Origin of the sequence: Acinetobacter nosocomialis (assembly GCF_041021905.1) — a bacterium.
Classification (GTDB): Bacteria; Pseudomonadota; Gammaproteobacteria; order Pseudomonadales; family Moraxellaceae; genus Acinetobacter; species Acinetobacter nosocomialis.
Genome location: NZ_CP157432.1, coordinates 980,414 through 1,038,084, shown reverse-complemented (window position 1 = coordinate 1,038,084; position 57,671 = coordinate 980,414). Strand labels below are relative to the sequence as shown.

General features: G+C 39.7%; 54 protein-coding genes (1 of these 54 cut by a window edge). 14 read left to right on the top strand and 40 right to left on the bottom strand.

The genetic code is table 11. From position 1 onward, the window contains the following. Nucleotides 1-309, bottom strand: partial view of an MFS transporter gene (locus ABLC00_RS04920; RefSeq protein WP_004888253.1) — the 5' end (the start) only. 912 nt of this gene lie to the left of the window's left edge; only the first 309 of its 1,221 coding nucleotides appear in the window; the start codon lies at nucleotides 307-309; its stop codon lies off the left edge, out of view. Between the two features lie 106 nt (nucleotides 310-415). Between ABLC00_RS04920 and ABLC00_RS04915 the strand changes: the two genes are divergently transcribed. Beyond that, on the top strand, nucleotides 416-1,204 hold the full coding sequence (locus ABLC00_RS04915; protein WP_004888254.1) for a helix-turn-helix domain-containing protein: 789 nt from the start codon (nucleotides 416-418) through the stop codon (nucleotides 1,202-1,204). Here ABLC00_RS04915 and ABLC00_RS04910 read toward each other — a convergent pair. Then, nucleotides 1,171-2,493, bottom strand: a complete 1,323-nt coding sequence (locus ABLC00_RS04910) for a glutaminase (RefSeq protein WP_002054468.1) — start codon at nucleotides 2,491-2,493, stop codon at nucleotides 1,171-1,173. The two genes, ABLC00_RS04915 and ABLC00_RS04910, sit on opposite strands and share 34 nt — an antisense overlap. A 178-nt stretch (nucleotides 2,494-2,671) precedes the next feature. Beyond that, the gene (gene def, locus ABLC00_RS04905; protein ID WP_004710118.1) at nucleotides 2,672-3,154 is read right to left on the bottom strand and encodes a peptide deformylase; all 483 of its coding nucleotides are present in this window, start codon (nucleotides 3,152-3,154) and stop codon (nucleotides 2,672-2,674) included. A 234-nt stretch (nucleotides 3,155-3,388) separates the two neighbouring features. Between def and ABLC00_RS04900 the strand changes: the two genes are divergently transcribed. Further along, nucleotides 3,389-4,687 carry an MFS transporter gene (locus ABLC00_RS04900; protein WP_004888255.1) on the top strand — a complete coding sequence of 433 codons (1,299 nt, stop codon included), beginning with the start codon at nucleotides 3,389-3,391 and terminating at the stop codon, nucleotides 4,685-4,687. A 61-nt stretch (nucleotides 4,688-4,748) separates the two neighbouring features. On the opposite strand, the gene ABLC00_RS04895 is transcribed toward ABLC00_RS04900, so the two are convergent. From ABLC00_RS04895 to ABLC00_RS04830, 14 genes are all read right to left on the bottom strand, one after another. Then, nucleotides 4,749-5,945 (bottom strand): hypothetical protein, encoded by a 1,197-nt coding sequence (locus ABLC00_RS04895; RefSeq protein WP_002054411.1) that lies wholly within the window; start codon nucleotides 5,943-5,945, stop codon nucleotides 4,749-4,751. Nucleotides 5,946-6,100: 155 nt separating this feature from the next. Then, entirely contained in the window at nucleotides 6,101-7,741 is a 1,641-nt protein-coding gene (locus tag ABLC00_RS04890; protein WP_004888256.1) for a thiamine pyrophosphate-binding protein, read from the bottom strand. Nucleotides 7,742-7,779: 38 nt separating this feature from the next. After that, nucleotides 7,780-9,246 (bottom strand): aldehyde dehydrogenase, encoded by a 1,467-nt coding sequence (locus ABLC00_RS04885; RefSeq protein ID WP_004888264.1) that lies wholly within the window; start codon nucleotides 9,244-9,246, stop codon nucleotides 7,780-7,782. A 13-nt stretch (nucleotides 9,247-9,259) separates the two neighbouring features. Beyond that, nucleotides 9,260-10,051, bottom strand: a complete 792-nt coding sequence (locus tag ABLC00_RS04880) for an aspartate dehydrogenase (RefSeq protein WP_033846666.1) — start codon at nucleotides 10,049-10,051, stop codon at nucleotides 9,260-9,262. Nucleotides 10,052-10,066: 15 nt separating this feature from the next. Beyond that, entirely contained in the window at nucleotides 10,067-10,861 is a 795-nt protein-coding gene (locus tag ABLC00_RS04875) for an SDR family oxidoreductase (protein ID WP_004888265.1), read from the bottom strand. A 15-nt stretch (nucleotides 10,862-10,876) separates the two neighbouring features. Beyond that, nucleotides 10,877-11,701 carry an alpha/beta fold hydrolase gene (locus ABLC00_RS04870; protein WP_004888267.1) on the bottom strand — a complete coding sequence of 275 codons (825 nt, stop codon included), beginning with the start codon at nucleotides 11,699-11,701 and terminating at the stop codon, nucleotides 10,877-10,879. Between the two features lie 36 nt (nucleotides 11,702-11,737). Further along, a complete protein-coding gene (locus ABLC00_RS04865; protein ID WP_004710136.1) occupies nucleotides 11,738-12,259 on the bottom strand; it encodes a cupin domain-containing protein in 522 nt (173 codons plus the stop codon). Between the two features lie 23 nt (nucleotides 12,260-12,282). Beyond that, entirely contained in the window at nucleotides 12,283-13,506 is a 1,224-nt protein-coding gene (locus tag ABLC00_RS04860; protein WP_004888269.1) for an MFS transporter, read from the bottom strand. Nucleotides 13,507-13,548: 42 nt separating this feature from the next. Then, entirely contained in the window at nucleotides 13,549-14,760 is a 1,212-nt protein-coding gene (locus ABLC00_RS04855; protein WP_004888272.1) for an NAD(P)/FAD-dependent oxidoreductase, read from the bottom strand. A 29-nt stretch (nucleotides 14,761-14,789) separates the two neighbouring features. Further along, the gene (locus tag ABLC00_RS04850; protein ID WP_000627784.1) at nucleotides 14,790-15,719 is read right to left on the bottom strand and encodes a VOC family protein; all 930 of its coding nucleotides are present in this window, start codon (nucleotides 15,717-15,719) and stop codon (nucleotides 14,790-14,792) included. A gap of 11 nt (nucleotides 15,720-15,730) precedes the next feature. Further along, complete coding sequence (locus ABLC00_RS04845; protein ID WP_004888275.1) at nucleotides 15,731-16,495, bottom strand: SDR family oxidoreductase; 765 nt, start codon at nucleotides 16,493-16,495, stop codon at nucleotides 15,731-15,733. Next, nucleotides 16,488-17,555, bottom strand: coding sequence for an aromatic ring-hydroxylating dioxygenase subunit alpha (locus tag ABLC00_RS04840; RefSeq protein WP_004888276.1), 1,068 nt, complete (start codon nucleotides 17,553-17,555; stop codon nucleotides 16,488-16,490). The genes ABLC00_RS04845 and ABLC00_RS04840 overlap by 8 nt, the downstream gene beginning before the upstream one ends. A 16-nt stretch (nucleotides 17,556-17,571) precedes the next feature. Then, nucleotides 17,572-17,871, bottom strand: a complete 300-nt coding sequence (locus ABLC00_RS04835) for a recombinase-like helix-turn-helix domain-containing protein (protein WP_000847096.1) — start codon at nucleotides 17,869-17,871, stop codon at nucleotides 17,572-17,574. Between the two features lie 27 nt (nucleotides 17,872-17,898). Further along, on the bottom strand, nucleotides 17,899-18,204 hold the full coding sequence (locus ABLC00_RS04830) for a non-heme iron oxygenase ferredoxin subunit (protein ID WP_000118514.1): 306 nt from the start codon (nucleotides 18,202-18,204) through the stop codon (nucleotides 17,899-17,901). A gap of 273 nt (nucleotides 18,205-18,477) precedes the next feature. On the opposite strand from ABLC00_RS04830, the gene ABLC00_RS04825 reads away from it, so the two are divergent. Further along, nucleotides 18,478-19,290: an IclR family transcriptional regulator gene (locus ABLC00_RS04825; protein WP_004888277.1), complete on the top strand. Its 813-nt coding sequence runs from the start codon at nucleotides 18,478-18,480 to the stop codon at nucleotides 19,288-19,290. Between the two features lie 41 nt (nucleotides 19,291-19,331). Here the strand turns inward: ABLC00_RS04825 and ABLC00_RS04820 are convergent, their stop codons facing one another. Genes ABLC00_RS04820 through pnuC form a run of 4 tightly spaced genes read right to left on the bottom strand, consistent with a single transcriptional unit; the run spans nucleotide 19,332 to nucleotide 21,382 of the window. After that, nucleotides 19,332-19,634, bottom strand: a complete 303-nt coding sequence (locus ABLC00_RS04820; protein WP_033846665.1) for a hypothetical protein — start codon at nucleotides 19,632-19,634, stop codon at nucleotides 19,332-19,334. Between the two features lie 22 nt (nucleotides 19,635-19,656). Next, nucleotides 19,657-20,124 carry a hypothetical protein gene (locus ABLC00_RS04815; RefSeq protein WP_004888279.1) on the bottom strand — a complete coding sequence of 156 codons (468 nt, stop codon included), beginning with the start codon at nucleotides 20,122-20,124 and terminating at the stop codon, nucleotides 19,657-19,659. Nucleotides 20,125-20,145: 21 nt separating this feature from the next. Beyond that, the gene (locus ABLC00_RS04810) at nucleotides 20,146-20,745 is read right to left on the bottom strand and encodes a hypothetical protein (protein ID WP_004710153.1); all 600 of its coding nucleotides are present in this window, start codon (nucleotides 20,743-20,745) and stop codon (nucleotides 20,146-20,148) included. A 46-nt stretch (nucleotides 20,746-20,791) separates the two neighbouring features. Beyond that, nucleotides 20,792-21,382 (bottom strand): nicotinamide riboside transporter PnuC, encoded by a 591-nt coding sequence (gene pnuC / locus ABLC00_RS04805; protein ID WP_004888280.1) that lies wholly within the window; start codon nucleotides 21,380-21,382, stop codon nucleotides 20,792-20,794. A gap of 247 nt (nucleotides 21,383-21,629) precedes the next feature. On the opposite strand from pnuC, the gene ABLC00_RS04800 reads away from it, so the two are divergent. Beyond that, a complete protein-coding gene (locus ABLC00_RS04800) occupies nucleotides 21,630-22,418 on the top strand; it encodes a crotonase/enoyl-CoA hydratase family protein (protein WP_004888281.1) in 789 nt (262 codons plus the stop codon). A gap of 106 nt (nucleotides 22,419-22,524) precedes the next feature. On the opposite strand, the gene pgaD is transcribed toward ABLC00_RS04800, so the two are convergent. The 5 genes from pgaD to ABLC00_RS04775 all read right to left on the bottom strand — a co-directional run bounded on the left by pgaD (nucleotide 22,525) and on the right by ABLC00_RS04775 (nucleotide 27,490). Continuing rightward, nucleotides 22,525-22,944, bottom strand: a complete 420-nt coding sequence (gene pgaD / locus ABLC00_RS04795; protein WP_004888282.1) for a poly-beta-1,6-N-acetyl-D-glucosamine biosynthesis protein PgaD — start codon at nucleotides 22,942-22,944, stop codon at nucleotides 22,525-22,527. Between the two features lie 85 nt (nucleotides 22,945-23,029). Continuing rightward, nucleotides 23,030-24,286, bottom strand: coding sequence for a poly-beta-1,6-N-acetyl-D-glucosamine synthase (pgaC, locus tag ABLC00_RS04790; RefSeq protein WP_004888283.1), 1,257 nt, complete (start codon nucleotides 24,284-24,286; stop codon nucleotides 23,030-23,032). 13 nt (nucleotides 24,287-24,299) lie between these two features. Continuing rightward, nucleotides 24,300-26,294, bottom strand: a complete 1,995-nt coding sequence (gene pgaB, locus ABLC00_RS04785; protein WP_002054296.1) for a poly-beta-1,6-N-acetyl-D-glucosamine N-deacetylase PgaB — start codon at nucleotides 26,292-26,294, stop codon at nucleotides 24,300-24,302. A 236-nt stretch (nucleotides 26,295-26,530) separates the two neighbouring features. After that, a complete protein-coding gene (locus ABLC00_RS04780) occupies nucleotides 26,531-26,872 on the bottom strand; it encodes an FKBP-type peptidyl-prolyl cis-trans isomerase (RefSeq protein WP_002054441.1) in 342 nt (113 codons plus the stop codon). Nucleotides 26,873-26,959: 87 nt separating this feature from the next. Next, the gene (locus ABLC00_RS04775) at nucleotides 26,960-27,490 is read right to left on the bottom strand and encodes a YaeQ family protein (RefSeq protein WP_002054386.1); all 531 of its coding nucleotides are present in this window, start codon (nucleotides 27,488-27,490) and stop codon (nucleotides 26,960-26,962) included. A gap of 189 nt (nucleotides 27,491-27,679) precedes the next feature. Here ABLC00_RS04775 and dctA point away from each other — a divergent pair, with 189 nt between their 5' ends. Beyond that, nucleotides 27,680-28,942: a C4-dicarboxylate transporter DctA gene (gene dctA / locus ABLC00_RS04770; RefSeq protein ID WP_004888284.1), complete on the top strand. Its 1,263-nt coding sequence runs from the start codon at nucleotides 27,680-27,682 to the stop codon at nucleotides 28,940-28,942. A gap of 40 nt (nucleotides 28,943-28,982) precedes the next feature. Here dctA and ABLC00_RS04765 read toward each other — a convergent pair whose 3' ends face one another. Continuing rightward, complete coding sequence (locus ABLC00_RS04765; protein ID WP_004888286.1) at nucleotides 28,983-29,981, bottom strand: GTP-binding protein; 999 nt, start codon at nucleotides 29,979-29,981, stop codon at nucleotides 28,983-28,985. Between the two features lie 502 nt (nucleotides 29,982-30,483). Between ABLC00_RS04765 and ABLC00_RS04760 the strand changes: the two genes are divergently transcribed. After that, nucleotides 30,484-30,681, top strand: a complete 198-nt coding sequence (locus ABLC00_RS04760; protein ID WP_002054416.1) for a hypothetical protein — start codon at nucleotides 30,484-30,486, stop codon at nucleotides 30,679-30,681. Between the two features lie 130 nt (nucleotides 30,682-30,811). On the opposite strand, the gene ABLC00_RS04755 is transcribed toward ABLC00_RS04760, so the two are convergent. The 4 genes from ABLC00_RS04755 to ABLC00_RS04740 form a co-directional block, all read right to left on the bottom strand. Continuing rightward, complete coding sequence (locus ABLC00_RS04755) at nucleotides 30,812-31,327, bottom strand: acyl-CoA thioesterase (protein WP_002054353.1); 516 nt, start codon at nucleotides 31,325-31,327, stop codon at nucleotides 30,812-30,814. Between the two features lie 261 nt (nucleotides 31,328-31,588). Then, nucleotides 31,589-32,203: a MarC family protein gene (locus ABLC00_RS04750; RefSeq protein ID WP_002054351.1), complete on the bottom strand. Its 615-nt coding sequence runs from the start codon at nucleotides 32,201-32,203 to the stop codon at nucleotides 31,589-31,591. A gap of 11 nt (nucleotides 32,204-32,214) precedes the next feature. Further along, nucleotides 32,215-34,281: a choline transporter gene (locus ABLC00_RS04745; RefSeq protein ID WP_004888290.1), complete on the bottom strand. Its 2,067-nt coding sequence runs from the start codon at nucleotides 34,279-34,281 to the stop codon at nucleotides 32,215-32,217. A gap of 117 nt (nucleotides 34,282-34,398) precedes the next feature. Beyond that, a complete protein-coding gene (locus tag ABLC00_RS04740) occupies nucleotides 34,399-36,021 on the bottom strand; it encodes a BCCT family transporter (protein ID WP_004888292.1) in 1,623 nt (540 codons plus the stop codon). Nucleotides 36,022-36,286: 265 nt separating this feature from the next. Here ABLC00_RS04740 and betI point away from each other — a divergent pair, with 265 nt between their 5' ends. The 7 genes from betI to ABLC00_RS04705 all read left to right on the top strand — a co-directional run bounded on the left by betI (nucleotide 36,287) and on the right by ABLC00_RS04705 (nucleotide 45,278). Beyond that, nucleotides 36,287-36,910 carry a transcriptional regulator BetI gene (gene betI / locus ABLC00_RS04735; RefSeq protein WP_000166965.1) on the top strand — a complete coding sequence of 208 codons (624 nt, stop codon included), beginning with the start codon at nucleotides 36,287-36,289 and terminating at the stop codon, nucleotides 36,908-36,910. Further along, nucleotides 36,903-38,375, top strand: a complete 1,473-nt coding sequence (gene betB / locus ABLC00_RS04730) for a betaine-aldehyde dehydrogenase (RefSeq protein ID WP_033854258.1) — start codon at nucleotides 36,903-36,905, stop codon at nucleotides 38,373-38,375. Before betI ends, betB begins: the two co-directional genes overlap by 8 nt. Nucleotides 38,376-38,470: 95 nt before the next feature. Beyond that, nucleotides 38,471-40,129, top strand: a complete 1,659-nt coding sequence (gene betA / locus ABLC00_RS04725; RefSeq protein WP_004888295.1) for a choline dehydrogenase — start codon at nucleotides 38,471-38,473, stop codon at nucleotides 40,127-40,129. A 511-nt stretch (nucleotides 40,130-40,640) separates the two neighbouring features. Beyond that, nucleotides 40,641-42,281 carry a malate dehydrogenase (quinone) gene (gene mqo, locus ABLC00_RS04720; RefSeq protein ID WP_004888296.1) on the top strand — a complete coding sequence of 547 codons (1,641 nt, stop codon included), beginning with the start codon at nucleotides 40,641-40,643 and terminating at the stop codon, nucleotides 42,279-42,281. 91 nt (nucleotides 42,282-42,372) lie between these two features. Continuing rightward, nucleotides 42,373-42,843: a hypothetical protein gene (locus ABLC00_RS04715; RefSeq protein ID WP_006581207.1), complete on the top strand. Its 471-nt coding sequence runs from the start codon at nucleotides 42,373-42,375 to the stop codon at nucleotides 42,841-42,843. A gap of 216 nt (nucleotides 42,844-43,059) precedes the next feature. After that, on the top strand, nucleotides 43,060-43,938 hold the full coding sequence (locus ABLC00_RS04710; RefSeq protein ID WP_004888298.1) for a homocysteine S-methyltransferase family protein: 879 nt from the start codon (nucleotides 43,060-43,062) through the stop codon (nucleotides 43,936-43,938). A 5-nt stretch (nucleotides 43,939-43,943) separates the two neighbouring features. Then, nucleotides 43,944-45,278, top strand: coding sequence for a basic amino acid/polyamine antiporter (locus tag ABLC00_RS04705; protein WP_004888299.1), 1,335 nt, complete (start codon nucleotides 43,944-43,946; stop codon nucleotides 45,276-45,278). 54 nt (nucleotides 45,279-45,332) lie between these two features. On the opposite strand, the gene ABLC00_RS04700 is transcribed toward ABLC00_RS04705, so the two are convergent. From ABLC00_RS04700 to ABLC00_RS04660, 9 genes are all read right to left on the bottom strand, one after another. Beyond that, entirely contained in the window at nucleotides 45,333-47,246 is a 1,914-nt protein-coding gene (locus tag ABLC00_RS04700) for an alpha/beta fold hydrolase (protein WP_004888301.1), read from the bottom strand. Nucleotides 47,247-47,394: 148 nt separating this feature from the next. After that, nucleotides 47,395-48,102 (bottom strand): YoaK family protein, encoded by a 708-nt coding sequence (locus tag ABLC00_RS04695; protein WP_004888302.1) that lies wholly within the window; start codon nucleotides 48,100-48,102, stop codon nucleotides 47,395-47,397. Nucleotides 48,103-48,293: 191 nt separating this feature from the next. Further along, entirely contained in the window at nucleotides 48,294-49,970 is a 1,677-nt protein-coding gene (locus ABLC00_RS04690; RefSeq protein ID WP_033846662.1) for a DUF2235 domain-containing protein, read from the bottom strand. Beyond that, the gene (locus ABLC00_RS04685; protein ID WP_033846661.1) at nucleotides 49,971-50,396 is read right to left on the bottom strand and encodes a hypothetical protein; all 426 of its coding nucleotides are present in this window, start codon (nucleotides 50,394-50,396) and stop codon (nucleotides 49,971-49,973) included. Between the two features lie 202 nt (nucleotides 50,397-50,598). Beyond that, nucleotides 50,599-51,030: a hypothetical protein gene (locus ABLC00_RS04680; RefSeq protein ID WP_004888312.1), complete on the bottom strand. Its 432-nt coding sequence runs from the start codon at nucleotides 51,028-51,030 to the stop codon at nucleotides 50,599-50,601. A 14-nt stretch (nucleotides 51,031-51,044) separates the two neighbouring features. Continuing rightward, nucleotides 51,045-51,473, bottom strand: coding sequence for a hypothetical protein (locus ABLC00_RS04675; RefSeq protein WP_004888313.1), 429 nt, complete (start codon nucleotides 51,471-51,473; stop codon nucleotides 51,045-51,047). 8 nt (nucleotides 51,474-51,481) lie between these two features. Beyond that, on the bottom strand, nucleotides 51,482-52,387 hold the full coding sequence (locus ABLC00_RS04670; protein ID WP_004888314.1) for a DUF4123 domain-containing protein: 906 nt from the start codon (nucleotides 52,385-52,387) through the stop codon (nucleotides 51,482-51,484). Beyond that, nucleotides 52,388-55,018, bottom strand: a complete 2,631-nt coding sequence (locus ABLC00_RS04665) for a type VI secretion system Vgr family protein (protein WP_004888315.1) — start codon at nucleotides 55,016-55,018, stop codon at nucleotides 52,388-52,390. A 502-nt stretch (nucleotides 55,019-55,520) separates the two neighbouring features. Next, nucleotides 55,521-56,411, bottom strand: coding sequence for a LysR family transcriptional regulator (locus ABLC00_RS04660; protein WP_033846660.1), 891 nt, complete (start codon nucleotides 56,409-56,411; stop codon nucleotides 55,521-55,523). Between the two features lie 187 nt (nucleotides 56,412-56,598). Here ABLC00_RS04660 and ABLC00_RS04655 point away from each other — a divergent pair, with 187 nt between their 5' ends. Further along, on the top strand, nucleotides 56,599-57,543 hold the full coding sequence (locus tag ABLC00_RS04655; protein ID WP_000050876.1) for a dihydrodipicolinate synthase family protein: 945 nt from the start codon (nucleotides 56,599-56,601) through the stop codon (nucleotides 57,541-57,543). The last annotated feature ends 128 nt before the right edge of the window (nucleotides 57,544-57,671 follow it).

The following is a 57,671-nucleotide window of genomic DNA, read 5'->3' as shown; positions in this document are numbered from 1 at the left end:
GCAGAATGTGACGACCATTCCGAGTGGGAGAAGATACGGTTTTGGATGTTTATCGGTATAAAGTCCAATCCAAGGCTGTAGCAGAGAACCTGTAATTTGATATACAAACGAAATCAGGCCAACCTCCGCAAAACTCAGCGAAAAGTTTGCTTTTAGCATTGGATAGATGGCTGGTAACACCGCCTGAATTAAATCATTCAGTAAATGTGCAACCGCCACGGCGCCTACAATTTTAATAATCATTCCTTGAGGCTGATCATTTGCAACGGTATTGGCAATACCATCTTTCAATTGTATTGAAGACGTCATACCTGAAAAACTCCAATATTTTTAAATGAGATGCTTATTGTAAATTGTCGCTTATAAAGTTATCTTCCAATAATCATCGTATAAGTGACAATTTCTAGGATAATTTATGTCCGATTCTCTTATTCAGTCCGATTTGTCTGAACTGGTGATTGGGCTATCTTCCGAGCATTCTTACCGAGAAATCACCCCAACCCATACGCATACACGTGCGCAGTTTTTATATGCATCTACTGGAACTATTCAGGTGTTTACACCGAATAATGTGTGGATTGTGCCACCCATGTGTGCGTTATGGATTCCAGCACATGTAGAGCACAGTGTGATTTCACTGAGTCACGTGAAGTTAAATACGGCATTGGTTGAAGTAAATGCAGCCCCTCTAATGGGACAACATTGCTTTATTATTCGGGTGAGTAACCTGTTGCATGAACTTTTAATACGTTTAAATGAAATTAAACGAGAGGAAATTCCAAATACACCGACCTCTCAAGAGCTTTCCCGTTCTTTACAAATTTTGATTTTTGAAGAAATACATCGGGCCAATTTGTTGTCTATCCAGATTCCGTGGCCGAAAGACAAAAGACTCTTAAAAATTTGCCAAGAGTTATTACATACCCCTGACAGTTCAAAAGATTTAACAGATTGGGCTGATGATATTGGCACGAGTTCTAGAACTTTAATGCGTATGTTCCAGAAAGAAACTGGGCTATCTTATCGGGCATGGATACAGCAAATGCATATTGCACTTGCCTTGAGTAAAATCGCGAATGGTGAATCTATTTCTCAAATTTCAGAGTCACTGGGGTATACAAACCCCAGCGCGTTCAGTGCGATGTTTAAGCGACATCTAGGAAAAACACCTCAGCAATTTAGAAGTGCCGCGATGTCGCTATAAGTCTTTTTTTTTGCAGGGAGGTCATGCTTTTCGAGCAAATCATCGAAATCGTGATAAACATGAAGTTCTCTGTCTTTACCAGTTCTCGCATGATCTAGGCGCTGTTCTGGATCGACTAGAACAAGTGTATGTCCATCATCAATTAAACGATCTAAGCCTTCTAAAAACATACGTTTACCCACATCGTGGATAAGTGAAATCTGAGTTAAATCAATGACGATTGTGCTTTGATCAATTGTCTCGTCTTGTAAAATACGCAATAACATTTCAGCTTCAGTAAACTTCAACACACCACGCAGCACATACACACTCAATGATGCATCTTTTCCAGTACGATAATGGCTTTGTACAATGGTTTGTGCAGAAGGTGTTCCTTCCATGAGGTGTAACCCCATGTCACGAGATAATCGTTCTAAAATATCAATACCTCGAACACTATGACCATGTTCATCTAGTCGAGGTGAAAAAGCAGCCATACTGACCTGACCAGGTAGCACGCCCAAGATACCACCTGCTACACCACTTTTAGCAGGAATACCTACAGTTGAAAGCCAGTCACCCGCGGCATCATACATACCACAGCTCATCATGACACTGAGTACTTGTCTAACCACAGATCGATTTAGTAAGCGCTTTCCAGTTTTAGGGTCGACCCCACCATTGGCAAGCACACTGCCCATACGTACCAAGTCTTTCACTGTAACCATAATCGCACATTGGCGAATGTACCCATTCACAATATCGACTGGGTCAGTTTCTAAAATCCCTACCGTTCGCAACATATAACCGATCGAAAGATTACGGTAGGCTGTTTTGACTTCCGAATCATAAACAGACTCATCAAAACTTAATTCGCGGCCTGCAAGCTCGCTCATAAAACGGCGTAGAATTTCTGCGCTATGCAAACCATGTTTGACCTGAATCAAGGAATGTACAGTAATTGCGCCAGAGTTAATCATTGGATTTTTTGGTCGGCCGTCTTTACCCAATGAAATTTCATTAAAGGCTTCCCCTGAAGGCTCCACCCCTACTTTCGCGAGTACTGCATCAATGCCAAGTTGTTGCAAAACGTAGGCATATACAAAAGGTTTAGAAATCGATTGTATGGTGAACTCAACATCATCATCGCCGACCGAATAAATTTCCCCATCTACCGTAGACATTGCTAAAGCTAATCGATTTGGGTTTGCATTTGCCAACTCAGGAATATAATCGGCGAGATGACCGCTATTATCGACGTCACAGGCTTCTATAACATTTGCCAAATAATCTGGGAGAGGGGTTTTCATGGTCAGTAACCTTAAATGAGGAGATTTACAACATCGCGCAAAATTTCAGCACAACCTGCTGATAATATTAAAATTATATCTTTTGTAATGATTTAAATATCACGCTATAAGTATTGTAATTCCTATAACTTCTCCATTTCAAGCTCATTATAGGTTTTTCAAAACTTTAAAGAGATGGTTAGCTTATTCTTTCTACAAACAAGATCCCATTTAAATGATCAATTTCATGTTGAACAATACGAGCAGGAAAACCATGAAAAACGCTTTCAATCGTCTCACCCTGAAGTGTTAAGTATTTCACCTTAACCATTTCTGCGCGTTCAACTTGTCCACGTTCGTCTGGCACACTTAAGCAGCCTTCTTCACCTAAACAAACTTCGTTTGAGAACTCTAAAATTTCAGGATTTACCATAACCACAGCATCCATTTCAGGTGCATCCGGATAGCGTGGATTTGGTCGAGATGCCACAATAATGACGCGTTTAGAGATATAAACTTGCGGTGCTGCAATCCCCACCCCATTACGCTCAAGCATTGTTGCATGCATAGCGTCAGCAAGCTGATAAAGCCAATTACTGTTTAGCTCATTTGCCGAAACAGGAGCCGCGATTAATTTCAAAATATCTTCACCGCGCTTCGCGACAGGTAAAACTACGCTCATCCTTTGAATCTCTCATTAAACTGGCTATGACAAGTTTTATTGTGTCGCTGAACAGGCCAAAAGAAAAGTCATTCCGACATCTGTTTTTGTTTCATCTAAAGCATTTTTTGTTTTAAAGCTTTTTTAGCTTACTAAGTAAAATCCACATATCCCTATAGAACAAATTTCCTCCATTTACTTTTATTTCACTTTTCCATTAATATCCTAACTTCAATTACAACAACTAAGTAAAAAATGGATCAGGAATTAACTTTGCAGGACGCGAACTATCTCACTAAAGAAGATAAACGAACCCTCGCCCTTTCTTCATTGGGTGGCGCTTTAGAGTTTTACGATTTTGTGATTTATGTATTTTACGCAAAAATCATTTCCGACCTCTTTTTTCCAAGTACGCTTAGTCCGTTTTGGGCCATGCTCAACACTTACGGCATTTTTGCAGCAGGTTACTTTTTCCGCCCTTTAGGTGGGGTTATCATGGCCCATTTTGGTGACTTGGTCGGGCGTAAGAAGCTCTTTTCACTTTCAATTTTGCTGATGGCACTGCCTACCCTATTTATCGGGATTTTGCCCACCTTTGAAAATATCGGATATTTGGCACCTCTACTTTTATTGCTTATGCGTGTGGTGCAAGGGATTGCGATTGGGGGGGAAATTCCAGCTGCATGGACCTTTGTATCGGAACACGTCCCTGAAAGAAAAATCGGACTGGCAAATGGGTTACTCACCGCTGGGCTTTCTTTAGGAATTTTACTGGGTGCACTGATGTCTTTATGGATTTCACTGAATTTTAGTGAAGCACAAATCCATGACTGGGCTTGGCGTATACCTTTTATTGCAGGTGGTATTTTTGGTCTAGTTGCACTTTATTTAAGAACGTATTTAAAAGAAACACCTGTATTTAAAGCCATGCAGGCACGTAAAGAAATTTCAAAAGAAATGCCTGTAAAACAAGTCTTAAAAACGCATAAAACAGCGGTTGCGATTGGCATGTTATTTACATGGTTTTTAACGGGCTGTGTGGTGGTAGTGATTTTAGCCATGCCAAATTTGTTGATTGGTTCATTTGGTTTTGATCGTGCACAGACTTTTGAAATGCAAAGCGCAGCCATTATCATGCAAATGGTCGGCTGTATTTTGGCTGGTTATTTTGCTGACCGTTTTGGTTGTGGCAAAGTCATGATGATCGGTGCGCTTGCTGTGGCACTTACAGCGGCAGTTTTTTATCACAGTTTAGGTCATGCCGCACATTCAACCATTTTTGGTTTATATATGTTGTTAGGTCTATGCTCAGGTACTGTCGGCATGGTGTCGAGCAGTATGGTTAAAATGTTCCCCGCGCCTGTTCGCTTCTCTGGCATTTCGTTTTCTTATAATTTGTCTTATGCAATTGTTGGTGGTATGACCCTACCTTTAGTTCATTGGCTCAGTCAATACAGTGATATTGGTGCGATGTATTATATTTTCGCGCTAACAATTTTGGCCTTTGTAACTGCCTTTGTGTTTTGGAATAAGTTTGAAAAAAACAGGTATTAAAAATTTTCACTTATTAAATAAAAAACCACGCCGATTGCGTGGTTTTTTAATACTGCTTACTTTAGAAAGTAAACCCGATATTAAAGTTAATACGGTATAGCCATTTATCACTGTTAGGTGAAGTGGCAGAGGTATACCCTGTTGAGTTGGTCGAGCCACCAATAATGTTGGAGTTTTTACCCCACGTATAGTCTGCCCAAACCATAAATGGCGAAGCAATAAACATCATGCCTGTAGTGTTCATTTGCGAATCTGACCAATCATCACGTTTTTTATCGAGATAACTATAGTCATTATAAAACTTAATGGCTTTTAGTTTGCCCATATTGGTCACAGGTAACGTATAAGCAAGGTTTAAACTGGCAATCGTACCTTCTGAAGCAATGAAATAAGCAGGTGTAAAGCCATTATTACCCATTAAAGTCATGTCATTATTTACACCATCTGGGTTTTTAGCATCATATTGATAGTGAATGACAGAACTTTGTAAATTAAAGCGATTGTAGTTGTTTTCGGTATGTAAACCGACTGCATAATATTTGCCGTCTTTATCGGTCACTTTGTTATGTAACTGTGCAATCGCGCCAGAAACACCAAACTCCTGCTTACCAAAATCGGTTTCTAACTTGCGAACAATGCGGGTATTGATTTGATTGCGCTTTTCATTTTGATAGGCTTTTTGAGATGGAAATGCATTTCCTGCCAAATCATCATAAGTTGCACTCTCAGGTGAATAACGCAAGTTGGTCTCTAACATTTGCGGGTAGTAACCGAGTTTTACATCCCAATCTTTGTCGTGATAATTCCAGTTAAGTCCCGGCGCAATGTTATTTCCATACCCTAAAAAGAATGGAATGTGATAGGTCCAGCCATTTTGCGGATAGGGATAAATTGTAAAAGGTTTATAAACCAGACCTGCTTCAATGCTGTTATTGGCATTTAAGTTATAGCCAACGTATGCCTTTTCAATAGATGTTTTCTGCTGATCTTGAAATAGATAGCTGGCATTGATGTAAGCATCATCAAACTTACCTTTTAAATCGACTCTGAAAATATCAAAATAGAGCTTACCGAAACCGCGGTTTGGGCCTTCCCAATCTTCATAGCGCTGATTTAACCGAACCACCCCACCTAACTTTAATGAGTCGGTGCCGTCATCACTTTTCCATTCAAGCAATGAGTCTTTTGCAAATGCATTGACGCTTACCCCCATCGTAAGCTGCGCAATGAATGCCATGATCAATGAAGTCTTTTTCATCTCTACATCCTTGATTGAGTTCCAGCGTCCTGCTGGAACTTTATTTGTTTTACCTGTAAAACTTCGTTTTTATTGTTTTTTAGACAAAAAAATTTATCTAAAAAAAGGATGGCTTAGCAGCTCCCATCGCATATGTACTAAACCATCCAAACTGGTTAATACAGTTTCTTTTGCGGTGGACCCGCGAAGTTTAATGGTCCAATCGAGTTCATATCGAGCTCGATCACTGTTGGCCCTTCAAAAGCGACAGCCTCTTGAATAACCGTTTTAAACTCTTCTGCACTACCCACTTTCCAGCTTTTCACACCCATTGATTCACCAAGAAGTTTGTAGTCTGGAGTATGCAGTTCGTTGAAATACTGGCGACCACCGAAGTAGTTATTTTGAATGCCACGCATTACGCCATAACCACCGTCATTCATAATCATTAGGACCATATTGGTGTTTTCTTGTACCATAGTTGCAATTTCACCAATGCCAAGCATTAAGCCGCCATCGCCGACTAAACCAATTACTTTTTTGTCAGGGTTAGCAACTGAAGCACCGATTGCTGTTGCAAGGCCTAAACCAATTGCACCCGCAAGTGAGTGGATGTTTTGGTTTGGTGCTTGTACAGGGAATAAACGACTGCCCCATGTACTACCCGACATAGTGATGTCACGTACAAAAATACCGTCTTGCGGTAAAGCCGCACGCAAGTGATCACAAATTAATGCATACTGATCGATTTGCTTGCGCAGTGCATCAATGGCAGCTTGTTTAGCCGCCACTACAGCAGCATCGTAATCGGCATCAACTTTTGAAGTACCTTGAAGTTGTTCTAACACACGTGTTAAGACATCTTTGGCATCGCCACAAATGAAGTTACGAATTTTGTAATTACGTTGCTGAGCCACTGGGTTGGCATCCACCTGAATAATGTTTTCAGGGAATTCAACCGAATAAGTTTTGGTTTCATTACTACGTAAACGAGAACCCAACACAACCATTAAGTCAGCATCTTTTAATAATTGCTCAACGCCTGCCGAGTTATGGAACGCACCTAAACTACGTGGATGATCATCTGGCAAAACCCCACGAGCATGAGTCGATGAAACAACCGGAATACCTAAATCTGCAATTGCTTTAACTTCAGCAACGCTATTTAAAGTTCCACCACCAATCCAGAAAATCGGACGTTTTGCTTTTTTGATTTCGTTTACCAGAAGATCAATTTCTGCTTGCTCTGCCTGTGGTAACTCAAGTGCTTTGACTGGTCCTAAGTTAAGTGGCAAATCAATTTCTGCTGCCTGCACATCAATCGGCAGCTCAACACTTACCGGTCCCATTGGAACTGTGGTTGCTACACGGATGGCTTCACGAATCACACCAACAGCATTGTCTGGGCTGGTAATACGGAACGCCGCTTTGCTTGATGCTCGTAAGAATGTAAGTTGGTCTTTGGTTTCATGAATGAAGCTTGCATCACGGTCAAGATATTCACGCTCAACCTGACCAGTTAAATGCAATACAGGGCTACTCGCATTCATTGCTTCAATCAGTGAACCCACCGCATTACCTGCCCCAGCACCCGTACTGGTCAGCGCTACACCTAAGCCTTTAAAACGTGAGTGTGCATCTGCCATGGTGACTGCACCCGCTTCACCACGTGCTGCAACAAAGCGCATTTTTTCACGGCGCCCAACTGCATCAGCAATAGGTAAATTGTGGATGGAAATAACACCATAAATACTATCAACTTGGTGCGCTTCTAATACTCTTGCGATTGCTTCGCCTACATTTACACGTTCAGTCATGTCTGTTCCTCAAAATTTGTTTTCAGTCCTTGAATTTATTAATCGCACCAAGGGTTGGGCTGTTCATTCAGCCCCATATAAATACTCTTTTGTTGCATGTACGATAAAATGCCCAAACGGCCTTTTTCGCGCCCAATCCCACTGTCTTTAAAGCCACCAAACGGCGCACTAATCGAGAATTTTTTGTAGGTATTAATCCATACCGTTCCCACTTCTAAAGCACGTGCAATTCGCCAAGCTTTGCGATAGCTTTCAGTCCAGATACCTGCGGCAAGACCAAAACAACTGTCATTGGCTTGGGCAATTAAATCTTGCTCATTGTCATATTTCATAACGACTAAAACAGGGCCAAAAATTTCTTCCTGACAGGTTTGAGCACTGTTATTTAAACCCGTAATAATCGTTGGTAAGTAATAGCTTCCTTTGGCATAGTCACCATTCGTAAGTGCCTCACCACCAATCAGAACTTGACCACCTTCGCTTTTGGCAAGCTGTACATAGCGATCAACTGACTGCAAATGCTTGTCATTGACCAGTGGTCCTAAATGCACACCAGCTTGTTCTGGATGGCCCACACGTAAGCCTTTAGTAATTTGAACCAAACGCGTTAAAAACTGATCGTAAAGACTGCTATGAATAAATAAGCGAGAACCTGCGATACACGCTTGGCCTGCCGAGCTAAAAATACCGTACGCGACACCTTTAGCTGCCAGTTCGACATCTGCATCCGGTAAAACGATGGTTGGTGACTTACCACCTAACTCAAGCGAAGTGGTAATGAGTTTATCTGCGGCAATGTGTGCCAAATGACGACCCGTGGTTGTTCCACCTGTAAAAGAAATTTTACGAACCAATGGGTGCTGAGCAATTGCATCACCAATCACAGAACCGCGCCCAACTAGCACGCTGAGTAAGCCTTTTGGTAAACCTGCTTCTTCAAAAATTTTGGCAAGCTCTAAAGCAATCAGTGAAGTTGCTTCTGCTGGTTTTAACACCACGGCATTTCCTGCTGCCAAAGCTGGAGCAAGCTTTTGAACTTCACTCGCAATTGGAGAGTTCCAAGGGGTAATGGCTGCCACAACGCCCACTGGTTCATGCACACTCATGGTCATAAAGTCTGGAGCACGCTGAGTGGTGAGCTCATCATTCAACGTTTCACATGCCGCAGCAACATAGCGTGCAGTTGCCGCCGCGCTCATCACTAAACCACGAGTTTCGGTTAAAGGCTTTCCATTATCGCGGGTTTGTAGTTTCGCTAATTCATCTACACGCGCTTCAATAATGTCTGCAACTTTATAAAGAATACGTGCACGCTCATGCGGCAAGCTGTTTCTCCAGCTCGGTTCACGCCAAGCCTGATCTGCCTTTTCAATTGCTTCATTTACATCTTCAAGCGTTGCTGTTGAAAGCTCAGCGTTTACCGACTGATCTGCCGGAAACAGGCTTTGAATGACTGCACCACGGCCTAATCGCCATTCACCCGCAATATAAATTTCCTTTGCCATGATCAAATCCTTCTTAAATCTGTATTGCTTCTACACTATTGCGACAAGCACGAATCACGCTAAGCGCAGCCAAAGTTGATGTTTTCGGGTTACTTGGCAACGGTACTCCCACCAGTTCAATGGTCATTTGTCCAAAACCACCTTCTGCTACAATGGTGTGTTTATTTTTGTTGATGGTTGGATCAACAGTTAACTCAACCATGGTTTCATCCATTCCAAGCCCTGCAAGTGCAATGGTTGCTGCAACATTGGCGTTGGCAGGAAATTTCATGGCAGCTTCACGGGCAGTTCCTGTAAAAAAGACCGTAGGTTCTGAAACATGGTCTAAATCGACTAATTGCTCTGCATAACTGCCCTTCCAACTTTTTGGACTTTTACAGCCTTTATAAGTGACCTTTTGCAAGCCACCTTCTTTAGCAGCAGAAATACCGTCAATACCTGCGATAGCCCCTGCAAGTAAATGCAGATGGGCATCATTTTTTTCGGCAGTTTGCTTAAGCTGAACCCAAAATTCACTATCAGCCAAAGTACCCACCGAAATCAGTCCAATGGTCCAGCCTTTCGCTAAAACTTTTTGAGCATGCTCTTTCACTGCTGCTTGACCTGCCACCTCAATGACATAGTCTGGCGTACCATCACATTGCTCAATATCTGAAATCACCTGAATGTCAGATGAGACTTGTGATTGAACTTTCTCAATGCTGCGAGATGGCACTACAATCCATTTGAGTTGCAGATCTTGAGGCAAATGGGCATACACTTCTGCTGCCATTGCGCCAAAACCAATCATCATCAACTTTTTCATGACAGCACCTGATATTTATAAATGTTTGTTAAAACCACCTGAGACATCTATTGCCGAACCTGTGGTGTAAGATGCCAATGGTGATGCCAAGAAAACTAAAGCACGTGCAGGCTCTTCCGGGCGGCCTAAACGCTGCATTGGGATACCACGGTTTTTTGCGATATTGCCTGTCCACTCTTCCCATGACAGATTTAAATCTGAACGGGTCTCATAACGGCGTTTCCACTGCGCAGATTCGACCATACCGAGTAAAATCGAGTTCACACGAACGCCATACTGAGTAAACTCATGCGCCAAAGAATGGGTTAAATTCAACAGTGCAGCGCGTGCAGATGAAGTCGCAATCATGTGCGGTTCTGGTTGCAATGCCAGTAACGAGTTCACATTGGTAATTGAGGCATTTGCCGACTGTTTTAAGTCGTCAAGAAAAGCACGTACCGGATGTAAAACACTGAAATATTTCAGTTCAATTTCTTTCATCCAGTCTTCATCTTGTGTGTTTTCAAAATTTGAAACACGACCTTGCCCGGCATTGTTAATGAGCATGTCTACATTGCCCAAATTGAGTTTGACCTCTTTGGCAAATTGCTGAACTTCTTCTTTTTTCAACACATTACATGCTTTGGTAAAAATATTGGCATGTGGAAATTTTTCTAAAATATAGTGCTTAGAAGCATTTAAACGTTCTTCATCGCGACCACACCAAGCAACTTTTGCATCCTCTGCAACCAGTATTTCAACAGCAGCCAGCCCAATCCCAGATGAGCCACCGGTAACAACTGCAACTTTTCCTTCAACTTGGAAGCTCATAATCCTTAATCTCTCTTACGATTGTTCCTGAATCGTCAACATAATTTGGTTAAATGCTTGCGGTTGGTCGACATAACTTAAATGTCCTGCATCTTCTATGACGAAGCGCTGTTCCAACTGCAATTCCTGAGCAAGCTCTTGTATACCTAACGCAGGAGTGATTTGATCTTGCTGCCCTGCAATCACTGTGCATGGGACTTTTAAATCGGTTAAGTAATTACGTATTTCGTCATATGCCAGTAAGTACGATGCATGTGTGAAACCCTGTAGGGTCAACTGTTGCATCACTTCTGAAACTAAAGCTAAGGCTTGTGGCTCTTGTTTATAAATCAAATGAGGTCCACGGCTTTGGGCCATTCCTTTAGCACCGAGTTCTTTCAACATTTTTGGTCTTTTTTCAAAAACCTGAATTTGTGTTTGTTCATCGTGACGTTGGTAGCCTTGAGCTAAGTTAGCAACAACCAAGTGTTCCACTCGCTCTGGGTAAAGTGCAGCAAATGCACTGGCCTGTAAGGCGCCTAATGAGTGTCCGACCACAATCGCTTTTTTAATTTTTAAAACATCGAATAACGCTGCCAAACGCTTTGCGTAGTCGGTTGCATTCGGTTGATCCGTTAAAAGTTCATCTGATTTGCCATAGCCCGGTGCATCCCAGGCAATGACATGAAAATGATGAGACAGCACTTCAAGTTGGTTTACCCATGAAGCAGAACCTGAACTAATGCCATGCAACAGCACAAGGTATTCGCCCTGACCAGCTTCCCGATAGGCTTGCTGCTGGCCTTGAACATTGACCGTTTTCACCGGAAATTCTGCTAACTTTTCAATGAGTGTCATCATTTTCAATTCTTTCCCTTCATTCACTTCATCAAACAATTAACGTTTGATTTGAGACAATGGATGCTCTGGTGGATAATTAGGAATTGTTGGTTTACCTGTTCCCAACATCACGCACATCAAGGCATCTTCTTGACCTGGGTTAAACAAACCACGGTAGATCCCCGGTGGAATTGAAATCAGATCACGCTCTTTTAAACGGGTCTGGAATTTCTCGCCGTTGTGCTCAATAAACAAATCAATTTCGCCGCGGAGCATAAAGAAAACTTCTTCAACGTCGTGGTGAATGTGCAAAGGACCTTCACACTGTGGTGGTAGCACCATAGTCGAAAACGTAAAGTTCTCTGCAGGTACAGTGTTGCTGTCATTTGCAACACCAGTTGCACCCGTACCCATATAGCGCATTTGAGCACGACGATATTTCGGGTCGTAATCGGCTTGAAACTTCAAAGCCTCAAAGTCATATTTACGAGTCTCAAAGCGAGCAATACGTGTGTTTAACCAATCTTCTAAAGAAGCGCCTTCCGGCTGTTTCCACGTTTCGAATTGTTGTGTAGTCATTTTTTAAACTCCTATACAGTGAATTAATAACGTTTTAAAAGAGGAACCAAGAACAACGACCCAATGACAGCGACTGCAGCCAAGAAGGTAATTCCCAAATTAAAACTATGTGTTTGCATCACGATGTAACCGATAAGAACAGGCGCAATTGCACTTGCAAAATTGCCTAAACCGTTAAATATTCCACCCGCAGTCGCCCCTACATTTGAGGTAGTTACTCGGGCAAGCAGAGCAAATACCGCAGCTACTCCAAAGCCCCACGCCATCGCACTTAAAGACATGGCAGCAATAATCAATAATGGCTGGGTCATAATGACCATCACATACATGAAGATGCCCGCCAGTAATAAACCGCTAAATACCTGAATAGCGCGGCGGCCTAACTTGTCAGATAAAAACGCACCCACCACCTCGCCAATTAACATGGCGATGAATGGAAAGCTTGAATACATCCCAAACTCTTTGAGATTGAATCCTTTGTCTTGCATAAGATAAGAAGGAACCCAACTGTTTAAGCCCCACAAATAAGTCATCAATGCAATGTTAAAGAGGCAAACCAACCAGAATGCGCTGTTGCTGAGCAGCAATTTAGTATTGGCAATGTGACCCTTGAAGTTGGTGCGTTTACTCTCGCCCTCAATTTCGACAGTTTTCTTGAGCTGTAAGTTACGTAAACCAAAAACAATGCTAAAAATAGCGATCAGTGTTAAACCAGCCATCACAAAAAAAGTGGAGTGCCAGTCGTGATGAGCTAAAACATTTGCAGTGATCGGGAAACCAAGGAATGCACCAATCGGTGTACCCAGTAAGAACATGGTTGAGGCACGTGCCTGCTGACGGTCTGTGTAAGTCTGTTTAACAATGGTGTATGCCAAAGCAAATAGCGGACCTTCTGCCAAACCAAGTAAAACCCGTAAAATCAACATGCCTGAGTAGCTGGTGGTAAAGCCCATGCAAAGCATGAGTAAACCCCAAGAGGTCACACTCCAGAACAGCATTTTCTTTGGGTTAAAAATGTCGCCTAAAAAGCTTAGAAAGACTGATGAAAACCCATAAGCAAGTAAAAAGCTTGTCATGAGCCATCCGAGCTTGGCTTTATCTTCAGCAATTCCCATCGAGCTTTGAAAATGGGGGTCTGAAAATAAAACCGCAATACTGATCTTGTCGAAAAAGGCCAGTACTACACACACCATAAGGACAAAAGCAGGCACCCAATGCTTTAATCCACTTTTTTCTTCATTACTCATGTGTCATTCCTTCGATTTGGTAATGAGAACCAGATTTAATGTTTACGGTTTTAACTTCATGACATTAAATTCAGCATCTGCTAATAATTTTGGATCTAAAACGGTATTGGCTTGCATCCAACGCTTTGCCAGCTTGATTAACTTCGAGTCATTAATGGCAATCATATTCAGCAAGCGATTTTCATGGTCCAGATATAAATAGCTCACCTGATCTTCACCGCCTTGGCGAATCACCATTTCTTTGGTTTTTTCAGGTTGATACGTTCCTAAAATCTGGATATTAAAGTGGTATTGATCAGACCAGAGCCAAGGAATATCGGTATATTCAGTTTCAATTCCGAGCATTGATTTCGCAGCTGCAATCGCCTGATTTTGTGCATTTGCCCAAGACTGAATGCAATAACCCAAGCCCGGATGAATCGCGACATCACCTGCGGCATAAATGTCTTGATCTGAGGTCTGTCCAAAACAATTCACCACAATGCCATCTTTCACATCGAGCCCAGCATGCACGCCTAACTCTTTAGCAATTTCGGCACCTGCACCCACTACAACACAATCAAATAACTGGCTATGTTGAGGATGGTTCACCACTTCAACTTTTTGATCTGGTGCTTCCACCAAATGAAGGCTCTTGCTGTCTAAATGAATTTTTGTACCTTGGGTCTCATGCATATTTTTTAAAAATGCAGAAACTTCCGGACTCACACTTCTTGCACACAAACGGTCGCCATATTCAAAAATATGAACCTCTTTGCCTTGCTTACGTGCGGTTGCAGCGATTTCCAAACCAATCCAGCCGCCGCCAATCACAGCAACATTTTTTGCATTCTTTAAAATTTCAGCCAGACGTTCACAGTCACGTACATTTCGTAAAGTCACAACATTAGGAATGAACTGCCATGTATTGACGGGTACACGTGCACGGCTTCCAGTTGCAATCAGCAATTTGTCATACGGCAAAATCTGACCACTTTCTAAATGAACCTGCTTTTGCTCGCGATCGACTTTTGTTGCAATTTCTGGTTTATGCCATTGAATGTTGAACTCTTGGACCTGTTCTGGGGAGAACAGATTCAAACTTTCATACGTTGCTTCTTTTGAAAGTACTTGCTTAGACAGAGGCGGACGCTCATAAAACACCTGATCTTCATTTGAGACCACATGAATTTCACCCACATAACCATTTTGACGTAAGGTGCTGACTGCCCAACCTGCAGCTTGCCCCGCCCCTACAATTACAATCTTTTCCATAGCCTTTCTTCCTTGTAAAGCAATACCTGTTACACAGGCTTTACCTGACGGCGGGTTTTGTCATCAAGACCACCTTCAATCGCCCACTCAGTGAAAAGCTCTAGACGATGTTCTTCTACACGTGGCTGCCATTCTTCAGTCAAATAATCATCGTTGGTGTAATATTCAAATGCACCACCCAATGGTGAGTTGACGTACCAGAAATAAGCAGAAGAAATTGGATGACGTCCCGGTCCAATAAAGGTTGACCACTCTGAACGGTTCATATGTAATCCGCCTCCAATCACCTCATGAATATCACGAACAACAAACGCAACGTGATTTAGACCAGCAGGTTTATTTGGAACGCTAAGTAAGAATAAATCGTGGTGATAACCTTCACCGCGGCAACGTAAGAATGCACCGCGATTTTTGTAAGCATCAGATAAATGAAAGCCTACTTTTTCAATATAGAAGTTTTCAGTAGTTGCTAAATCCGGTGTGAAAAACACCACATGTCCAATCGCAACAGGTTGACCTTTTTCATAAACAGGACTTGCTGCATTAACACGTTGAATGTTGCCGTATTGGTTAATGCCTTCCGTTTTAAGTTCTGGTACTTCTTTTACAAAACTTTGTTCAAAACGAATAGTCATGCCATTTGGGTCAAGACACTGAACTGTATTTTCAGTACGTTTAAAACCGTCTACATCGGCCAAACGAGCTGCCAAGTCTTCAAGGTCTTGAAGACTATCAACACCCCAAGTGACTTCACGTAAAGTTGAACCTTGCTCAATAGCAGGCGGCAAACGGTTATCATCACAATTAAATAGATAAATCTTGCTGCCGTTTTGAGTCTGGTATAAATCTGCACCTTCAATATCTGAAGTACTTTGGCTTAAACCAAAATCTGCCAAAAATTTGTTTGAAGCGGCTCTATCTTCAACTCCAAACTTTAAAATCTCGATCCCTGTAATCATTTGACTACTCCTTAGTTAAAGACAAAACCGCCATTGACCGGAATATTTTGACCTGTCACAAAAGAGGACAAATCCGACAGTAGATACAATGCTGTTCCATTTAAATCTTGTGGAAGTTGCTGGCGTTGAATCGCTCTTCCGTTGACATATAAATCATGACGTTCCTGTGGCACATACTCGGTTGCTTCAACCAGAGTCAGCCCCGGAGACAAAGTATTGACACAGATATTGAACTGACCCAACTCTCTTGCCATTGAACGTGTCATGGCAACAATTGCACCTTTACTCGCCACATAAGCCATCAGGTTCGGTGCGCCCCAAAGTGCTGTATCTGACGCAACATTAATAATCTTGCCGGCAGCCGATTGTTTTAAATGTGGAATACACGCTTTTGTAATTAACCATGTGCCTTTCACATTAATATTCATAACCCGATCCCAAAGTTCAGGATCGTAATCAATCATATTTTTTCCACCCACATTGGTTGCAAGCGCTGCACAGTTCACAAGACCATCCAAACCATTTAACAGTTCAACGCTTTTTGCGACAGCATTTTCAATAGAGTCTGCATTGGCAAGGTCAACAGTGACTGCATGGACCTTGAGTCCTTGTTTTTGTAAGGCTTGTGCTTCTTGTTGCACGAGGTCAGATAAAATATCTGCCATTACAACTTCAGCGCCCGCCTCAGCAATGGCTTGAGCGAAATCTCGCCCTAAACCACGTGCGGCACCAGTCACTAAAACTTTTTTGCCTTGCAACAACGCTACATTAGCCATGAGCTTCTTCCTGCATCTCGATACGGTTTGATGCATTTAGTGCAGCAATTTTCTTTAATTGCTTCTCAGCTTCTTTCTTCATTAAACGGCGTAAACGTGCAAGCCCAACATCGTGTTGATATAAGAATTCTCGTGCACGTGCATTTGGCGCAAGGTTTTCTAAAATAATTCGGTCTTGTTCCAATACATCCCAATGCAATTGTTCTAAATGATTGCGATATAAGAAGCGCCATACATTACGTTGCCAACCACTCACCTTACGGCAGCGCCAGAAAAATACACGGGTATTGTTGGCATCAATTGGCGTTGCGTAACCCACAATCCAGAATTCACCACCCGGACCAAACTGTTTACGGTAAGGAATTGAAAGGCGTAACCACCTTGCACCAGTCGAACCATATTCAACCCAGTCAAAGTTCACACCTGTTTGGCCTTCTTTTTCAAAAACAAAACCATTTTCAGTTGTGCGGTGTTTCATCTCTGCGGTACGTTCACCTTCTGCCATTGAGTGTGACGTACAGTGCAAATATGTACCGTGCATTGGGTCCATGACGTTATCAATGGCATATTGATGGTTTACTTTCCAGTCTGCTTGGCAAAGGAATGAACTCCACTCTTCGCTTGCCAGTTGTTCTGGGAACTCAAGCGGTGCGGGTTGTTCATTTGCATCAATCCCAAACCAGATGAAGATAGCACCATGCTGTTCAATGACCGGATAGCTCTTTAAACACTTGGTTCCAGTCATTGGGCATTCATGAACGGCTGGTACATCGGCAACCACACCATCGGCACGAACTTCAACACCGTGATACCAGCAAGCAACTCGATCACCCAAGTTCCAGCCGAGTGAAAGACGAGCACCGCGGTGTGGACAGCGATCTTCAAGTGCATGAACCTGACCTTCGGCATCACGCCAAACCACAATGTTTTCACCTAAACGGGTAATCCCAACCGGATTAGCAGCGACTTCCCAACTTGCTAACACCGGATGCCATTGGTCACGTAAACCAAGTTCTAAATATTCTTCAGCGCTTTGTGAAGTTGATACGATTGCGTTCATTTTATTCTTCCCTGAATCAATAACCTAAACGTTGCATTTCTTCTGTAAAGCTCTCAGAAGTCCATTCATCACCAGATTCACAACGGAAACCTTGCTGATTAAGTGCAGAAACAACCTCATCTAATTCTGTTGCGCCCGCAGAAAATGCCTGAATCAAGTTCTTTACAAAGTCTTGTTCGTAGAGAGTCGGTTCTTTATAACGTGTTTGCCAAACCAACAATTCAGATTGACCTGGAACTTGAATATTGTTGATACCTGCTTCGGTTGCCGGCGTTGCATGAATCCAGCTTGCCAACTTTTCATTAAATGTCTTCATTGTTCTGCTTCCTTGTACATGTGAGGACTAGAGTTGAATTTGAATATCCTGTCCTTCAACACGAACTGGGTACGTACATAGGTTTCTACACCCGGGTCCACTTTTTAGCTCACCTGTCTGAATGTCAAAAATTGCTTCGTGCAATGGACATTCCACAGTTTGATCTTCAATAAATCCTTCCGTTAATAAGGCATACGCATGAGGGCAAACATTTTCGATAGCGAAGTAATTTTCATCGACAAAAAAAACACCAATTTTTTTCCCTTCAACTTCGACGGCTTTCGGCTCATCTTCGCTAACGTCACCCTGCTGACAAACTGAGATCCAACTCATACCTTGCGTCCTCATTTTGTTTTATATACAAAACATAATTTGATTTTCAAAACACAAGCTAAGCATAATCCTCTTGGTTATTTTTTGTCAAAGTAAAAATAATTATTTAAATCAATTAATTAATAAATTTTAAATAATTTGTTACGTTTAAGAATGGAAACATTGTTTTAAATATAAAAATTGTTTTATGTAATCTTTATAATTACAATTGTTCTAAAATAAAGCATAATGCCCTAATTCGAACCCTGTTTTATTTATAGGAAAACAACACGAATGAGCCTAGAGATTGAAGAAGATTTGCAAGAATCAGAAACAACAAAAAATGATGATCGGTATTTAGTACCAGGGCTTGTGCGTGGTTTAGCCATCTTGCAAGCATTTAATCAACAAGCACAAGAAATGACGATTACAGAAATTGCCGAAATTTTGGAAGTGAACCGTTCTAGTGCATTTCGACTTATCTATACACTTGAAGCTTGCGGTTACTTAAGAAAAGCTTCACAAAAAACATATGCGCTTGATTCAAAAGTTATGGAGCTTGGTTTTAACAGTTTATCAAAGCTTTCATTACTTGATTTATCGACTCCTTTAATGAAAGAACTACGTGACCAGACCAAACTTGCAGTACACCTGACCGTTTTAGAAGGTACACACATTGTTTTTGTAAATAACGTTCAATCTATGGGGACATTTACCAGCAATATTAATTTAGGTACTCGCTGGCCTGCCCATGCAACAGTTATTGGTCAAATGTTATTGTCAGATTTACCAGAAGCAGAAGTACGCCAACGCTATCGTAATTTCAATGACTGGGATAGTTACTCAGAACTGACCCCAACCAGTTTAAAAGCGTTATTGCAAAAATTGAATTATGTAAAAACTCAAAAGTCGATGGTGAGCTGGGGTCATTATAACCATGATATGGCTGCTTGTGCTGCCCCTATTTTCAAACAATCAAATGGAAAAATGGTGGCTGTCCTTTCGGTAAGTTGCCCAATTACCACTTATGATGAAAAGACCTTTAAAGAAGATATTGCCGCTCTGGTCATCGCAACGGCAGATAAAATTTCAAAATTTATCTATTAAAAAAAGCGACGTTAAGTCGCTTTTTTTGTGCTTTGATTTCATCAATTAAAAATTACACTTAAAGTTTCACCATTTATATTCTGAAAACTCAGTGTCGAATGATTTTCTTTAATATCAAATTTTAAATACTGCTGTTTAAACTGTACTACTGCATAAAACTCTTCGGCTCCATCATCTAAACCTGTCGCAGAGAACTGAGTCCCTTGGGGAAAGTCCTTGAGCCAAACAGCATTATAAAAATCCGATACTGAATTAAAATCTATATATTTTGCAGGCTCAGCCATAATTTTTTGGGCCATCGCATCAAACTGTTGCTGTTTATATATGACTAAATTCAGGATCATGGCTATTCTTAAAGATTAATCATTAACAGTCATCAATAGAGTACGTATAGTAATGTAGTTTTCCATTACGGAAATGAAAGTGCAAGCCATCATTACTACCTTCCCAAGGAAATATAGAGTAAGTATGATTTTCAGATATAATTATTTGTTTACCAAAAAACTTTTTAAAATCATTCTCGGTAGTTAAATGATTAAATAATCGAGAACCATACTTTAGACCATTTTGCTGGCTTACATATACCTTATCTAAAGATCCCGTAGAGAGTATCACTCCATCTTCATATACCCATTGATCTGGAAAATAACCACCATTGCATTCATCAGCCTCACCTTTAATAAACTGCTTTGGCTTTTTCAGGTTATTTAAAGGAATATCAAAACTGTTCAATACTTTACCATGCCATAAAGGTTTAATATTTACTTGCGCATAAGAGGTAGTTGTTACTAAAAAGCCAATACAAAATAAAAATATATGAGTTAAATTTTTCATAAAAATCCAGAAATTAATGATTTAAAAGTTTTGTGCCTTACTCTTATTTATGATCAAACCTTTTTGTTTGTCTTTCATAATGATTAAAGGAGATCCAACTTTTTTAGTTTTGGTATTATCCAAATATTTTTTCTTCTGTAAATAAATCTGTCTGTCTTTAATAAAACTATCTATGGAAGTTTCATCATCCGTATAGTAAGAAATATCTTGTGTATAAATATTTGACCAGTCCGCTATCCAAAAAATAATAAAATTTCCACCACGCTCCTGATAATTGTCTATTGCAAAGGTTTCAGAATCAATTTTATGTATAGTCTGACCTGCTATTGAGGATATATCCTGAGTTTGCGCTTTAAAATAATAGGTTTTATTTTTATCTAAATTGATAGCAAATACGTTATAGCCTAGCGCATCAGCTATATCAGGCTTAAAGCAAGAATAGCTTTGTATTTTTACCTGTGCCGTCTGTATAGCTAATTTATTATTTTCAACAGCTTCATCTTTCTGACATGAATCCGGTAATTTACTAAGCTGCTTTAAAGGAACAGCGTTAATCTGAGCATTTGCATAACCAGAACAAAGAAATAAACAAAATAAAAGTTTTTTTAAAGTATGAGTCATCAAATAATTTCCAAACAGGATTATTGTTTTAATATTTTCTCATACATTAAATAGTTTTTTTTAAATCTATATGATCAACCTGCTTTCTTTTAACCTTTTCCCATTGATACCAACCATAAGCTGCCATTAATACAAAGGCTGCATATAAAGCAGAAGTTAAAAACAGATCTTTATAAATAAACATTCCCACATAAATAATGTCGACAAATACCCAAAGTATCCATGTCGCAATATGCTTTCGGCTGGTCCAGTAAGTGGCAAGCAAACTAAATGCCGCAAGCTGAGAGTCGAGCATCGGCACCGCTGCATCGGTAAAGTTTTTAAGAACCAAACCAAAGAGCAAACCACCTACCGCGGCAATAATCATTTGAATAATAGCGGTTTGAACTGCAATAGGCTCGATTCGAATGTCATGATCTTGCTGCTTTCCTTTGAGCCAATAGTAAAAGCCATAAAAATTTACAGCCATAAAAAAGAACTGCAAAATCGTTTCACCATAAAGCTTAAATTCGTAAAACAAATAAGCGTATAAAACAAAGGCGAAGAAATTAAACAGCCAGCACCACATATTACGGATTACCGTTAATCCGACTCCAATGAGGCTAATTAAGACTGCAAAAATTTCTAGAGGTGACATAAGAGAAGCTGCTTATTGAGATCAATTTAACAGCGTATTATGAGAAAAATATGAGACTAAGCAAACTGCTAATTTAAATAAATCATGAAAATTGACATTATCTTAGGATCTGTCTTTTCGTATGAAATTGATTTACTTCAATACATAGACAAAAGAAATACTGATCAAGTCACTAACAATTTCTATTTGCTAGTTTTTAAATGATTGTTTAAAAGATAATGAGAGACAAATAAAAGAGCTTGAAAATATGTCAAATCAAGAAGGAAAAGTCAGCCGTGAAACTCGCGGACATATTTTTTTAATTGGCTTAGATCGCGCAGCAAAACGTAATGCCTTTGATAGTCACATGATTAAAGACTTATCACTAGCGCTCACCGAATATGAAAATAATGATGTCCTGCGCTGTGCGATTGTTTTTGCTCACGGTGACCATTTTACAGCTGGCTTAGATTTAGTTGAGTTACAACCTAAGCTTGCTACAGGTGTTTTTGATTTTAGTGAAAATGAAATTAACCCGTGGGGCACAATAGGTCGAAAGCTGAGTAAACCTTTGATTGTGGCAGTACAGGGTTATTGCTATACCGCTGGTATAGAACTCTTTCTCAATGCAGATATTGCGATTGCAAGTGAAAATACTCAGTTTGCTCAAATGGAGGTTCAACGTGGCATCTTACCTTTTGGCGGAGCAACTGCACGTTTCACTCAAGCCGCGGGTTGGGCCAAAGCCATGCGCTATTTGCTTACAGGTGACTCTTTTGATGCCAAAGCAGCCTTGGATATGAACCTAATTACAGAAGTTTGCCCAGAAGGTACGGAGCTTAAACGTGCCATAGAACTCGCTGAACATATTGCTCAAGCAGCGCCCCTTGCCGTAAAAGCCACTCTTGCCTCTGCACGTGAAGCAATTAATGAAGGCTACGAGGCGGCCTTTAATCAATTGCAAAACCATCTTCAACCTTTACTAACTACAGAAGACGTTCAAGAGGGTGTTTTTGCTATGCTACAAAAAAGACCTCCAGTGTTTAGAGGCAAATAAAACCGATTCAAACACTACGCTTCGGGGTCTAAATTTATAACTTACTAAGAGTGAATATGCAAAAAAGAAAGCCCACATGATGTGGGCTTTCTTTTATTTATTAGATTTATTCAACTCTAACGATTTTACCAAATTCATCATGGTGAACGACCGTAATTTTTTGGCTACGGCCCTGTTCAATTTCTTGTTCTGGCAAATCAAAGTAACGTGCATAATCATCTGTCTGTTTCATGTTAAGTGCATTCCCTCCAACACGGCGTTCAGGCAACACATGACTCCAGAGCAGCAAGCCAATTGCACAAGCAATCAGAGCAGTAATGCCATGTTCAATTCCTACACCAAAAGCACTAAACAAACGATGTACTAAATGAGTTTTTTGGAGCTCTGCCAATACCCAGATAAATACAAACGGACGCCACAACAACAACCAACCGCCCCACATCATGGCTGTGCTTGTTGTAGAAACATAGCGTTTGTGCCATGGTAGTTGACGACGTAAATCAATAATCAACGAATTTGTCTTCATTTCTCTTTACCTAACGAAGTGCTGCGGTTTTCCCCAGACATCAATACAGCACGATCTTTAAAATCTCATGACTCTTGCATTTCATCTAACGAATGCCCCGATCCGGGCTCACCCAACGTGCTCGTTTCTCATCTCCACGTCGTAAGACCTTTGGAAATGCCACAATGGTTGCCGAAATGGTGATTAGCCAAAAGACCAATGGATACCAGATCATCCAGAAATAATTTTTTCCTAGATGTGGTTCATAGCGACTATCCATCCATTTGCTTAAAGCAAACTGAATTAGACAGGTTGCCCCCAATAAAATACCGCTACCATACGGTAAAAATGGGGAACTCACAACGGCTAAAGCAGGGATTGGTAAAATAAAATGTACCAACCACAATAAAGCCATTGCCAGCATTAAATATGACCATACTAAAGTTAAGCAAAGCTCAAACATGAGAGGCCATAAAAAATTCAATTTTGGTTTGGTGAACACATCAATGTTTTTAATTAAAACCTGTGCTCCACCCATTGCCCAACGTAAACGCTGTTTCCATAAACCATTTAAAGTTTCAGGCATCAAAATCCAAACCAAGGCATTCGGTTCAAAACGAATGTCCCAGCCTGCACGCTGCAACTTCCAAGTAATGTCGATGTCTTCAGTCAACATATTTGGTGACCAATAATCGACTTGATGAACAGCACTTTTACGGAAAGCTGTAATTACACCAGACACTGTAAATAAACGACCAAATGTACGCTGTGCACGTTTAATCATTCCCACAATCGAAGAAAATTCACCGACTTGAATACGGCCTAACAAAGTTGAACGCGTACGTATACGTGGGTTTCCAGTTACAGCTGCAACCGTTGGGTTCTGAAGAAAATGACGAATCATCCATTTTGCTGCATGTGGGTCAAGCAAAGCATCGCCATCGATACCAATTAAAAATTCGGCATCGGTCATCAGGCTGCCCGCCTGTAGCCCCATCGCTTTTCCTTGGTTTTGTGCAAGATGAACAACACGAAGTTTTTCGTATTGTTCAGCTAAACGATCGAGCACTTCACCCGTATTATCCGAACTACCATCATTAATCGCAATGACTTCAAAATTTGGATAATCCAATTTTAAAGCATGGCTAATGGTTTCCTCTGCATTATCACCTTCGTTAAAGCAAGGGATGAGTACAGCAACTTTCGGATAGCTTTCTAATGGAGCGGGTTGATCATAAGGTGGAGCCTTACGTTCCTTCCAATAGAAAATGATCGCACCAATCATCCATAGATATGACATAAACAATGGATAATAAAAAACGAATTTTAGGGCGTGCGACCATATTGCAGCAAAGATTGTCATGTTTCAGCCTCGTCTATGGCACAAGACGAGATGACTTTTCAGCAAATGCTTTATGCATTACGTTCACGTCCGGATGATCTTTAATTGGGTCATCTGGATAGTATGCAACATGCATTGCACCTTGTTCATAGAGAGAATGAATCGTCGCAGCCATTTCAGTTGAAGGTACCTTTTCGTTATTACGCCAGTTTGTTGCCTGTAGCTCAAAAACTGTTTTCTTAATGCCATTTGGATATTTTTTCACGCGATCAACCATATCTTTATAGAATTGATCTGGATTTTTCACTTGCTCCATATAAGGCATCGCCATAATAGCAGTAAAATCATAACGGTTTAGTGACTCTTCAAGTGACTGAGAGTACCAGTTTTCCGCATATGGTTTTAAAGCCACTTGCGCATATAAATTACGTGCTGTTAACAGGAACGGTTCATATTGACGAACCTCATCAACAAGCTGCATTGCAAAATCATCTAAATATCTTGTTTTAAATGCAGTCCACTTTTGCAAATCTTCGTCATTCGCACGAATTTTTGCCAAGTCTGTTGGTAAGCCTTGTTTTGCATAAGCTTTTAAAGCATCTGGACTTGCATCTTCATAATCAGACAAGGTCACATCGTCATGGAATAAAATTCCATTAAAAGACGATGATTTTGCTAAATCTTCATATATTTCACGGATAGTTTGACGCGCTTCTGGTGAAAAAGGACTTAAACGAATGTATCCCATATTGAGGTGTCCACTCGTCTTATCCTGTTGGGTCACAACCAAGTCTTTTGATACTGGATCAGTTTTTGGTAGTTCCCATGCCAATAATGGCATCCACGCATAAATACGGCTTACAGGAGTACGTGTTTGAATTTGCCATGCAACACGGTTGAATAAATCAGCACGCATAGGAATATGTCGATTTGGGAAGTATACCATATCGGCAGAACCATTCGCATCTGCATCAGAGAAAGCCTGCAAATAAACTGTATTTACACCCATTGCATTAATACGGTCGAGTAAATTACCTAAATTACGCTCTTGTTGTTGCGGGTCTGGATCATAAATATAGTCGAGATCCACATGCATGATTTTTTGCGGACGATTATTATCCGTTAAATTTAACTCACGATTTTTAATTTCTTGAGCTAAATCATTTGTGCTCATTCCACCCTCGACCAAAATACGACTCATATTTTGTAGAGACTGTTTTGCATGATCGGCCCCATCATCAAGTGTGATAGTAATTGGCATACCAAGCTTTTTAGCAATTTGAACAGTTTGCATATTATAGCGACCATATGGCCACACCATAATACGTGGTGAACGTATACCATGTTCTTTAAGCAACTGATTATTCTTTTTTAAATCATTATAAATTCGGGTCTGATATTGGCTGTCGTTTTCATACGTTTTAGTTTTTACGTCATAAAAACGAGTTGTCGCTGCAGGTTCAGAGTTGCCTTGAGGGTTACCGGTAATACCACGGTGTAAATGATAGCTGTGGCTTGCAATTTCAACAAAACCGCTGTCTTGCATTTCTTTAAGTTCAGGCCAGCTTAAGATTTTATCACGTGAAATTTCTTCGCCAGAAAAATCTACTTTTTGATTTGCTTTTGGCTCTAGCCATGAACCGACAACAGCAAGCACTACCGGGATTTTTTTAGCCTTAATAACTGGATAGGCATTTTGATAAAAAGACTGATAACCGTCATCTACAGTTAATAAAACTGGCTTGGTCGGCAGTGCAGCTTTGCCCTGATGAGCGCGAATCAACTGATCTACAGTAATAAAATGGAAACCATTTTTTTGCAGCCAATCGATATGCTCACCAAATTGTTTTGTGGTCACTGCATATTGAGGAATTAAGGCATTTTTAGTATCGGTAATTTCATGATAGCCAATAACAGTAAGTTCTGAAGCATCTATTTTAGGAGGCTTAGCTAGTGCCATACCTGACAAGCCTGCTAAAGCTAAGCCAAGCGTTAGATTCAACAAAGGAGATGCAAAACGGGTAATCATGAAATAGCGTCTCAATAGCAATATAGATTATTTATGTGAAATTTAAACTTAAGAACTAAAACTCTTATTTATTTAGTTCTTAAGCTCAAACTGCCCCAAAAGAACAGTTTTTCAGTTCACCTTTATAATGAAATAAACTGAAAATAATCTTAAATATTCAAAAAGCTAAAATATAAATAACGAATATATTCATATTTAAAGCTTATATAAAAAAATCAAACGGTAAAATTTTGATTTCATTCATCACGAGTTTTTACATCAAACAATTCAATTTCAAAAATCAAGTTTGAGTTTGCCGGAATAATTTTACCCATTTTGCGTTCGCCATAAGCCAAATGCGCAGGAACAATAAGTTTACGTTTACCACCAACTTTCATTCCCATGATGCCTTGGTCCCAACCTTTAATCACACGGCCTGTACCAATGACACATTCGAAATAATTTCCGCGATCAATAGAAGAGTCAAATTTAGTACCATCTTCTAACCACCCTGTATAGTGAGTGGTAATCAAGGCACCTTTAACTGCTTCTTTACCTTCGCCTACTTTTAAATCGATAATTTCTAATTCAGTGATCATAACATTTCCGTTTCATTTAATTTCACAGCTCAGACTCAATCTTTAGTCTAGCAAGTGAAGTTGTAAAATTTGTTGCGCTTTTCAGTTTTACTGTAATTGTGTCCACACTACATTTGCTTGGCCCTTGTCACTTAACAAAGTCCATTCGTTATCCATAACATTTAACTGTAGCTGCATCGTACGTTCACAAAGTTGTTCTAACTCTGCTGTACTTTCAGGCGCGATTTGCCATACCTGAACATTACCCAGTGTTTTAATTTTACTGTTTCTCTTCCACCAGTCTTCGACTTGGGAACCATAGGCAACAATTGCCACAGTTTTACAACGAGCACTGGCTTTTCTGACTTTATCTTCAGATGGTAAACCAACTTCAATCCAGGTTTCTAACTGCCCTGTTAAGTCTTTTTGCCAAAGTGCCGGCTCATCGGTTTCAAAAAGGTCTTTGGTGAATTCAAGACTATCACTGGCAAAGCGTGCAAATGCCATAACACGAACCATTAATCGTTCTAAAGTTTCTGAAGGATGTAAGGCAAGAGTCAATTGATAATCGCCATAAATATGGTCATCCATATTGGCAATATTCAAGTCTGCCTTATAAATTGTTGCTTTAAGCGCCATAGTTGAGATGTCCAAAAATTTGGCGCTAAGAATACTCGATTTTAATTAAAAAATTATAGAAAAAACTCAGTAATACAACACTTCTTTCATGCTTCATTTGCATCTTATTCCAAAACAGCCGAGTACTTACAAAGTTGGCGGGCTTTTTGCTTTAAAGGGTTGTACTCCTCTCTTTTGATTTGATGACTTATGTGGCAAAAACTTAAACGTAGTTTATTTCTACAAGTCCTCTGCTCTCTCTTCCTTGGTATTGCAGTGGGTCTTGCTTTTCATGATTTCTCCCTAGCTTTAAAACCTCTTGGTGATGGTTTTATTTCTCTCATTAAAATGTTGATTGCTCCAATTGTATTTTGTGTAGTAGTACTGGGAATCTATGGTGCGAACGACATTAAAAAAATGGGCAAAGTCGGTGCAAAAACCATTCTTTATTTTGAAGTAGTCACCAGTATTGCTTTAATTTTGGGAATTATTGTTGCTTATGTCTTTAAACCGGGCGTCGGCATGAATATTGATATTAGCCATTTAGATGCTAAAGATTTAAGCACCTATACCGAGCGTGCTCACGACATGCATACGGGTTCGGACTTTCTGCTTAATATTATTCCTAAAACATTTACGGCTGCTTTTGCCAACGGCGATATTTTACAGATTTTACTCATCGCAATTTTGTTTGGTATTTCTCTCCTTTTAATTCCTAAACATTTAGCAGAACTGGTACGTCAGGCACTTGAAGCTTTTTCTGAAGTTTTCTTTAAAATTATGGGACTGATTATTCGCCTAGCTCCAATTGGTGTATTCGGTTCAGTTGCCTATACCACTGCAAAATTTGGATCAGACTCACTCCTGCAACTCGGTTATCTGGTTTTACTCTTTTATGCAACCTGCATTTTATTTGTTGTGATTGTTTTAGGTTCAATTCTAAAGCTTACCGGCCTGAACATTTTCAAGTTTGTGGGCTATTTTAAAGATGAGCTCGCGATTGTATTAGGGACCGCCTCTTCTGACTCGGTACTTCCTCAAGTCATGAAAAAGCTTAAAAACCTAGGCATTAAAGATTCAACAGTCGGTCTGGTCATCCCAACCGGTTATTCTTTTAATTTAGATGGCTTTTCAATTTACTTAACTCTAGGGGTGATCTTTATTGCACAGGCCTGCAATATCGATCTTTCTATGCATGACTTGTTGGCTATTTTGCTGGTTTCGCTCATTACCTCTAAAGGCGCACACGGTATTCCAGGATCTGCCTTAGTGATTCTTGCTGCAACACTTTCAGTCATTCCAAGCTTACCTGCAATTGGTTTAGTACTTTTACTGTCTGTAGACTGGTTTATCGGGATTATCCGTGCCTGTACCAACCTCATTGGTAACTGTGTTGCGACCGTAGTCATTGCCCATTGGGAAAAAGACATCGACCATGCACAAGCAAAACAAGTACTTGATATAAAAAATTGAATTTCTTATGGAGAATATTGAACTATCTTTTCAATATTCTCTATTCAGCAATTCTGCACGCTAATAATTCAGTTTCAAAGGCCAGCCAGTCGTGGTCATGTTGACTAATCATTTCAATACGATTATCAATCCCTTCTTCACCAGACTTATAGTTAAACTGTTCAGGATTAAAGTTAAAGGTCTTCCATCCCTGATCTGTATTAAAAATTCCTTTAATACGTAGCCAGTCTTTCTGTGCACATAACACATCGAGCAGAGCATAAAATTCAAATTTCCAACGTTTAGGTAATTTCCAACCCGCCACAATATAACCTTGTGCCGACTCAACATAGTGATATGGCAATTGATGAATTTCTTTAGCAACTTCAGCTTCGGTCATTTGTTTTTGAAGCTTCAGTAAAGGTTGTATAGAGCGTGCAGTTAAACGAGCAGGCACATCAATTTGTGCTAGTTCAAGTTGACCATGCTCGGTCTTTAGCCATTGCTGCTGATAAGGTTGGTATTCTTCTTTAAGCTCAACCAGTGCCTGTTCATCTTCAAAAGTCATGGTGTCAGCATGAGAGACCACCACAATTTGTGCAGCCTTTAACTGATCTTCATACAGGTTTTGTTTAACCCAATTGGTGTCATGCAAACGGCTACCATCGACAACTGTAATCAATGCACGCATAGCCAAGCTGTTTTGCCAATGCGGTTCGGTTAATTGATCAAATAATTGCGAAGGGTGCCCAAGCCCAGTAGGCTCAATAAAAAGTCGGTCTGGCTTTTGTTCACTTAACAAGCGAGCCAAAGCAATATGCATTGGGAGTTGACTACTACAACATAAACAGCCGCCCAATAATTCCTTTACTGCATAGCCCTGATCTTGTGGTAAAAGCTGTTGATCTACTCCAATTTGCCCAAACTCATTCATTAAAACCGCCCACACTTCATTTTTGGGTTTCTGACTTAACAAATGCTGCAATAACGTCGTTTTCCCTGCTCCTAAAAACCCTGAAATAATATGGGTAGGAACAGTTTTTTGGGCTAAAATTTTCACAGGTGGCTCAAATCAACAAGGTTTAAAAACTAAAAAAGGTATATCACTGTTTAACTACTATGAAAATGTTTTTTCATTTTGAAGCTATAGTTTTCAATTATCCGGCTAAAATAACCTTTATGTGACATAAATCTCATCAATTATTTAAATTAACTTTAGATAAAAAAGAATTAAACGGAATATTCTATTTATAGGCATTCATAATTCATGCCAAAGTGTTTTGTTTACGTAAACAATTTGGCTTTTTTTTACTCAACAAGAAATATTCTTTCACATTTTTAGCGTTCAACTAGCGCTTTAATTTTACAGTAGACGCACATAAACGGCTCGTATATTTCATATTGTTAAGATAGGCGTAATAGATTGTTAAGTTAATTGATGTAATCCAAAGCTCGGCTTAGCATGTGTCCTAGCTTAGTCATTTAGCCATACATGTTTTATCTCCGTTAGGTTGAACGATTAGGTTTGATTTATTTTTTAATGAATTTAAGGATGCCATAAAATGAAATTAGCTAAAACTTTACTCGCTACTACCCTAGCTTTAACTGCTGCTTCAACTTTTGCTGCTTCTAAACATGATAAAGTTCATGCTCCAGCAGAAGATAAAGTTGTAGTTTCAACTCAAGAACAAGCAAACACTGCAAATGCTGCATCTGAAGCGGTAGGTTCTGCTTCTGAAGCTGCTCCTGCTGCTCAATAATTATCTCTGTACTCTCCTCCAAGCTCAGAGATAATTTTGCTGAAACGAAACAGGAAGTTGAATTTCAGTGAATAAAAAAAGATCGAACCATGCTGCGGTTCGATCTTTTTTATTTTAGTCGTTTTTCTTTTTAAGAAGTTTTTTTATACATGCTACAAGAAGGATTATGATTTTCTTGTAGGCGTAATACCTTGCGGTGTTCTGCCGCTTCAAATCGACAGCGTTTCCACTCTGTATCGAGTTTTAATTGAGGCACTTCACGAGGTTTACCATTCTCATCAACCGAAACCATCGTGAAATAACAGCTATTGGTGTGGCGCACGGTACGCTTTTGAATATTCTGTGCTTCTACACGAATACCCACTTCCATTGAAGTACGACCCACATGGTTGACACTCGCTAAAAATGTAACGAGTTCGCCCACATAAATCGGTTCTTTAAAATTCACTTTATCTACAGACAACGTTACGACGTAGCTGCCTGAATAACGACTTGCACAAGCATAGGCCACTTGGTCTAGCAGCTTTAGAATTGTTCCACCATGAACATTACCTGAAAAATTTGCCATGTCCGGTGTCATTAAAACTGACATGGTTAATTCTGACTGATCATCAGTTACGGTTGTCATTTCATCTAATGTAGGCATGACTCAACTCTGTCTCAAACAAGCTCAGAAAACATTATGGTTGATAATTCACAAAAAAAACATGCTTAAATCCACAACATAGCATCGTATTTTTTAATATTCTTAATTCTTTTTTTGAACGAATATTTTTTAAACTATTATTTTTAATTATTTTTTAGTTTTTCTTAAATAAAAATTTGAGAAGCAGCCAAAAGTAATCAAAAGATGCTATGCCATTTTGTTCCATTTTAAATGACATAGCATCGTTTTATATGAGCCTGACTATACTTTATGGATCAGTCCGGTAATACCATTAATAATCATATCAACAGCAATCGTACCGATTAATAAAGCAGATAAACGCCCGACTATATCAAAATAGCGATCGATGTATTTTGCATGTTTGTAGCGTAAATGATCATGTGAAAATTTCATCAAAATCAAAATACTGCATGTTAAAAACATGGTAAATCCGATCACAAGTGCCGCAGCACCAATCGACATTTCAATACCTGTCACCACAGCCGCACTAATGGTACCCGGCCCGATCATAAAAGGCATCGCGATGGTTCCAGCTAAATGCTCAGGAGCACCGCGCATTTCACCAATGGTGTCGGCCCCCTGAAACACGTAGCGATAGCCAATCACCAAAAAGATAAGGCCACCAAAAATCTGGAAAGCCTCAAAGCGTACATTCAGGTATTTACTAAAGATTGCTTCACCGCCCCATGCAAACAGCATAAAGACGATATAAGCAATCAAGCTCCCCTGAATTAAGGCTTTGTTAAACACCTTGGTTTCTGAATGGCGGATCAGGCCAATCATATAAATGCTCATTAAAAAAGGATTGAGCAAAGAGAAAAATAAAGCAAAAGAATGCAGATATGGTGAGACCATGCATATTCCCCTTAAGCTTGCGGATCTGGGAATAATGGACGGTTCCCAGGGCTAATACGATTAATATGCAAGAACGTCATATGTCGTTCATATTTATCTAAAATATCATTAATGACCTGCTCTTTACTGTAACCAACAAGGTCGTTGTCTTGAGAACCTTCATAAAGATAAGTTTCGAGACGGTAATAGAACTGTTTGCCTCGTTTTACACGTTGACTAAAGTTAGGCGCGCTATAACGGACTGGCCAAATCTGATACACGAAGTTTTGCTCTTCTTCCAAATGAATGGTGATATCGAGGTGATATAGTGCCTCTTCATCTTCAAGTGGGGTTTGCTGCACATCTACGTTCATACCTTGCTTAATGAGTTCGTCAGCTACGGCCTGAACAGCAGGTTTGCAAACGGTATCGAGCATTCGTCTGGTTTCAGAGGTTCCCGGATGATGCATAACCCGACTCAAACGCTGTTTCCAATTGAGAATGTCGACGTTACCCACCACAGGTGCTGCGTTCATACTTCGGCTTGCATGCCTGTAGTCTTCAAGTCTGAGCGATTTATAAAGCCCCGCCATCACAAGGAACATCACGAAACTAAACGGCAGTCCCATAATGATGGTTGCATTTTGCAAAGCGGTAATCCCGTTGGTCATCAGCATAGCGAGCGTTAATAAGCCAATGGCAATTGCCCAAAACACGCTTAACCAACGCGGCGCATCATTATCAATATGGGTAAGCTTGGTCGTGAAGTTACCTAAAACCAATGCCCCCGAATCGGCAGAAGTCACATAGAATAAAAGGCCTGTTACTGTTGCGACTGAAGCAATGAAAGTAAAGCCCGGATACTGCGCTAACAGGTCATAAAAACCATGTGCCGGATTAGATAATACCGTTGCAGCTAAAGTCTGGTTGCCTTCAAAAATCACGCTGTGCAATGCGCTATTACCAAAAATGGATAACCACGTTAAGGTAAATAGCAGAGGAATAATTAAAGTCCCGCACACGAACTCGCGAATAGTACGGCCTCTAGAAATACGAGCCAAAAACAACCCTACAAATGGCGACCAAGCAATCCACCATGCCCAGAAGAACAAAGTCCAACTGCTCATCCAATCTTTAGGTTGCTCAAAAGCAAAACTTTGTAAGGCTAAGGTTGGGAAGCGAGTTAAATAATCACCAATATTTTGTACCAGCGCATTGAGTAAAAACTCGGTATTGCCCAAGAACAAAATAAACAGTAAAAGACCAATCGATACATAAATATTGATTTCAGACAAAATCCGAAGGCCTTTATTTACCCCAGATGTCACTGAAATAATACTAATACCGACTGCAATAGCAATGAGTGCAAACTGCATCCAGATATTCTCTGGCAGTCCTAATAAAACATGTAAACCATAGTTCAGCTGTACCACGCCAATCCCGCAGGTGGTCGCAATACCAAAAATTGTCCCAATGACGGCGGCAGTATCTACACTATGGCCAATTGCCCCATTAATTCTGTTCCCAAAAATTGGGTAAAGTGCAGAACGAATGGTAAGCGGTAAGTTATAGCGATAACTGAAATAACCAAGTGCCATACCAATCAAGGCATACATACACCATCCGGTCAAACCATAGTGAAACAGCGTCCACACCATACTTTGGCGTGCCGCTTCATAGGTCTGGCCTACACCAACAGGTGGCTGCATATAATGAGATAATGGCTCGGCCACCGAGAAGAACATTAAATCGATACCAATACCTGCCGAAAACAGCATGGCAGACCAACTCAGTAAACTAAACTCAGGCTTTGAGTGTTTAGGACCAAGTTTAATTTCACCATATCGTGAGCAGGCAATGAAAATTACAAACACCATATACAGCGTAGCAGCCAGTAAATAATACCAGCCAAAGGTTGACGTTACCCACGCAAGAACGGTGTTAATGGTTCGATTTGCGAAATCGTTAAATAAAAAAGTAACGAGAGAAAAGATTAAAATGATTAGAGCTGAAATATAAAAAACCACACGGTTAAGCGGGTCTTTTTTAGATTTAGATAATGTTAAATCATCAACTGCTCTTGGATTATCTGTTGCCATACAATCCTCAAGGAATAGAAGAAAAATAAAATATTCAATTTAGTCTTTTCACTATTTAACAATAATGAAAAGACTGCTTTGAACGCAAAAAATATAAATAAATGTGATGAACCAAGGTTATAAAACTTCGGTCACTTTGTTCTGGTCACAATTCGATGGAATAGAAATGTCTTTTGAAATAGCTAACTGCTTTTTCGCAACATTCGGGTCAAAATCATCTTGCTTTAGGGCTTTGGCTAGGCCAAACATATAAAGCAAAATAATCACAGAAAATGGTAAACCACATAACACCACTGCACTTTGCATGGAGTTAAAACTACCTGCTAATAATAAGCCGATACTTACAATGGTAATGACCACGGACCAAAAGATGCGTAACCAGATCGGTGAATCACTATCACTGGTGCCCCCTTTCGAGGACAAATTGGCGATCATTAGTGTACCAGACCCAACCGGTGTCAAAAATAAAACGAAACAAATTACAACAACAATCCCGGCAATATACGGATTAAACGGGAGATATTCGAGTAATTTGAATAATGACAACGCAGGGTCACTTAAAACCATATCACCTAAAACTTTCTGTTTCTGGTTAAGAATAAAATGAATTGCAGTATTTCCAAAAATCGAGATCCAAGCCAAGGTAAAACCTAGTGGAATGAGGCATACACCCAAAACCACTTCTCGAATGGTTCGGCCTTTAGAAATTCGGGCAATAAACATTCCTACAAAAGGTGCCCAAGCAATCCACCATGCCCAATAAAACACAGTCCATGAACCCAACCAGCCACTGGCTTTTTGATTGTATAAATACATATCAAAACTTTTACCCATAAAATTATTAAGGTAATCGCCCGTATTTTGTACAAGACCATTTAACAAATGGTTAGTCGGTCCGGTTAAAAATACAAATAAAAGTAAAGCATAGAGCAAACGTAAATTAATACGCGATAACCATGCTAAGCCTTTTTCAATCCCGATCACTGTAGTGACTGTCGCCACAAACATCATGATTAAAACTGCAGTGATTAAAGTTGCAGAGCTATGCGGTATTTCAGGAATTAAATAACAAATACCTGAAACTAACACCAAAGCACCAATACCTAAGTTGGTCACTAATGAAATGACAGTTGCTAAAATACCAAAGCCATCAACAAAATCGCCAACTAGACCATGTACTCGCTCTCCAAAAATTGGATAGAGTGCCGAACGTAGTGCGAGTGGTAAATCTTGTCTAAAGGCAAAATAACCTAATGTCACACCCAGCAAGGCATAAAGCACCCAGCCATGAATACCCCAGTGCAAAAAGCTATAGGTCATGGCATTGCGGGCGGCCTGAATAGTACCGGCCTCACCTTCTGGCGGTCTTAGAAAATGGTCAACTGGTTCCGCAACACCATAATAAAGTAGCGCGATACCAATACCTGCCGAAAACAGCATTGAGGTCCAAGCCAAATAACCAAACTCAGGTTTGTCGTGGTCTTTTCCTAAAGGAATCTGTCCCACTTTTGAGAAGGCAAGCCAAGCCACAAAGCCTAAACACAGCACAATCACCAACATGTAATACCACCCAAAAAAGTGGTTTACCTGTTCTTGCACATAGGTCAGCCAAAACTGACTTTTTTCTGGAAACAGTACAAATAATAGGCCAAAAATGCCGATACTGACTGCCGAACTCCAAAATACAAAACGATTTAACCGAATATGGTCTGAAGAATATCCATCACTTTTCAACACCATCTTATTGCTCCTTGCAATCGGTGTATTTTTTCCAAAATAACGTGATAAGTACCGGACTTATGCGCATCATCCTATCCGTAAGAACTTCTGATTCTATCTCTTCTACCCCGAAGTAAGATTCAAAAATTCATTGATTTTTACACATCATACTTGTTATTGATTGAACGTTCAATCAATAACAAGTATGATAAAAAAAGTGCTATGATGCTCTGCAAGTTAACATGCTGAATTTAAAGCACCCGTAAAAGTGCTGATGTGGACAATCATGACAAAACGCAGAGTAAAACCAGAGCATGTGCGCCGTGAAGAGATTATGAACGCTGCACTCGACGTAATTTATGAAGTGGGGTTATCCAATACCACCATTGCACAAATTGCAAAAAAAGCCGAGTTGTCGACCGGTATTGTCAGCCATTACTTTGGCGACAAACAAGGGTTAATAAATACCTGTATGCAAGAAATGCTCAATGTGTTGCGTCGGAAAACCGAACAGTACAGAGCAGAAGCAGATTCGCATCCGGAAAGCCAGATTAAGGCAATTATTGACTCTAACTTTGACATTAGTCAGGTAAATGAAAAAGCAATGCGGGTCTGGTTAGACTTTTGGTCTGCAAGTATGCATGTACCGGACCTGAGCCGTTTGCAAAAGATTAATGATCAACGCCTGTATTCCAACTTGAAGTTTTATTTTCTCAAGTTAATGGATGAACAACAGGCCAGTGTTGCCGCAAGAGGTCTGGCAGCATTGATTGATGGATTATGGCTACGTGGCAGTTTAAGCCGTCACAACGAATTTGACAGCGAACTGGCCCGTTCCATTGCTTACGATTATGTAAAAACGCAATTGCAATTTGCGAACAAGCCTTTGCAGGAGAGACAAAATGAGTGATGTACAAGTTTATCAACTGTATATCCATGGACGCTACGTTGAAGCAACCAGTGGTAAAACATTTAATAGTATTAACCCTGCCAACGGCGAAATTATCGCGACTCTTCAACAGGCATCTGAACAAGATATTGAAGCTGCTGTAAAAAGTGCCCAACAAGGACAAAAAATCTGGGCAGCCATGACCGCTATGGAGCGTTCACGTATTTTACGTCGCGCTGTCGATATTCTCCGTGAACGTAATCATGAGCTTGCCCGTCTTGAAACACTCGACACCGGTAAAGCCTATAGCGAAACATCTACCGTCGATATTGTGACTGGTGCAGATGTACTCGAATACTACGCCGGACTTGCAACAGCTATTCAGGGCGAACAAGTTCCACTTCGCGAATCAAGTTTCTTTTATACACGCCGTGAACCTTTAGGCGTGGTTGCAGGTATTGGTGCCTGGAACTATCCAATCCAAATCGCTTTATGGAAATCTGCCCCTGCCCTTGCTGCTGGCAATGCCATGATTTTCAAGCCAAGCGAAACAACCCCACTTACTGCATTAAAACTTGCAGAAATCTATACAGAAGCTGGCTTACCAGACGGCGTATTTAACGTAGTACAAGGTGCTGGTCGTGAAATTGGTCAATGGCTCACTGAACATCCTGTGATTGAAAAAATCTCATTCACGGGTGGCGTAGAAACTGGCAAAAAAGTGATGGCAAGCGCTGCTGGCTCTACCCTTAAAGAAGTGACTATGGAGCTTGGTGGTAAGTCACCACTCATTATTTGTGAAGATGCTGACCTTAACCGTGCAGCAGATATTGCGGTTATGGCGAACTTCTTTAGCTCAGGTCAAGTATGTACCAACGGTACCCGTGTATTTGTTCCAAAATCACGTTTAGCCGACTTTGAAAAAGCCGTTGTAGAGCGTGTAAAACGTATTCGCATTGGTGACCCAATGGCTGAAGACACAAACTTCGGTCCGCTCACCAGCTTCCCTCATATGGAAAAAGTGTTGTCTTTCATTGAGTCAGGCAAACAACAAGGCGCTAAAGTATTAATCGGTGGTGGTCGTGCGACAGAAGGCGAACTAGCCAAAGGCGCTTATGTACTACCAACGGTATTTAGCGACTGCACTGACCAAATGGCGATTGTTCAAGAAGAAATTTTTGGACCGGTTATGAGCATCTTAAGCTATGAAACCGAAGAAGAAGTGATTCAACGTGCCAACGACACGACCTTTGGTCTAGCTGCTGGCGTAGTCACTCAAGATATTAACCGCGCTCATCGCATTATTCACCAAATTGAAGCTGGTATTTGCTGGATTAACACTTGGGGTGAATCACCTGCCGAGATGCCAGTCGGTGGCTACAAGCAATCTGGTGTGGGCCGCGAAAATGGCTTAACCACGCTTGGGCACTATACCCGTATCAAATCTATTCAAGTTGAACTTGGCGATTATCAAAGCATTTTTTAATGCCTCAATCGCACTAAAACCTTCAACCTAAATCACATATGCCGAGCAGTCTTTATAGATTGCTCAGGCAAACTGTTAGTAAAAAAAGGATAGTTATGAATATTAAAGAATATGATTACATTATTATTGGCGCAGGATCTGCCGGAAATGTACTCGCTGCGCGTCTTACTGAAGACAAAGATACCACCGTTTTACTGCTAGAAGCGGGCGGACCAGATTATCGCTTGGATTTCCGTACACAAATGCCGGCAGCTTTGGCCTATCCTCTTCAAGGCCGTCGCTATAACTGGGCTTATTTAACTGACCCAGAGCCACATATGAACAACCGTCGTATGGAATGTGGTCGTGGTAAAGGTTTAGGTGGGTCATCTTTAATTAATGGTATGTGCTATATCCGCGGTAACGCAATGGATTTAGAACAATGGGCGACCCATAAAGGCCTTGAAAACTGGACTTATGCCGATTGTTTGCCTTACTACAAAAAAGCCGAAACTCGTGACATTGGTGGCAATGACTATCATGGTGATAGCGGTCCTGTATCAGTGGCTACACCAAAAAATGGCAACAACGTGCTGTTCCATGCCATGGTTGAAGCAGGTGTACAGGCAGGTTACCCACGTACTGACGACTTAAACGGTTACCAACAAGAAGGTTTTGGTCCAATGGACCGTACGGTTACGCCTAAAGGCCGTCGTTCAAGTACCGCACGTGGTTATTTGGATATGGCGAAAGGCCGTCCAAACCTGACTATTTTGACTCATGCAACGACCAACAAAATCTTGTTTAATCAAAAGCAAGCGATTGGTGTTGAATACATTATTGGTGCCGACCAAAACAACCTGCAACGCGCATTGGTTAAACGCGAAGTATTACTTTGTGCAGGCGCAATTGCATCACCGCAAATTTTACAGCGCTCAGGTGTAGGTCAAAGTACCTTCTTAAAATCAATGGACATTGATGTGGTTCATGATTTGCCGGGTGTGGGTGAAAACTTGCAAGATCACTTGGAAATGTACTTACAGTATAAATGTAAGCAACCCGTTTCTTTATACCCGGCTTTAAAATGGTATAACCAACCTGCCATTGGTGCCGAGTGGTTATTCAATGGTACAGGTATTGGTGCAAGCAACCAGTTTGAAGCGGGTGGATTTATCCGTAGTTCGGATGAGTTTAAGTGGCCAAACATTCAATACCATTTCTTACCCGTAGCTATTAACTACAACGGTAGTAATGCTGTAAAAGAACATGGCTTCCAAGCACACGTGGGTTCAATGCGTTCGCCTTCACGCGGTCGTATCAAACTTAAATCGAAAGACCCATTTGCGCACCCAAGTATCTTGTTTAACTACATGTCGACTGAACAAGACTGGCGTGAGTTCCGTGATGCAATCCGTATTACGCGTGAAATCATGCAGCAACCTGCGCTTGATCCATATCGTGGTGATGAAATTAGTCCGGGCAAACATTTGCAGACAGATGCAGAGCTTGATGACTTTGTTCGTAACCATGCAGAAACAGCTTACCACCCGTCTTGTAGCTGTAAGATGGGCGAAGACGAAATGGCTGTTGTAGATGGTCAAGGCCGCGTACACGGTATGAATGGTTTGCGTGTGGTTGATGCCTCAATCATGCCGCTCATTATTACCGGTAACTTAAATGCAACCACCATTATGATAGCTGAGAAAATTGCAGACCAAATTCGTGGACGTGAAGCATTACCACGTTCAACTGCACCTTTCTATGTAGCTTCATAAAACCATTTAGGGCATATTTCTTATATAGGAATATGCCCTAAATTTAATCCGTAACGCAGAAGCATTAATAAGAACTATGTATGACAAAAAATAATCGACTATAAGGTGAACATTTACATAAATCGGGTATGAAAATAAAAATTAATTTATTTTTATAGGCATATTACTATTAAGTGATTCAAGTTTAATCAATATTATTTTATTTATTAAATTTCAATTATTTAAATTAAAATAAAATCTAAAAACAATCTTATAAAAGCCTAATTTGATCAAATATAAATCATATTTATGATTTTAATAGAACCCATTTATTATAAAAATTGTCTTGTCAATGCAAAATTAGTCTAAAATATAGAGTGTTTGCGATAATCCCAAGTAATTTTTCTTTTTTCAAAGTTCTCTGTTTTGGAGAATTTTATTTTCGCATTTATATCCGTTTTGTCTGGATACGCTGTCTAGGTTTCCTCACACCTTAAGTGACTCAAATAACTTATTTTAAGGTTCCCCTTGCATGAAAAAGTTTTTGAAATACCTTCTGGTATTAATCATTCTTATTTTAATTGCAGGTATTGTTTTCTTGTTTAGACCGATTGCGTCAAAACAGGTACAAACTGCAAAAGATGAGCCAGTTGTTGATGCCGTTCTTGTTGGCGGCGGCATCATGAGTGCCACTCTCGGTACTTATTTCACTGAGCTTGAACCGAATTGGCAAATTCGTATGTATGAACGTCTTGACCAAGTTGCTCAAGAAAGTTCAAACGGCTTTAACAATGCCGGAACAGGCCACTCTGGCTTTATGGAAATGAACTATACCGAAGAGAAAAACGGTAAGATGGAAATTGCCAAAGCTGAAAAAGTTGCTTCTCAGTTTGAAGTAGCAAAACAGTTCTGGTCATATCAGGTAAAACAAGGTGTTTTAGCTGAACCGAAAACATTCATTAACCCAGTTCCACACATTGCTTTTGTTTGGGGCGATAACGTTCAGTTCTTAGAAAAACGTTATGCTGCCATGATTCAAAGCCCGTTGTTCAAAGGCATGAAATTTACTGAAGACCCAGCTGTAATTAAACAATGGGCACCTTTAGTGATGAACGATCGTGATCCAACTCAAAAAGTTGCAGCGACTCGTATGGAAGTTGGTTCAGACGTAAACTACGGTTCAATCACGAATCAGTTAGTGAAACACTTAAGCCAAAATCCGAACTTCAAATTACAGACTTCAACTGAAGTGACTGGCATCAGCCAAAATGATGACAAAACTTGGACGGTGTCTTTCAAAGATTTGAAAACTGGTAAAACAGACCACGTTAAAACACGTTTTGTGTTTATCGGTGCAGGCGGTGCAGCAGTTAAATTATTGCAACTTACTGGTTTACCAGAAGCAAAACAATATGCTGGCTTCCCTGTAGGTGGTGAGTTCTTAATTACTGACAACCCTGCAATTACTGCTCAGCACACTGCGAAAGTATATGGCCGTGCTGAACTTGGTGCGCCTCCAATGTCTGTACCACATATTGATACACGTTATATCGACGGTAAAAAATATGTATTGTTTGGTCCATTTGCAACGTATTCAAACAAGTTCCTGAAAAATGGTTCTCAGCTTGACTTGCTTGCATCAACAAACAAAAACAACGTCTTACCAATGACGACTGTTGGTTTAGAAAACCTTGATCTTGTTAAGTACTTGGTAAGCCAAGTGATGATGTCGGACAAGGACCGCCTAAACGAACTTCGTAAGTACTACCCAGATGCGAAAGCTGAAGACTGGCGCTTAAGCCAAGGTGGTCAACGTGTTCAGATCATCAAGAAAGAACCAGGTAAACCTGCAACACTTCAATTCGGTACAGAAATCTTTGCCTCTAAAGATGGTGCTGTAACTGCATTGTTAGGTGCGTCTCCGGGTGCTTCGACTTCTCCATACATCATGCTTAACTTGCTTGAAAAAGCTTTCCCAGAGCAAACTGAAGGTAAGTGGAACCAGAAGCTTCATGAAATTGTGGTTTCTTATAAGCAAGACTTAAGCAAAGACCCTGTGCTACTCGACAAAGTTCGTCAGTACACAAGTTCTACGCTTGGCTTAAACTATACATCTCCGTTCAAAGCGGCAAACGATGAAACTGCTGCTGCCCCTGTTGCAAAAGCAAACTAAGTTTGATGATGTATAAGTAAAATATGAAAAGGATGAATTTCGATTCGTCCTTTTGTTTTTTTAGACCTCAGTTGAGATATTTAAACTTGCCATGACGCTTTTAAAATCATCACCTCGCCTCTTAACGTTTTGTTTTAAGCTCGTACTTGTTTTGCTACTGGCTTATCTTTTGTTAAGCGGATTTTATATGTGGATGATTGGTGGTACAGCTATTTACGTCAGCTCAGCCGTATTATTTATTATCACTGCTTATACGTTTAAGCTCGGCAAGTACCAGAAAATCTGTTCAGTTTTAAATATGCTCATGAGCACACTCGCGTTATATTTCAGCACCGCTCATCTATTTTTCTCCCCTATTCAGTTCTTTATATTTTTACCAGCCTTATTTTTTGTTGTGTTGGCTTTTACTCGCCTAAGTAAAGTTCGCAGTTTATCTAAAGTACTCATATTCATTAGTTTATTGGTGTGGTCAGGCATACATTTTACGCAGCTCGAACAACTTAAAGCGTATTATAAAACACAGCATACCGGTGAAAGTTGGCAACAATATGGTGCTTTGTAAGATCATTTTTTATTCTATATTTTCAAATAAATACGTGTTCTTTTTCACATGAAGTTCATCAGTAAAACTGAACAGCATTTGCAGAATTCCTTTTAAGAAAAAATATTCATAACAATCTAATTTATTTAGAAATATAACGAGCATATTAGCGATTGAATAGCATTCATCTACACGCTAGATTAGCTGAATTATTTTTCTCCCTTTACGTTATATTTTATGAAAATTTTAGATGGCGGTTTAGGCCGTGAATTGGCCCGCCGTGGCGCTCCATTTCGTCAACCAGAATGGTCTGCTTTAGCACTTATTGAAGCACCTGAAACAGTAAAAGAAGTCCACCTTGACTTTATCAATGCTGGTGCAGAAGTCATCACGACTAACAACTACGCGGTTGTACCATTTCACATTGGTCAGGAACGCTTTGAAACTGACGGCGTACGTTTAATTAAAGTTGCCATCGAACAAGCGAAAAATGCAGTTAAAGAAAGCGGCAAAAATGTCAAAATTGCAGGCTGCTTACCACCGTTATTTGGTTCTTACCGTGCAGACTTGTTCCAACCAGAACAGGCTAAAAACCTAGCTGAGCCTATCATTAAAACATTGGCACCAGAAGTAGATTTCTGGCTCGCTGAAACCCAGTCTTGCTTAAAAGAAGTTGAAACAGTGCATGCCTTGTTACCACAAGATGGTAAGGACTATTGGGTGTCATTTACGCTGCAAGATGAAATTAAACAAGAACAAGCACTCCTTCGTTCAGGCGAAAATATGCAGCAAGTGGCTGACTTTATTAAGCAGTCAAATGCTAAAGCGGTGTTGTTTAACTGCTGCCAACCTGAAGTGATCTTGCAAGCGATTAATGAAATTAAAGCGCTCATTCCAGTGTCTGTACAAATTGGTGCTTATGCCAACGCTTTCCCACCGCAAGATGAAAGCGCTACTGCTAACGATGGTCTGGATGAAATTCGCAAAGACTTAGACGCTCCAGCTTATCTTGCTTTTGCCAAACAATGGCAGCAAGCAGGTGCAAGTTTAGTGGGTGGTTGCTGTGGTATTGGACCAGAACACATTGCTGAACTTTCTCAATTTTTTAAAGAATAAATACCATGTCTGCTGCCAAAATCGGATTACTGTCTCTTACAGCGCTGGTATTTAGTTCTATGGTGGGGTCAGGCGTATTTAGCCTTCCCCAAAATATGGCTCAAGTTGCCAACGGCTCTGCCCTTCTTATTGCATGGCTCATTACCGGAGTCGGCATTATTTTCTTGGCTCTCTCATTGTTGCATTTAACCCGTCAACGACCAGACCTAGACGGTGGTATTTATAACTATGCACGCGAAGGCTTTGGAGACCTCATCGGGTTTTGCTCGGCGTGGGGCTATTGGTTATGTACTACCATTGGTATTGTCGGTTATGTAGTGATTGCCTTTTCAGGTGTTGGCATGTTTACCGACAGCAAAGACCACGTTATTTTTGGTGAAGGTAATACACTCTACTCTCTGATTGGCTCAAGCATTTTTGTATGGCTGGTACATTGGTTAGTAAGCCGAGGTATTAAGGAAGCAGCCATTGTGAATTTACTGGCGACCATTGCCAAAATTATTCCAATGGTCGTTTTCATCTTCTTTACCTTTATTGCCTTTAAGTTTGATTTATTCAAACTCAACTTAAATGACTTTTCTTTAAAAGTTCCCCTTTGGCAGCAAGTAAAAGACCTGATGCTCATTACCCTTTGGGTATTTACCGGTATTGAAGGTGCAGTAGTTTTATCATCACGTGCCAAAAACCGTCATGACATTGGCAAAGCGACCATTTTAGGTGTGTTGCTGGCATTAAGTTTTTACGTCATGGTCACAGTATTGGCTTATGGTGTGGTGAGCCGTGAAGCGCTTGCAGGCATGCATAACCCATCTATGGCGACCATTTTGCAGCAACTCATCGGTCTACCAGGTACCATCATTATTACTATCGGCTTGATTATTTCAGTTTCTTCGTCTTATTTAAGCTGGACGTTATTTGCCACTGAAATTCCATTTTTAGCTGCAAAAAATGGCGCATTCCCTAAATTATTTTTAAAAAATAATCAGAACAATGTACCGATTTCATCACTATGGCTGACCACTATTGTGGTGCAAGGCTCCCTCATTGCCGTGTATTTTTTCAATAAAAACTACACTCAGCTTTTACTGATTTCATCGGTAATGATTTTGCTGCCTTATTTTCTGGTATCGGCGTTTTATCTTAAAGAATCGATTCGCCATAAACGCACGCCACATATTGCCATTGCAAGTGTCGCTTCAATCTATGCACTTTGGTTGCTTTATGCAGCAGGTTTAGACTTACTTCTGTTGTCTGGTGTGTTGTATTTGGTTGGCTTGGTTATTTTTTCAATTAGCTACTTTGAGCATAAAAAATCGCTCAAACAAAACCAGCTTAATTAATTATTTCAACCAATGTTGAGCCATTTCAGCAGTGGTTTTCTAAAAACAAAATTTCTATTTTGAAGGCTGCGACTGCTTTAAATGCAACCTTAAAATACGACGTAATTCTAAAATTGCCTCTGGGCTAGTTTGAATCGAATGCCCACCTTTAATAATCAGCTCCGACTGCTCCCCACCCAAATGCGAACTTTGATACGGCACAATTCCATCACTCATTTTTGACTTATCTGTGGTGCCATTTATATTGCCCATAATTGAGTGATAGACCACGTTAGACGATGGCTGAATGGCTTGGGTCAACTGCATAAAGTTAGAAGAACGACTTAAATTACTTGCTCCGTTTTCAATTAAACCTTTTCTGAGTTTTGTATTTTTCTCATCTCTCATTTCGACCGCAATAAAAAAGTCGGCGGGTAAACGAATAATACGGCGAGCAATTTGGGTAAACCATCGGTCAGCGTAGTCAGTACCATGATGCGGCGCCGAAACAAAAACAACCCGCTTAAAATAGGGCAAAGTTTTGAACTGAAAACGTTCTCGAATAACCGGATTTTCTTTTAAACGCTTTAGCTGTGCTTCATTCATTTTTTGCATGGCTTGCACTGCAACATCAGCATCGCTTACCAATAGGCGGCTAATCACTCCGCCCATACTATGCCCAACCAACACTGCATCGTGCGCAGCGTAACTGTCTTTGGCGACGTTTTGAAAAGCTTGATTCAGCAAAGAGTAAATCTGAAAACGACTTTCAAAAATCGGCATATTGGTTGAATAAAACACCTGCCAAACTTGATAGTTTTTTCTTAATTCGGCATCGCCCATAATGTCATTGGTTAGGCTTACCCACGCCTCTGGGCTACTTGCCAAGCCATGAATAAATACAATAATTTTTTTATTGGGATTAAAAGGTTCCAGCATATATAAATGCGGCATGATTAAATTGGCTTCTTTATTAATTAAAGACCAATAACCTGCTGCACCTAAATTATATTTTGATAGCCAAAGCCCATAAGGTGCCGAATAGTTGGCAGTGAGCGGATAGTCCACGCCTTCAACTTTTACACGGTCCTGTCGGTATGGGTCAAACATGGCAATTTCTAACTCTGCCCCATCAATGACTTGATCGGCTGTGGCCTTTTGTTTTGGGTAGGCAATGGCCGTGACCGGAAAGAAGCGTGGTAAATGAATATTGGGATTACTCTGGTGAGCATAAAAAGCGTCGGGGTCTAAAATAAAACCATGATTTACATCATGCTCCTTACGCCCCACAATAAATTCAGCGCCTAACCCATCCTTACGGTTGACGGTATTAAACCCTGAAAAGTTCATGTTATAGCTAGAGCGAAAGGTATCGATCTCAATGTTTTGTACATCTACTGCATGGTCAAAATTGACATGGTACTCATGCCCATCTGCTTTTAGTAAAGGTGGAAAATGAAGCGTATTTAAATGATTAAAATACGTGGTCATGAGCTTCGACAAGGCGACGTTATAAAAAATACGTACCTGATTTTGTCGATGGTCAAATACCCGATCAAAAGGCGACTCTTCAGAATCAAACAAATAGACATAGCTATAGCGCAAGCTTTTATCAAACAACGCCAGCTCTTGCTCGACACAACTGTTACTTTTAAGAGTGACATTACACTGGCTACTACGCCCAACATCTAAAGCTTTTGCCAAGTAAATTTCACTGAGCGCAGCATAGCGTTCTTCTCGGCTGCTATTTTCTGACAATCCCTGAATTTTATTTAAACAAACATTAAAATTTTGCAGACAAGACTTTTCATTTTCTTTGACCAAATACAGCAGGTTTTGGGTTTGATGACTTAAAGTATTATCAGTCAAAATACTTTCATTTTTACTTTTTAAAGCACTGCTTAAGTTACTTTCTTTTAAATGAATAACCTGACAACCGCTCAGCAGTCCCATTATAGTAAGCACTAGATAATGGCTGGATTTTGTCATTGTGCATTCCTTTCGCGAATGTATTTCCCCACTCATCATTATGCCCGTAAAGCTGTGAACGAACAATTTCAGCTCAACTTCGATTTTGCTTTATTGAAAAAATAAAACCCCGAATTTATTTAAATTCAGGCTATTTCAATCGCAATGTTTAAGCTTGTTTAAACTTCTGCTGTGAAGCCAAATAAGAAAAATAAAGGATGGGTAAAATAAACGGCGCTACACTCCAAAAGTCAAAATAGACATACAGTACCGCCCCCATTAAAGCACCAATCACAAAGCCAATGACAATACTGGCACTTTTAAACAGACTTGCCCGATTGGCCTCATTATTATTTTTAAGCAAGTTGGCAATATCAATCCCAAGCTGGGTGGTGTTGCCTGTCATCATGGTACTTGGGCTAATATTTTTAATGAGTGTTTTACTTGAAGTATTACGAATAGCTAAGGCAATTAAACCGAGACCACCTGTGATTGCAACCGTAATCGCATCGGCATTTTTAAATGGCTCGAAATAAAGCCCAGCAACCATAAAGGCAAAGAGAAAAATAGCCTCAAATAAAAATAAATAAGACAGCGTTTTGTGTTTAGCCTGACTTCGGTCAATTAAAAGTTTGGTAATCACCACCGTCAAAATAAACAATGGAATAGCCGCAAGTTTAATCCAGACACCTGTACCGCCCTTCACTAAAGCCGCTCCTGCCAGTACCAAGTTACCCGTTACGTGCGCGGTAAAAAAACCAAATAACGCAATAAAGCCAATGGTATCAATTGCCCCACCGACCATAGTCAGTAAAACAGGATCTCGACATAGCGCCCATGTGCTTTGTGTTTCTTGTTGAATTGAGGTCTCTGGCATTACCTTTCCTATCAAATATTGGTTTTTAATTAGAAAATTTTTGTCAGAAATTTAATATAAATTCCATTCATTAATAACAACAGATCTTAAAGTAAAAACCTAGCTGTTCATTTTAAGACAGAGTGTATTTATACAAGATACAATGCAATTGGACTTTTTATTTTTAAAGATAAGGGATTTTAAATGCATCACTAAGATGCATTTAAAAAGTTCTCTGTTAGTTGAGCTTGTTCATAAGCATCAATAAACTGCGTTTGCGGTATCTCTTGTTTAGGGGCACTACAAGTTACTTTCTGTTCGGCAGCTTTTTTATCCCGCTCTTCTCCACTGGCACTACGACGTGACTCATAGACCCTTCTTTGACGGAAATAACTAAATGGTTCTACGTTACTTAAAAAACCATACTTAGAGTCATGAACATAATTTAAATAGAATTTTTTAATATCATCACTGACATTTGTATTCCAACTCTCAAATTGCCAATCTTCGATACTAATCATATATTCATATGCAGTTGAGACAGGTGAAAAAACTCTAAAAATATTAAAACCATCTTTCTTAGAAGCAGTTGCTTCTTTTAGTTTCTTCAACCTTTGCATTTCAGTTGCCATATCGGATGGGCCAACTGGTATGTATTCACGAAATTTATTTTCCTGACGTACACGCTCACTCACAGAAAGTTCTTTTCCAGCACGGGCAATGGTACCATATGCACTGTAATAAAGTTTCATACACCCTTTAATCTGCTCTTGAACACTTCCTTGACTCGGCGTAGCTGCTTTTACAGCATCATAATATTTTTGAGAGTCTGGTTGAATTTCAAACTGTTCTTTGAATAAATCCTTAAAGTTCTGTTGCAGTTCTTCATAACTATACATTCTGACACCTGCTTGTACAGCGTCATCAAGCATATGTTTTAACGGAATTCGGGCAAAATTGTCATTTACTCCCTGACTATCTGGTTCATACCCCCCACCCACGTCAGAATGTACCCCCGGATATACCACCTCTTTCCAGTTAGGGTTTGCTAACTTATTGTCTTTATGAATAACATCTACTGGGAAAGCAAAGCGCAGTTCATTACCAGCGATATAATGTGAACAGTTTTGAACCCGCTCATCTACCACCAAATCACGTTCTAAAAAAGGTAAGCTATTGCTTAAATTTGTAGCAGGCAAACCAAATGAAGCAACCGTATCGAAAATTCCTAAAAACTTAAACTCAATTGGATATTTGCCTTGTCCATAGGTAAGCCCATCGCAGTTTGATTCACACTGCCCTATAAATTGATTTGTAAATGCACGGGCAAGTGCAGCACCACGCGAAAAACCAAACACAGAAATATTAATTTTCTTAATTAGTCTGTGATCTTTTAAATTTTTGTCGACTTCTGCAAAGCTATAATTCTTTTTTTCACCTACATATTTTTTAACATCTTTTTCTGCCTTTTGTGCATTAAAAATTAAGACTTGTTTTAAAGCATCATTTAACTGGTCTTCACCATAATCTAGTCGTCTTGCACCACCTAAACCAACGCCCATACCTAACAGGCTATAGTGATCCTGAAAGTTAGAAATCGCTCTTTGAAAGATATTTAACTCAGCATTAAATCTGGTTCCAACACCAGAGACATATATTGCATAATCATTTTTTGCTTCGTTTTTATCACTATGTGTTCGAGCATTACGCCATAAACGGGCAGGATTGGACCATTTTTTTTCTTTTTTATCAGCATCCTCATTATTTCCAGTACCATCAAAAAAAACTGAAATATTCACGACATCGCGACAATCTTGCTTGCAAGATGGCTGATTATTTGCAACATCATTATTTATATTAACTGTACGTTTTAATTGAACGGCTAACATTTATTGACCCTCTCTTTTTATTTTTTCTCTCCACTTCATCCCCTTTTCTGTTGGGTCAGGCCAATTATTTGAAGTCGTTATTTCTACAGTATCATCAGGATAAATATGAGCTGCTAAATATTTTTTTCCTTTTAACTGTTCTTTCGTAATAATTACCTGATTTTTAGCAGCATGTTTTTCACCCGTATTTGCATCTTTCCATGTAATGATTTGCTCTCCCACTTTAATTGGGTTAGTAGATATTGCTTTACCAAATCCTCCTCCAATTTCAGAGCCATTTACTTCCATCATATAATCTGTATATCGAGGATCATATTTAAAAGATGTTGTCGCCATATAATAAGTTGTATTTGGACCAATACCTGCACAACCAGCTGCACTCAACATTAGACTTACTGGTAATAACAATATTTTCTTTAAACTCATTTCATTAAACCTCTCTCTGTAACCCAATTATTAAATTTATAAAAACTTATGATTCTTATAAATTTAAGAACTTACAATAAGTTTATTTACTCACTAATTAAAAAGTGAAATATATACCACCTTACGAAAATAATATTTATGAATTTCCTCATCATTTAATATTTTTATCCTATTTAAATTTTATATTCATTGTATAAGTCTTTTAATTTATATGAATCTTCTTCCAGATTTCAGTTCGCCAATCTAATCCCTTTTGAATAGGTTCAGGCCAATCATTTGAAGTTGATATTTCAACCGTATCATCGGGATATAAGTGAGCTGCTAAATATTTTTTGCCTTTTAACTGCTCTTTGGTAATAATGACTATATTTTTTGAAGTATGTACTTCCCCTGTGTTTGCATCTTTCCATGTAATTGTTTGTGGTCCCAATTTTACTGGTTCTGAACTCATCCCCCCACCAAAACCAGCTCCAATTTCATAACCATTTAATGTCACGTCATAGCTTGTATAAGCAGGATTATAGTTAAAAGATGTGGTTCCCATATAATAAGTTGCATTTGGACCAAAACTAGCGCAACCAGCCATACTTAACATCAAGCTCATAGGCAATAGTAATATTTTCTTTAAAACCATAGTATTTAATCTCTTTACCGTCTGAATTGGTCTAATAAGCTAAGACCTTTTTCAGTTGGCATAGGCCAGTTATTTGAAATCGTTATTTCTACGGTATCATCAGGATAAAGATGTACAGCTAAATACTTTTTACCTTTTAACTGTTCTTTTGTGATAGTCACTTGATTTTTAGCAGTATGTTTTTCACCTGTGCTTGCATTTTTCCATGTAATGACTTGTTCTCCTACTTTAATTGAACTAGTAAGGGTTGCATTCCCAAATCCACCTCCAATTTCAGAACCATTCATCTTAACCATATAACTATTATATGAAGGATCATAATTAAAGGATGTTGTACCCATATAATAAGTCGCATTTGGACCAAGGCTAACACAACCTACAAGACTAAATATCAAACCAAGTATTAAAAATAATCTATTCGACCGTTGCATTTTATTCATCATAAAATTTATTAGCTCGCATTTGCTACAAGTTGGACCATCACTTCATCCATAGATATTTTTTTATCTTTTAAGCGTTCTAGTTTTTGATTTAACCCTTTATCTGTTAAAAAGTTTTCTTTATAAATCAATTTTAAACAAATAAAATTTAAAATATCTCGTGTACCAAATAAGTTATACGCTCTAGCCTCAGGAATAGATTTAATAACAAATTGATATAATTCATTATCTGTCATATCACTAATAAGAAATTCATTATTGAGTTTTAAATAATAAATAAGATTATCAGGGAAAGTTGCCTCAACCATCATTTCTTCTTGTTCAACGGTAAAATGTAAAGGAACTTGCACATAAGGTAATTGTTCAACCCGTTCGTTTATTCCCCAAATTACTTGAAGTTTTCCTAACCTATCCCAATACCACCAACTTTGAAGAGGAGTAAGTAAGTCTTCAATCTGCTGAGCATTAAATACAGGCCCTTCGACATACAAAGTTTTATTTTCTTTATGGCCAACCAAGGTAGCTAAGATTACAGGGTCCCAAAATGCCAAAAACATTTCGAGTCCACCTTCAAATTTTACTTCTAAAAATTTTCGTAGGTGGTCAAACAAATAATTGAAGGACAAAGGGCTTACTATAATTGTCATGCGAGGCGTGCCTGCAATATTTTGTTGTATCCATTGCCATTCTTGTGATGAAAAATCTTGAGGGAGTTGAAGTAAATGAGGAGACACCGCTTTTGCTTCCTCACCACTCGCTTCTAACAAAAGGCATTTTTGACGTAGGTGCTCAAATTTCTTTAAGAAACTATTATCTTGTGCAGCATCTGCAAGTGTAAAAACGTTTAATCCAACTTCTGCTAAAGAGTGTTGCTGGAATGTTTTAAAAAATGTCTGAAGCGGTAATTTAGCAGCCATTTATTGACCATCTCCTTTGTTTATAAATGCACCTTTTTGTGCTGCTCGTCTCGCCAAACATTCCCAACACACGTTATTTGGAAAAATCGGTAAGGTCGGTGCTTCACTTGCTCCAGTTGTAAAAAGATGCTGACCAGCTTTAGCTGTAAATTTTTGCGGAGTAATTACTGTTACACCTGATGCATCAATTCTTAGTGCACTCTCTTTAGCCCTTAAGACAATTTCTTTAGGACTATTGATTTCAACTTTTCCTTCTGATGAAGTAATTTTGATATCTAATCTTGCAGATGCATCTAGTACATTATCTTGAGCCTGAATATCAAACTTACCTTTAGCAGCATAAATTTTTAAATCTTCTTGTCCTGCAAATAAGCTTACTTTTTTCTTCGCATTTAAAATTAGATTTTCATCTGTACTTGTATTAATAGATTTTCCACTACCAAGCGTAATGCTTTCAGATGCTTGAATATGGATATCTTTTCCTGATGTTAAACCAATACTTTCAGGAGCAGCTAAAAGTATGAGTGCATCTTTCATGGCTTTTAGGTCTTTCCATTGAGATTCTATTTTTTTGATATAGATCTCAACATTTTGAAGCATATCTGCTGCCTCAGCTTGCTGCTTACCTGCATATTCAGATAAAGCTTTCATACGCTCCAAGCCCTCGGAAAGATTTTCAATCGCTTCCTTTGCTTCGAGTTGTGTTTTTTGAGCACCCGGTTGAATGAAAGTTGAAACATATAGTCCTTTACTACGAATCGCACCAGATAAATCAGACCTTAATTCAAATCCCTGACCTCTTCCATCACTTTCAGCCTGCTCTTTAGGATGACTTAAATTACCTAAATTTAATTGACTTGCCCCATGACTACTATGGAGCTGAGTACTAATTTGCCCAGTCGTATCATCAAACCGAAGTTGGTTAAAACCAGACCCACTTACTTCTTTAGTACGAATACCACTTAACTTTTTGGTATCCGGTAGCTGGCCTTTAATATCAAATTTGGTAGGTGACCGTTGCCCTTCATGGACTCGCCCTGTAACAAATGGACGGTCAATATTTCCATCAAAAAAGTCAATTACGACGATTTCACCCACTCGTGGCAAAAAGCGTGCACCGTATCCTTCCCCTGCCCATGGCGTTAATACATCTACCCAAGCCGAGTCAGTATCATTGTCATTGCTTCCTGCACCTCCATCATGTTGATGGTCATCGGTACGGGTGAATAAAAAACGAACCTTGATACGCCCCCATTCATCTACATGAATTTCTTCTCCATCTAAACCCACTACTTTGGCCCGTTGCACATGGGCCGAGGGACGATGTATTAATGGGTCAAACTCTGGAACAATATCGATATAGCGGCGTACAACCATGAGTTCATTGGCTTGACGTTCTTGCGCTCGATCATGACTGACTTGCCAATGGCTCAAACTTAATAGTTGTTCAACTTGATCACGTATATCTTTTGGTAAATTGTTCTGGTTATAAAACCGCTTACTTAAAATCAAAAACTCTTTATCAGAACTTTCATGATTTCTTTCAAGTTCAGGATGTTCATTTAACTTGAACCAATAACCAACTTGAGCATCTCGTACGCTGCTTCGAGCAATAAAATACTTTGCCTGCAAAGCTTGATATTGATTTAATTGTTTATTTAGTTTTTCAATCTGACTATTGCTTGAAGTGGTTGCCTGATCTTCTCCGTTCAAGTCCGTAATCCAAGCAGGTGCAATTGTCCATGCCTGTTCAAGACTTAAACTTTCATTATCACGTTGTGAACTATGCTGATGTGCGCTTAAAACACTTCCACTTGCATCTTCTTGACTTAAGTTATCTGCTTGCCAACGTTGAAGATGGATTGCCGTGGGCTGCAGCTGTCTTTGTGCAATAAAACTGGTAATACTGTCATTTTGTTCAGTTGCATCGCTTCTATGATAGCGAATAGCTCGACGCTCTAAGACTTTATATTCATTATTATGATCAATAAGGCGTAGTTTTTGAGGCTCAATCGTCTGGCTATTACTCAAGACCATAGACTCTGATTCATCAATTAACCAGTTGATACCCTCTTCCCGCATGAGACGGGTTAAATACGCATAATCACTTTCATTCGACTGCATAGAAAAAGGTCGAATATCATAATTCTTAGTTAAGCCACTGCTATCTAGTTGTAAGCTTGCGGCAAATAAAGAACTTTTGTTTTGCCACTCTTTAAAAATAATCTCAATAATTTCTACTGCACTTTTATTCATAAACACCCGACTATTACGTCGTTTGTGCCATAAACTGGTCGCATCTTGCATAGTCAGTTTATATAAACAAAGTGCGCCATCACTTTGCCCTTGACTCGCCCCTATGATAATTCCTGTCGTTCTAAATAATTTGCCTGAATCTGTTACTTGTTCTACGGCAACTTGGCATCCAATAAATTGTTTTAAAGAAATATAAGGGTTTATTGATAAGCAAATAAGCTCAGCAGAAAGCCCTTCATTTATAGAATGAAAGCCATCAATACGTTGTAAAAAAACCTGATTATTTATTTCAGGATTAGTAAAATAAATATGTAGAGCCCGTTTTTGTGAAGCAAAACCAATTTTATCTAAGAAATCAAAAATATTATTTAACATTGTTATTTTAACCACAAATTAACTTACTCATATTAACAAACAGATACAAAACCATCAAACAAGTAAACATGCGAATTTTTAGTAAATTTAAATAAAATCAAAGATATAAATATAATAATATTTTTGTATTAAAAAGTTATCTTAAATAAATTATTTCACTTTATTGAATAAATATTCTGCAATATTTTTATTATTAATTAAAAATAAAATATTATTAAAATTTTACTTAATAATATTCATTTCAAAAACATAAATGCTTCTATCGTCAAATCAATTTGGCCTCTAAAACCGCTCCGACTATGATGAAACAGTGACTTTTACTTAAAATTTATAGTTGCGCGACCTGTCTGTGTATTTATCATCGTTTAGAACGCCAATACTCCCCAAAACTCATGCAGAAGCTTGGAAGGTTAAGTCTACAAAGCCCAGAAGTGCCGCGTGATTTTGTAAAAACCATGCTGCGTACGATGCAGCAGTGCCAGTCATGAAGTTACAAGTTTTTTTAAAGCAAATCGGCAAGATTTCTAATTTCTTCCATCACCGCCTTACACGCAGGCGTTAAATAGCCATGTTTAGAAATAGACAAAGAAATATAACGCTTGAGCGCTGGGTTAATAATTTTTGCAGCTTGAATTGAGGTGTATTGGCTGGCCTTCTTTAACGCTTGCGGCCCCAGCATGGTATACATGCGAGACTCGGAAACCAAATGGGTTTGTAAACTAATTGAGTCGGCTTCAAACACAATATTCAGCTCTACCCCATTTTCATAAGCTATGTGGTCTAAAAAATTGCGCCAGTTACTTGGCCTGCAAAACGTGACCAGCGGTATCTGACTTATCATTTTAAAGTCGACTTCACTGGCCTGAGTGAGTGCATCTCCTTCGCAGCCGACCAAATAGGTATCGGCTTCGGTAAGGTAAACATCGCCTTGTTTAGGTGTCGGGTTAAAGCGATAGAGAATGGCTAAATCGACGCTGCCATCTTCGAGCCATTTTTCTAAATGCACGCCTTGCCCTTCACGCACCGACAGTTTAATTAGGGGATATTTCTCTTGAAGGACTTTATAGAGGGTCGATAACAACGGATGTGCAGTAGACGGCAAGCTGGCAATACGAACCGTACCAATTGGGGTATCGGTCGAGTGCAAAATTTCATTATTAAGTTGGTCGGTTACGTTCAGCCATGAACGAATTTTAGGAAGTAAATGCTGGCCTAAATCGGTGAGTTCTACGCCACGTCCAGTTCGGTTAAACAAACGTCCGCCACATTGCGCTTCAAGCTCGTTCATTTGCCGACTGATTTGCGGTTGGTTAGTGTTATGCAGCATCGCGACTTTGCTTAAGCTACCGAGTTCTACCGCGTCTAAAAATATTTTCCATAATTCATAATTCATCGATTCTTCCTAAATCGTAAATAGGCAGCATTTTGAGCCATACATTTTCAGTATAACTGAAATTCAAGAATTGGTAATTCCTACATAGCTCACCTATTTCTATACTCCAATTATGTTCTCTACAACACGATTTAAGTCAGATTAAGAACCAGAGAATATTTAATTACACTGTATAGGAAGTACGATTATGAGTTTAGATTTACGTGGATTAACCCCAGCACCTGTGACTCCTTTTACCCGTGACGGACAAGTAGACCATAATGCAATTCAACGTTTAGGTTCATGGTTAGGCAGTATTGATGGTGTGAAAGGCTTGGTTGTTCTTGGGCATGCAGGTGAAGGAACATTCTTGTCGCAAAAAGAACAAATGCAGGTCATCGAAAGCTTTGTTAAATCGGTAGATGACAAAATTCCGGTAATCGCAGGGATTACGCTCGAAGGTACTTCGGTTGCAGCAGAAGAAGCAAAACGTGCAGTGAGTGCGGGTGCTTCGGCAGGTTTAATTTACCCTTCACATGGCTGGTTGCGTTTTGGCTATCAAAAAGGCGCACCACAAGACCGCTATAAAGCGATTTATGAAGAAAGTGGTTTGCCATCTATTTTATTCCAATATCCAGATGCAACGAAGGCCACTTACGACCTAGACACTCTACTCGATATTTCTGCACAGCCAGGCGTGTTTGCCATGAAAAATGGTGTGCGTAACATGCGCCGCTGGGATGTCGAAATTCCAATTATTCGCCGTGAACGCCCAGACTTACAAGTGTTGACGTGCCACGATGAATATTTGCTTCACACCATGTTTGATGTAGACGGCGCTTTGGTGGGCTATGGCAACATTGCCCCTGAACTGTTAATTGAAATGATTAAGGCAGGTAAAGCTAAAGATTACGCCAAAGCACGAGCGATTCACGACCAATTATTACCAGTGACTCGCAATGTTTATCACCGCGGTTCACACATGGAAGGTACGGTCGCGCTTAAACATGCCTTGGTTGCTCGCGGAATTTTGGACCATGCCACTGTGCGTTCGCCTCTGCTTCCACTCGCTGATGGTGCTGAGCAAGAAATTCATGATGCGATGCGTCAAGCCGGAATTGGCAAGGTCGATTTAACCCAAGCCGTTGCTTAAATTCCATTCGGGCTAGCATATACGCTAGCCTTTTTTTCCTGTACGCTGCCTGAGGCCAAACATCGGGCATGTCTCTTAAAAACAATAATAAAAAGCATGCAAACTGTGGTGAACAGGTAGTGCGAAAT

What these genes read in the sequence shown, in the direction of transcription:
- betB (WP_033854258.1), top strand. Translation starts at nt 36,903, where the DNA reads ATGAGTGATGTACAAGTTTATCAACTGTATATCCATGGACGCTACGTT.
- ABLC00_RS04715 (WP_006581207.1), top strand. Translation starts at nt 42,373, where the DNA reads ATGACGCTTTTAAAATCATCACCTCGCCTCTTAACGTTTTGTTTTAAG.
- betA (WP_004888295.1), top strand. Translation starts at nt 38,471, where the DNA reads ATGAATATTAAAGAATATGATTACATTATTATTGGCGCAGGATCTGCC.
- ABLC00_RS04655 (WP_000050876.1), top strand. Translation starts at nt 56,599, where the DNA reads ATGAGTTTAGATTTACGTGGATTAACCCCAGCACCTGTGACTCCTTTT.
- ABLC00_RS04825 (WP_004888277.1), top strand. Translation starts at nt 18,478, where the DNA reads ATGAGCCTAGAGATTGAAGAAGATTTGCAAGAATCAGAAACAACAAAA.
- ABLC00_RS04820 (WP_033846665.1), bottom strand. Translation starts at nt 19,634, where the DNA reads ATGATCCTGAATTTAGTCATATATAAACAGCAACAGTTTGATGCGATG.
- ABLC00_RS04690 (WP_033846662.1), bottom strand. Translation starts at nt 49,970, where the DNA reads ATGTTAGCCGTTCAATTAAAACGTACAGTTAATATAAATAATGATGTT.
- ABLC00_RS04780 (WP_002054441.1), bottom strand. Translation starts at nt 26,872, where the DNA reads ATGATCACTGAATTAGAAATTATCGATTTAAAAGTAGGCGAAGGTAAA.
- ABLC00_RS04865 (WP_004710136.1), bottom strand. Translation starts at nt 12,259, where the DNA reads ATGACTACACAACAATTCGAAACGTGGAAACAGCCGGAAGGCGCTTCT.
- ABLC00_RS04880 (WP_033846666.1), bottom strand. Translation starts at nt 10,051, where the DNA reads ATGAAAAAGTTGATGATGATTGGTTTTGGCGCAATGGCAGCAGAAGTG.
- pgaC (WP_004888283.1), bottom strand. Translation starts at nt 24,286, where the DNA reads ATGACAATCTTTGCTGCAATATGGTCGCACGCCCTAAAATTCGTTTTT.
- ABLC00_RS04860 (WP_004888269.1), bottom strand. Translation starts at nt 13,506, where the DNA reads ATGAGTAATGAAGAAAAAAGTGGATTAAAGCATTGGGTGCCTGCTTTT.
- ABLC00_RS04900 (WP_004888255.1), top strand. Translation starts at nt 3,389, where the DNA reads ATGGATCAGGAATTAACTTTGCAGGACGCGAACTATCTCACTAAAGAA.
- ABLC00_RS04830 (WP_000118514.1), bottom strand. Translation starts at nt 18,204, where the DNA reads ATGAGTTGGATCTCAGTTTGTCAGCAGGGTGACGTTAGCGAAGATGAG.
- ABLC00_RS04760 (WP_002054416.1), top strand. Translation starts at nt 30,484, where the DNA reads ATGAAATTAGCTAAAACTTTACTCGCTACTACCCTAGCTTTAACTGCT.
- ABLC00_RS04775 (WP_002054386.1), bottom strand. Translation starts at nt 27,490, where the DNA reads ATGGCGCTTAAAGCAACAATTTATAAGGCAGACTTGAATATTGCCAAT.
- ABLC00_RS04800 (WP_004888281.1), top strand. Translation starts at nt 21,630, where the DNA reads ATGTCAAATCAAGAAGGAAAAGTCAGCCGTGAAACTCGCGGACATATT.
- betI (WP_000166965.1), top strand. Translation starts at nt 36,287, where the DNA reads ATGACAAAACGCAGAGTAAAACCAGAGCATGTGCGCCGTGAAGAGATT.
- ABLC00_RS04870 (WP_004888267.1), bottom strand. Translation starts at nt 11,701, where the DNA reads ATGATGACACTCATTGAAAAGTTAGCAGAATTTCCGGTGAAAACGGTC.
- ABLC00_RS04815 (WP_004888279.1), bottom strand. Translation starts at nt 20,124, where the DNA reads ATGAAAAATTTAACTCATATATTTTTATTTTGTATTGGCTTTTTAGTA.
- ABLC00_RS04755 (WP_002054353.1), bottom strand. Translation starts at nt 31,327, where the DNA reads ATGCCTACATTAGATGAAATGACAACCGTAACTGATGATCAGTCAGAA.
- ABLC00_RS04835 (WP_000847096.1), bottom strand. Translation starts at nt 17,871, where the DNA reads ATGAAGACATTTAATGAAAAGTTGGCAAGCTGGATTCATGCAACGCCG.
- def (WP_004710118.1), bottom strand. Translation starts at nt 3,154, where the DNA reads ATGAGCGTAGTTTTACCTGTCGCGAAGCGCGGTGAAGATATTTTGAAA.
- ABLC00_RS04695 (WP_004888302.1), bottom strand. Translation starts at nt 48,102, where the DNA reads ATGCCAGAGACCTCAATTCAACAAGAAACACAAAGCACATGGGCGCTA.
- ABLC00_RS04710 (WP_004888298.1), top strand. Translation starts at nt 43,060, where the DNA reads ATGAAAATTTTAGATGGCGGTTTAGGCCGTGAATTGGCCCGCCGTGGC.
- ABLC00_RS04660 (WP_033846660.1), bottom strand. Translation starts at nt 56,411, where the DNA reads ATGAATTATGAATTATGGAAAATATTTTTAGACGCGGTAGAACTCGGT.
- ABLC00_RS04745 (WP_004888290.1), bottom strand. Translation starts at nt 34,281, where the DNA reads ATGGCAACAGATAATCCAAGAGCAGTTGATGATTTAACATTATCTAAA.
- ABLC00_RS04680 (WP_004888312.1), bottom strand. Translation starts at nt 51,030, where the DNA reads ATGGTTTTAAAGAAAATATTACTATTGCCTATGAGCTTGATGTTAAGT.
- ABLC00_RS04850 (WP_000627784.1), bottom strand. Translation starts at nt 15,719, where the DNA reads ATGATTACAGGGATCGAGATTTTAAAGTTTGGAGTTGAAGATAGAGCC.
- ABLC00_RS04810 (WP_004710153.1), bottom strand. Translation starts at nt 20,745, where the DNA reads ATGACTCATACTTTAAAAAAACTTTTATTTTGTTTATTTCTTTGTTCT.
- ABLC00_RS04875 (WP_004888265.1), bottom strand. Translation starts at nt 10,861, where the DNA reads ATGAGCTTCCAAGTTGAAGGAAAAGTTGCAGTTGTTACCGGTGGCTCA.
- ABLC00_RS04750 (WP_002054351.1), bottom strand. Translation starts at nt 32,203, where the DNA reads ATGGTCTCACCATATCTGCATTCTTTTGCTTTATTTTTCTCTTTGCTC.
- ABLC00_RS04915 (WP_004888254.1), top strand. Translation starts at nt 416, where the DNA reads ATGTCCGATTCTCTTATTCAGTCCGATTTGTCTGAACTGGTGATTGGG.
- ABLC00_RS04910 (WP_002054468.1), bottom strand. Translation starts at nt 2,493, where the DNA reads ATGAAAACCCCTCTCCCAGATTATTTGGCAAATGTTATAGAAGCCTGT.
- ABLC00_RS04895 (WP_002054411.1), bottom strand. Translation starts at nt 5,945, where the DNA reads ATGAAAAAGACTTCATTGATCATGGCATTCATTGCGCAGCTTACGATG.
- pgaD (WP_004888282.1), bottom strand. Translation starts at nt 22,944, where the DNA reads ATGAAGACAAATTCGTTGATTATTGATTTACGTCGTCAACTACCATGG.
- ABLC00_RS04705 (WP_004888299.1), top strand. Translation starts at nt 43,944, where the DNA reads ATGTCTGCTGCCAAAATCGGATTACTGTCTCTTACAGCGCTGGTATTT.
- ABLC00_RS04665 (WP_004888315.1), bottom strand. Translation starts at nt 55,018, where the DNA reads ATGTTAAATAATATTTTTGATTTCTTAGATAAAATTGGTTTTGCTTCA.
- ABLC00_RS04670 (WP_004888314.1), bottom strand. Translation starts at nt 52,387, where the DNA reads ATGGCTGCTAAATTACCGCTTCAGACATTTTTTAAAACATTCCAGCAA.
- ABLC00_RS04685 (WP_033846661.1), bottom strand. Translation starts at nt 50,396, where the DNA reads ATGAGTTTAAAGAAAATATTGTTATTACCAGTAAGTCTAATGTTGAGT.
- dctA (WP_004888284.1), top strand. Translation starts at nt 27,680, where the DNA reads ATGTGGCAAAAACTTAAACGTAGTTTATTTCTACAAGTCCTCTGCTCT.
- ABLC00_RS04740 (WP_004888292.1), bottom strand. Translation starts at nt 36,021, where the DNA reads ATGGTGTTGAAAAGTGATGGATATTCTTCAGACCATATTCGGTTAAAT.
- ABLC00_RS04700 (WP_004888301.1), bottom strand. Translation starts at nt 47,246, where the DNA reads ATGACAAAATCCAGCCATTATCTAGTGCTTACTATAATGGGACTGCTG.
- ABLC00_RS04675 (WP_004888313.1), bottom strand. Translation starts at nt 51,473, where the DNA reads ATGATGAATAAAATGCAACGGTCGAATAGATTATTTTTAATACTTGGT.
- ABLC00_RS04840 (WP_004888276.1), bottom strand. Translation starts at nt 17,555, where the DNA reads ATGAACGCAATCGTATCAACTTCACAAAGCGCTGAAGAATATTTAGAA.
- ABLC00_RS04855 (WP_004888272.1), bottom strand. Translation starts at nt 14,760, where the DNA reads ATGGAAAAGATTGTAATTGTAGGGGCGGGGCAAGCTGCAGGTTGGGCA.
- ABLC00_RS04845 (WP_004888275.1), bottom strand. Translation starts at nt 16,495, where the DNA reads ATGGCTAATGTAGCGTTGTTGCAAGGCAAAAAAGTTTTAGTGACTGGT.
- mqo (WP_004888296.1), top strand. Translation starts at nt 40,641, where the DNA reads ATGAAAAAGTTTTTGAAATACCTTCTGGTATTAATCATTCTTATTTTA.
- ABLC00_RS04890 (WP_004888256.1), bottom strand. Translation starts at nt 7,741, where the DNA reads ATGACTGAACGTGTAAATGTAGGCGAAGCAATCGCAAGAGTATTAGAA.
- pgaB (WP_002054296.1), bottom strand. Translation starts at nt 26,294, where the DNA reads ATGATTACCCGTTTTGCATCTCCTTTGTTGAATCTAACGCTTGGCTTA.
- pnuC (WP_004888280.1), bottom strand. Translation starts at nt 21,382, where the DNA reads ATGTCACCTCTAGAAATTTTTGCAGTCTTAATTAGCCTCATTGGAGTC.
- ABLC00_RS04885 (WP_004888264.1), bottom strand. Translation starts at nt 9,246, where the DNA reads ATGGCAAAGGAAATTTATATTGCGGGTGAATGGCGATTAGGCCGTGGT.